Source organism: Microbacterium sp. NPDC056057 (genome assembly GCF_042266945.1).
GTDB classification, from domain to species: domain Bacteria; phylum Actinomycetota; class Actinomycetes; order Actinomycetales; family Microbacteriaceae; genus Microbacterium; species Microbacterium trichothecenolyticum_C.
On record NZ_JBHJWS010000004.1, the window covers coordinates 56,876 to 113,490 of the forward strand.

Genomic DNA, 56,615 nt, shown 5'->3' on the forward strand with positions numbered 1-56,615 from the left:
GGGATCGGCCGGAAGAAGTTCACGATGACGTTGATGGTGCCGAACAGGAACCGGTTCGGGAACAGGCTCCCGGCCCTGGTGGCATACAGCGCGAGTCCGACGAAGAGTCCGGCGATACCGCCGAACACCAGGCTCAGCGACACCACGTACAGCGTCTCGGCGGTGGCCTCCCACAGCTGGGGGAGCAGGTCGACGAGCCTATCCACGGGCGTCCTCCTCGATCAGCGGCGCGAACGCCGAGGCCGCGTCGATGGCCTGCTGCACGGCATCCCTCTCTCCGGTCAATGCCAGCGTGAGATGCCCGAAGACGCGGCCGCCGATGTCGTTGATGCCGCCGTGCACGAGCTCGAAGCGCACGCCGTGCGACGAGAGCGCGGCGAAGACGTCGGCCTGGGTGACGTCGCCGTCGCGGATGGTGAACGTGACGATCCGCCCCGGATGGCGCTCGCGCAGGGTGCGCAGCTGGTCGCCGACCGGGACGTCCTCGATGATGCTCGCGACGAAGCGGCGCGTGGCTGCGTGCTGCGGCGTGGAGAGCACGTCGAAGACGGCGCCGCTCTCGATGATGCGGCCGTTCTCCATCACGACGACGCGGTCGGCGAGGGTGCGGATCACGTCCATCTCGTGGGTGATCACGAGGATGGTCACGCCGAGCTCCTCGTTGATGCGCTTGAGGAGCGCGAGCACCTCCTGCGTCGTGTCGGGGTCGAGGGCGCTCGTCGCCTCGTCGGCGAGGAGGATGCGCGGGCTCGTCGCGAGCGCTCGGGCGATCCCCACGCGCTGCTTCTGGCCGCCCGACAGCTGCTCGGGGTAGCTCTTCGCCTTGTCGGCGAGGCCCACGAAGCGCAGGAGCTCCTCGACGCGCGCGGCGATCTCGGCGCGCGGACGGCGCGCGACCTCGAGCGGATACGCGATGTTCTTCGCGACCGTGCGGGAGTCGAAGAGGTTGAACTGCTGGAAGATCATGCCGATGTCGCCGCGCAGCTCGCGCAGTTCGCGCTCGCGCAGGTGCGTGATGTCGCGGCCGTCGATCTCGACCGTGCCGGCGGTCGGCGTCTCGAGCGCATTCACGAGGCGCAGCACCGTGCTCTTGCCGGCACCTGAGTAGCCGATGATGCCGCACACCTCGCCGGCGGCGACGTCGAGCGAGACGTCGTCGACCGCGGCGACCGGAGCGGCGTCCTTGGCGGGAGGGGGGAAGGTCTTGGTCACGCCGGTCAGGCGGATCAGGGTCATGGATGCTCCTCGGCGGAACGCGCGTGTGCGGCCCGTGCGCACGAGGCGCGAACGGGCCGCACAGGCGGTGCCGCAGTCGGCGGTGTCTTACGAGTTGGCGCGGATGTCGTCCTCGACGTCGGTGAGCGACGTCACGAGCTCGTCCACCGGGGTCTTCACGAGCACGGCGGTGCCGCCCGACGCCTCGACGACGCCATCGAGGACGTCCTGCGTGTTCTGGTAGATCTCGACGAGCTTCAGGTACGTCGGGTTGTCGGCGTCCTCGGCCTTCGCCGCGAAGATGTTGATGTATGGGAACGCGCTCGGGTCGGACGGGTCGTCCGTGGCGATGGCGTCCTCAGGGGTGAGGCCGGCGTCAGCGAGGAAGTCGTTGTTCACGATCGACGCGGCGACGTCGGGGAGCGAGGTCGCGGTGAACGCGGCGTCGAGCGCCTCGACCTTGACCTTCGACTCGGGCAGCACGTCGGCGACGGTCGAGAAGACCGAGCCGCCGTCCTTCAGCTCGATGAGGCCGGCCGACTGCAGCACGAGGAGGCCGCGCGCCTGGTTCGACTCGTCGTTGGGGACGGCGACCGTGGAGCCCTCGGGGATGTCGTCGGTCGACTCGTACTGCGACGAGTACAGACCGAGCGGGTAGATCGCGGTGGCGCCGATCGGCTGGAGGTCGTCGTCGCTCTGCACGTTGTAGGTCGCGAGGTAGATGATGTGCTGGAACTGGTTCAGGTCCAGCTCGCCCGCCGAGAGGGCGGGATTCGGCTGGGTGTACTCGCTGAAGTTGACGAGCTCCACCTCGATGCCCTCGTCCGCCGCGGCCTCTTTGTAGGTCTCCCAGTACGGGTCGCCGGAGTCGACGACGCCGATGCGGACGACCTCGTTCTCGTCGGAGGCGCCGGCGGCGGCATCCGTTCCGGTCCCGGCGCAGCCGGCGAGGAGGAGGGCGAGGGGAAGCGCGAGTGCTGCTGCTGCGGCGAGCTTCTTGGACGTGGACATGTGAGTGCTCCTGTGGATCGAGGCCCGTCTCGGGCTTGTGACCGCGCGCACGATCCACGGACCGCGCACGCTTCGTCGCGGACCGGGTTCGAACCTACGTGGGGGTGATGCGCCATCTCGAACCGGGGCGTAACACGTCGACACCGAGTCCGTCGGAAAGTGGGATCGGGTCCGGAACGGATGCCTCGACCGCCGTGGTTCGCGAGCACCCTCCGGACCCTGTAAGATCGTTGCTTGTGCGTCGCGCAAGCGAGGCCCGCCACCTTAGCTCAGTCGGCAGAGCGAATCACTCGTAATGATTAGGTCAAGGGTTCGATTCCCTTAGGTGGCTCCACACATCTCCTTCGACGGGAATCCCTGCTCGCGAGCGTGCGACGCGCGACGTCGCGGCGCGCTCCTTCCGCCTCGACCGCCATCGCCCGCGTGGGTGCACCGACGCACGATCGACCATCGAGCGGGCCTCTACTTTCGGGTAGCGGTCGCGGGGCACCTCGTTGAACGTGTACTCGCGGCCGGGGCGCATCCGCATGTGACGTCGGGCCCCGGCCAGGGCGTCACACCCGGCCTGCGCATCACGCGATGCGCGCGAGATCCGGCGAGGTCACCTCGTCGGCGAGGTCGCCTGAGCGCACGAAGCGCTCGACCTCCGCGACGACATGACGGCCGAGCCGACGCAGCTCGTTGCCGATCGAGCCCGCGATGTGAGGCGTCAGGGTGGCACCCGGCAGTGAGAAGAGCGGATGCCCCGGCGGCAGCGGCTCGGGGTCCGTGACGTCGAGCACCGCCCGCAGGCGATCGGTCGCGAGCTCGGCGACGAGGGCATCGGTGTCGACGAGCGACCCTCGCGCGGTGTTGATCAGTGTCGCGCCGTCGGCCATGAGCGCGAGTTCGTCGCGGCCGATCATGCGGAAGGTCTCCGGGAGCGCCGGCGCGTGGATGGTGACCACCTCCGAGCGCGTGAGCAGCTCGGGAAGGCTCACGAGCTCCGCGCCGAGGGCGGATGCACTCGCAACGTCGAGCGAGGGATCGAAGACGACGCACCGGATGTCGAAGGGCTGCAGGAGTTCGATCACGCGCCGGCCGATGCGGGATGCGCCCACCACGCCCACCGTGATGCCGAAGGCACCCACCCCGCCTCGCGGGCGGGCCGCGATCATGTCGTGCGTCCGCGTGAAGTCGCGCGCCGAGCGGAGCACATCTCCGGCGCTCAGTAGGATCGTCGCGAGGGTGTACTCCGCGACCGGGACCGCGTTCGCGCCGGCGGCGCTGGAGACACGGATGCCTCGTTCCCAGACGGCGGGGGTCACGAGGCGCTTGACCGACCCGGCGGCGTGCACGACGGCGCGCAGGCGCGGCCAGTGGGCCAGCGTCGGCCCGTCGAGCGCGGGAGCGCCCCACCCGGTGATGAGGATCTCGGTGTCGGCCGTCGACGGCGGCACGCTCGGCAGGTCCGGGGTCAGCACGAGATCGTCGAGGCGGACGAACCGCTCGAGGTCGGCGCGCGCCGCGGCACCGAACAGATCCGACGCGAGTTGCGGGGACTCCATCGCGAAGAGCGCCTTGGGGCGCGCGAGGGCGCTCACGCGCGGTCCTCGCCGGTCGGAACGACGTCGACGACGCCGTCGCGCCAGCGTACGACGATGCGGCCGGCCTCGACCTCGACGGCGGGCACCGCGTCGAGATCGAGCGTCTCCCGCGCACCGATCGCGACCAGCGCGGCCACGACGTCGCCCTCGCCGGCAGGGGTAGCGCCCGCGGCCCAGGGCGTCGCCGAACCGGAGTCGAACGGATCCCCGCCGGACCGGTGGGCGATCCCGGGGACCGGCAGGCCGCGCACGCCGACCACGGCGCTCGTCACGCCGTCGTCGCGGGTCGCGGTCGTCGGTGCGGTCGCCCGCCACCGGCCGTGCTCGACGGGCAGCGCCCATCCGCCGATACGGAAGCGCCACGGTCCGCCGTCTTCGGGCCACACCGCGTCGAGGTCGTCGGCGGCCGACGGCTGTGCGACGCGCGGCGCTGCATCCCACCACGCGAGCCGGAGTTCGTGCACCCCGTGCACGACCGACGCCACGGTCACCCGCGGGCCGCGCCGCAGCGCCGCCCATCCCGCGACGTCGGTCGTGCTCCCCGCTTCGGGGGTGTCGAGCCAGTGCACCCGCGACCGCGACACCGCGACGCGGTCGTCCAGGTGCACCCGCTCGATGCGGTCGCGGTGGGACGGGGCACCAGTACCGTCCAGCAGCGCGACATGAGACTCGAAGGGCTTGGCGATCCCGCCGGCCGAGAGGTCGGGGGAGGAGGTCGTCGAATAGCCGACCCGGTGGTAGAAGGGGTTGTCGGCGCGCACACCGCCTGCGGGGCCCCGGAAGCCGTCCGAACCGTGGTTCAGAACGCGCACGATGCCGTCGGCCTCAGAGCGCACCACGAGCCAGCCCGGTGCGATCATGAGGCGCGTGCGGACGGGCTCGACCTGGACGTCGTCCGGCTGCACCGACCACTCGGGGTGATCCTCGGGCAGCAGCAGGCCCATCAGGCCCTTGCTCGCCCAGTACGTCGACGACGAGCCGGTGTACGCCTGGCGGATCGCGCGGTACTCGCGGTGCCAGCCGATCGACAGCAGGCCCCGCTCGTCGACGGCCCCGGCATCGAGGAAGTGGTCGAGTACGCCATCGGCGAGTGCCCGCGTGCCGCCCGGTGCCAGCGGGGTCTCGCCCGCGAGCGCGCCCGCCCAGAACGGGGCGAGCATCGCGAAGCGGTACGTGAGCGAGCGGCCCTGGAAGAGCGGGGCGCCGTCGGAGCCGACGAGATCGCGCGCCTGACCGAGGAACTCCCGGAGGCGGTCGCGATGCACCTGCTCGAGGTCGGTGCCGAGGATCCGCGCGTGCAGCAGGGGGTAGACGTGCCACGCCCAGCCCGCGTAGTGGTCGAAGTTCTGGCGCGACCCGTCGGGTCCTGCGCCGTCGGAGTACCAGCCGTCGCCGAGGTACAGGCTCTCCTGGATCTCGAGGTTGCGGTCGAGGTCGCCCTGATTCCAGGGGCCGCCGACCGACTGCAGGAAGCCCTCGATCACCGTCTGGAACCACGTCCAGTTGTTGGTGTAGCCGCTCGTGCCCACCACGCCGGCGAGCCAGGCGACCGTGCGCTCCTGCACGGCGGGGTCGAGACGGTCCCAGAGCCAAGGCCGGGTCTCCGACAGGAGGATCGCCAGGGATGCCGCCTCCGGCACGGCCTGTCGGCGCTCGCCGATCGTGGGCCAACGTTCGGTGTGCGACGGGTCAGTTCCTGCGGCGAAGCCGCGGGCGAATCGCTCCAGCAGCCCTGCCGGGTCGTCGCCGCCGGCGCCGGCCACGCGGAAAGCCGCGAGCAGTCCGGTGCGGGCGAAGCCCTCGAGCCCGTCGCTCCATCGTCCCGAGGCGCTCGCCGGGCCCGGAAGCACGACGAGCGAACCGCTCGGAGACGCGTACGGCTCCGTCGCCTGCAGCAGCCGGTCCGCGAGCCCCTGCCAGCGGCCCCGTGCTGTCGTCCTCGCCACTTCGGCTTCCCCGTACGTCATCGTCACGCGTCGATCGTGCATTACGATCCTGTAGCCATCGGCCCTTTCGGACAATTCCGATCATCGATCGGTCAAACCGGATCAGACTGCGACGAACGGACTTCGCACCCATGACTGGACAGAACTCACTGCCGAGGACACGTCACGAGCACCTGCTGCGCCAGGTCGAGCTCCACGGCAGCGTCAGCGCCGCGGACGTCGCGACGCAGCTCGGCGTCTCGCAGGTGACGGTGCGCCGCGACATCGTGGAGCTCGAGAAGGCGGGCAAGCTCGCCCGCGTCCACGGCGGCGCGATCGCCGTCGGCGCCCCCGCGGTCCCGCAAGCAGCACGCACGAACGTTGGAGTCGTCGTCCCCGGATCGGTCAGCCATTACCCGCAGATCGTGCGCGGGATGGATGCCGCGTCCCACGGCGTGCGCACCCGTGTCGTGCTCGCGACCTCGCAGTACCGCGAAGACCTCGAGCAGCGGCAGGTCGAGCGGCTGATCGAGATCGGCGTGGCGGGCATCGTGTTCGCTCCGACCATGCGCAGTCGCACCGAGGCGGAGCTGGCCGAGTGGGTGCGCACGATCCCGGTGCCGGTCGTGTTCCTCGAGCGGAGACTGGAATCCACGGCGCTGGCGGTCTATGACAGCGCCCGCACCGATCACGAGCGCGGCGCCGAACTCGCGGTCGAGCATCTGTCCCTGCTGGGGCACCGCTCGGTCGGCCTCGCGCTGTTCGGCCGCACGCCGACGGCCCCTCTCATCCGTGACGGCCACCGCGCCGCCGTGGCCCGACTCGACCTCGCCGAGGCGCCGTCCGTCGCGCTCCCGAAGGGCGGTGACGGCGAGAGCGATCCGCTGGACGATGCCCTCATCGCGTTCCTCGACGCCTGCCGCGACACCGGCACCGACGCGGCGCTCGTGCACACCGATGTGCACGCCGCACGGCTCGTCGAGCTCGCCATGGACCGCGGCATCCGTGTTCCCGATGATCTCGCGGTCGTCGCGTTCGACGACGACACCGCGGGGCTCGCCATGGTCCCGCTCACGAGCGTGACCCCGCCCGGACGCGACCTGGGACAGGAGGCGATGCGCATCCTCACCGAGCGCATCGCGGCGCCCGACAGCGCTGCGCGGCACATCACGATGCTGCCGCGACTGACGGTGCGCGAGTCGTGCGGGGCGGCTTCGTGATCGCTTTTGTCCGCTTGCTCACGACCGGTCGAGCCCCGACCTACATTGTCTCTGCACGGCCCCCGGTGCGATCGCCGGGCGAGCGACGAGAGGCAACGAGCAAGGAGGCTCCGATGACATCCCGAGCATTCACCAGTGCCACGGCACGGCGAGGCGCACTCACCGCGGGGGCCATCCTCGCAGTGGGGGCCCTGACACTCCTGACCGGCTGCGCCGGCGGCGCCGAACCCGCTGCGAGTGCGGACCCCGACGAAGAGGTCACGCTGAACTTCGCGTGGTGGGGCGACGCCAGCCGCGCCGAGCGCTACGAGGCGGCGATCGACCTGTTCGAGGAGCAGAACCCGAACATCACGATCCAGACGAGCTACGCGAGCTTCGGCGACTACTGGACCTCGCGCAACACCGAGGCCGCCAGCCGGACGCTCCCCGACGTGTTCCAGATGGACCTCGCCTACCTCGCCGAATACGGCGGCTTCGGGCACGTGCTGCCGCTGGACGACTACCTCGGCGACGCCATCGACACCGACGGCATCGATCCGTCGCTCGTGCAGGCGGGCGCCGTCGACGACAAGATCGTCGGTCTGGCATCATCGAGCAGCACGCTCGCGACGCTCTACAACGGTCCGCTGCTCGAGCAGCTGGGAGTCGAAGTGCCCGACGGCCCGCTGACGTGGGACGAGTACGACGACTTCCTCGCGGAGGTCTCGAAGGCCGGCGCGGCGAACAGCCCGGCCGTCTACGGCTCGCTCGACTACACGCAGTACTTCTGGCTGTTCCAGATCTGGCTCGGCCAGCAGGGTCTGTCGCTCATCGACGGCGACGAGCTCGGTTTCGAGAAGGGCGACCTCGCCGACTGGTGGTCGCGCAGCGCGACGCTGCAGGAATCAGGTGGGGTCATGCCGGCCGAGCGTCAGGCGCAGCTCGAGGGCGTGGACGCCCTCGGCGCCGGCGAGATCGCCAGCGACGTCAGCTGGGCGAACTTCCTCGCCCGCTTCAGCGAAGGACCCGCGAAGCCCGAGCTGTCGCTCGCGATCCCGCCATACGACGACGAGGACAACACGGGCATGTTCCTCAAGCCGGGTCTGATGCTCTCGATCGGCGCCAACAGCGAACACCCGGCACAGGCGGCGAAGTTCATCGACTTCCTCGTGAACGACCCCGAGGTGGGTGCGATCTTCGGCATGTCGCGTGGCGTGCCCGCATCGTCGAGCGCCGCCGAGGGCATCGAGGCGAACGAGCTCGACGAGAAGATCCTCGCCTACCAGGAGTCCGTCGCCGACCAGCTGGACGGCCAGGCACCGCCGGCCGTGAAGGGCCTCGGAACGCTCGAGCAGACCTTCGTGGCGATCAGCCAGGACGTCGCCTACGGCGCGGCCACGCCCGAAGAGGCGGCCGACCGGTGGTTCGCCGAGGCCGAGAACGCACTGAAGTGACCACCCCGCGGGCGGCGTGCACCGCTGCACGCCGCCCGCGACTTCCGGGAGAGCAACCGTCATGACCGCCGATACACTCGCACCCCCCGCGCCGCCGGAGGTGCGGACGCCACTGCCGGCGCCGCGCCGCCGCCGGCGCCGCTGGGAGGACATCCGCGCCGGATACGTCTTCCTCGCCCCCTGGCTGCTCGGCTTCCTGCTGCTCACCGCAGGGCCGATGGTCGCCTCCCTCTACCTCTCCTTCACCGACTACAACCTGTTCAGCCCGCCCGAGTGGATCGGGTTCGACAACTACGTCCGGCTGTGGAGCGACCCCGACTACCTCCAGGCGTGGAAGGTCACCGCCGTCTACGTGCTGGTCGGCACGCCGCTCAAGCTCGCGGCCGCGCTCGGTGTGGCGCTCATCCTCAACGCGGCGTTCCGCGGCAGCGGCTTCTACCGCTCCGCCTTCTACCTGCCGTCGCTCGTCGGCGCGTCGGTCTCGATCGCCGTGGTGTGGAAGGCCATGTTCATCGATGACGGACCGGTCGACAGCATCCAGCAGTTCTTCGGCTTCCCGGCCGGCGGCTGGGTCGGCGACCCCGACAAGACCATGCCGATGCTGATCCTCCTCGCGGTCTGGCAGTTCGGCGCCCCGATGGTGATCTTCCTCGCCGGACTCAAGCAGGTGCCGCACGAGCTCTACGAAGCGGCATCCGTCGACGGCGCCGGCCCGATCCGCAAGTTCCGCGCCATCACGATCCCGATGCTCTCGCCGGTGATCTTCTTCAATCTGCTGCTCGAGACCATCAACGCGTTCCAGGTGTTCGCCTCCGCGTTCATCATCTCGGGCGGCACGGGCGGCCCCGCGCGGTCGACCCTCTTCTACACGCTGTACCTCTACTTCCGCGGCTTCCGCGACTTCCAGATGGGGTACGCCTCGGCCATGGCCTGGGTCCTCGTGCTCGTGATCGCCTTCATCACGGTGATCTTCTTCCGCAGCTCGAAGTTCTGGGTCCACTACGCAGGAGACGAAGGACGATGAGCGCAACGCAGCTGCTCGTGACCGCCGACGAGGGCAGGGCGGCACGCCGTGCCCGTACGCGGCGCCGCTGGACGGGCAAGGAGATCGTGTTCCACGTCGTCGTGCTCGCGCTCCTCGTCGTGATCCTCTACCCCGTGGCGTGGATGCTGCTGTCGACGTTCAAGCCGTCGTCGCAGATCGTCGGCAACGCCCAGCTCCTGCCGCGCGAGGTGACGTTCGAGAACTACGAGACCGCGCTGAGCGGCATCGGGGGAGTGTCGTTCTGGACGTTCTTCCAGAACTCGACGATCCTCGCGGTGCTGTCGGTCATCGGCGTGGTGATCTCGTCGGCGCTCGCCGCCTACGCGTTCGCGCGGATCGACTTCCCCGGCCGCTCGGTGTACTTCGGCATCATGATCGCGACGCTGCTGCTGCCGTTCCACGTCGTGATCATCCCGCAGTACATCATGTTCAACGCGCTCGGCATGGTGAACACCTTCACCCCGCTCCTCCTCGGCAAGTTCCTCGCGACCGAGGCGTTCTTCGTCTTCCTCATGGTGCAGTTCATGCGGGGCCTGCCGCGCGAGCTCGACGAGGCCGCGCGCATCGACGGCGCGGGCCACTACCGCACCTTCGGATCGATCATGCTGCCGCTGCTCAAACCGGCGCTGGTCACGAGCGCGATCTTCACCTTCATCTGGACCTGGAACGACTTCTTCGGCCCGCTGCTGTACCTCAAGGACCCCGATCTGTACACGCTGCCGATCGCGCTGCGCCTGTTCGTCGACCAGAGCTCGTCCGCCGATTACGGCGGGCAGATGGCGATGGCGGTGCTGGCGCTCATCCCGGTGTTCCTCTTCTTCCTCATCTTCCAGCGCTACCTCGTGGACGGGGTCGCCACCCAGGGACTGAAGGGCTGAGGCGATGACCGTCACCGACACGACCCCGCGCCACGGCGCCGCCGCCCGGGCGGCCGGACGGCCCCCGCGGGGCGCCCAGCGCATCGCCCGCGTGCTGTCGAGCCGCGGGCTCGGGCTGTTCTCCGAGACGATCGTGGTCAGCCTCGCGGTGGCGGTGCTCGCCCTCCCCGCCGTGACGGCGCTGCCCGCGTTCGCGGCAGGCGCCGCCCACTTCCGCCGACACGTCGAGGGGGAGTCGGACTCGCTGCTCGAACTCGGCCGGGACTTCCTGCGAGCGCTGCGGCGCGGCTGGCTGTGGGGCGTGCTCTCCGCCGCCGCGTTCTGGGCGATCGCCGCGACGCTGACCAGCCCGGCGATCCTCGAGATGCCCGGCGGCGGGGTCTACCGCTGGGGATCGGGACTGATCGGTCTCGGCATCGGCGTCGTGCTGCTCCGTGCGATCGCGCAGTGGCGGCCCACGGCGTCCTGGAGCGCGCTGATCCGCAGCGCGGCTGAGGAATCCGTGCGCGACATCCCCGGCTCGTTCCTCCTGCTGCTCGCCCTGGGCATGAGCGGGCTCGTCGTGTGGATGTTCGCCCCGCTCGTTGTGCTCGTCCCCGGAATGCTCGTGCTCGCCGCTCGGGCGGTGGTCTCGCGCGCGGGATGAGCGGTCCCGCACGAACCCGGGCGTTTCGAAACGCCCGGGGCTTCGTCGCGCCCGCGAGCTGCTCCGGCCGGGGCTTCGCCGCGCCTGCGCGTACCACACGAAGCCCGGGTCATGACCGGTTTTGTCCGCTTGTCCGTGCCGGGCTCGGTGTCGTCCCTAAGGTCGGTGCCTGTCGGGGCCGAGGCGGCTCCGAAGGATTCGATGAGGAGTCACACACATGGACATCAGCCGTCGCGGACTGCTGCAGACGTCTCTCGCCGCCGGCATCGCCACCGCGTTCACCTTCGCGTCGACGAGCGCCGCGAACGCCGCCCCGGCCGCACGCGACGCCTTCGGGCGGATCGTGCCCGCCCGGCTCACCGGCCACGATCCGGTCTCGCTGCGCTGGCTCGAAGACGGGGTGCCGTCCCAGCTGACCGCGGGCACCACGTGGGGCGTGCCGTGGCCGAAGGGCGCGCTGGCGCCCGACCAGTCCTTCACGCTCGTCGCCGAGAGCGGGGCGAGCGTCCCCGTCCAGACCTGGCCGACCGGCTGGTGGCCCGACGGATCGGTCAAGTGGACCGCCCACGCCGTGGCCTCCTCCGCCGAGCGGTCGACGACGTACTCGCTGCAGCCCGGCACCGCCGCCGCGCCGGCGGCCCCCGTCACGGTCACCGAGAACCCCGGCAAGGTCGTCGTCGACACCGGCGTCGTCACGGTCGAGTTCCCCCGCAACGGCAAGAGCATCGTCTCGGTCATCCGGCGCGGGAACACCGTCATCGCCGAGGAGGGACGCCTCGTCGCCGGGCGCCAGAACGTGCCCGACACCGACGCCGGCGACAAGATCGACAACGAGTGGTTCCAGGGCGACGTGGGCGAGGTCGTCGTCGAGCAGTCCGGCCCGGTCCGCGCCGTCATCCGAGTGAAGGGCACGCATAAGAAGGGCAAGCGCTCGTGGCTGCCGTTCGACCTGCGCTTCTACCTGTACGCCGGCTCCGACGGCATCCGCGTGGTGCACACCTTCGTCTTCGACGGCGACGAGAACAAGGACTTCATCAACGGGCTCGGCATCCGCTGCACGGTCCCGCTCGCCGCGCAGCTGCACGACCGCCACGTGCGCTTCGCGGGTGCGGGGCACGGCGTGCTCGGCGAGGCCGTCCGCGGGATCACCGGCCAGCGCCGCGACCCAGGGGCGGCCGCGCGCAACGCGCAGATCGCCGGCACGTGGACGCCCGACCCCGCCACGTGGGACCAGCGGGTCACCTCCCGGCTGCAGTGGATCCCCGCGTTCGGCGACTACAGTCTCAGCCAGCTCACGGCCCACGGGTTCGAGATCCGCAAGCGCACGTCCGCCGGCCACTCGTGGATCCGCGCCGATGGCGGGACGCGCTCGCGCGGTCTCGCGTACGTCGGCACGCCGGGCGGCGGACTCGCCTTCGGCATGCGCAACTTCTGGCAGCTGCACCCGACCGAGCTCGAGATCACCGGCGCTTCGACCGACAAGGCGACGGCGACGGTGTGGATGTGGTCGCCGCGCGCCGAGGCGATGGACCTGCGGTTCTACCACGACGGCCTGGGTCAGGACACGTACGAGAAGCAGCTGGACGCGCTCGAGATCACGTACGAGGACTACGAGCCCGGCTTCGGCACCCCGTACGGTGTCGCGCGCACGACGGAGTTGAGCTTCTGGGCGCTCGGCGCGACGCCGTCCGCCGCCGACTTCAGTGCGATGGCGGATGCTGCGGCCACGCCTCCCCTCCTGGTGAGCAGTCCGCAGCACAATCACTCGGCGGGTGTGTTCGGGTCTTGGGCGCCGGTCGACCGCTCCAACTTCGCCAAGACCACGATCGAGGACAAGCTCGCCTTCATGCACTCCTGGTACGTGCAGCAGGTGGACCAGCGCTCCTGGTACGGGTTCTGGGACTACGGCGACGTCATGCACGACTTCGACCGCGACCGGCACGTGTGGCGGTACGACGTGGGCGGCTACGCGTGGGACAACTCCGAGCTCAGCACCGACATGTGGCTGTGGTACCACTACCTGCGCACCGGCGATGCCGCCGCATTCCGCTTCGCCGAGGCGATGACGCGGCACACCGGCGAGGTCGACGTCTATCACCTCGGCAAGTGGGCAGACCTCGGCACCCGTCACGGCATCATGCACTGGGGTGACAGCGCGAAGCAGCAGCGCATCAGCAACGCGGGCTACCGGCGGTTCTACTACTTCCTCACCGCCGACGAACGTGTAGGCGACCTCATGCGCGACCTCGTCGACGCCGACAAGACGTTCCTCGTGCTCGACCCGTCCCGCAAGATCCGCACGGACGCATACGACCCGCAGCCCGAAGCGCTCAGCGTCTCGACCACGACCGACTGGGGTGCGCTCGCGCTGGCATGGCTCGCCGAATGGGAGCGCAACGGCGATCCGATCGCACAGGCGAAGCTCGTCAACGGGGCCAAGACGATCGCCGCGCTGCCGAACGGATGGGCGCAGGGCGGCACGCCGCGCTACAACCTGACTGACGGCACCTTCGGCGAGGAGACCGAGAAGACGGTGTCGGTCGGCTCACTCGACTCGGTGTTCGGGCTCATCGAGCTCATGACCGAGCTCATCGATCTGATCGACGACCCCCAGGTGACCGAGCAGTGGGTCAACTACTGCCGCCTCTACAACGGCACGTCGGCCGAGCAGGCGGCGGTGACCGGCGTCTCGTGGGGGAGCCAGAACCTCCGTCAGGCTTACTCGCGGGCCACCGCGTACGCGGCGCACCAGCTCGGCGACACCACGCTCGCGAAGCGCGCGTGGAAGGAGTTCCGCACCGGCCACGCCGGGTACGCCGAGGGCCTCGCCTTCACCTCGACGCGGATCGATGGGCCGACGGTGCTGAATCCGGTCGACGATGCCCCGTTCGGCACCAACGCGAGCGCGCAGTACGGGCTCGCCGCCATCCAGTGTCTCGCCCTCGTCGGCGACCAGATCTGACGCGGAGGACGACGTGATGCTCGCGAACATCGGCGGCTGGCACCTCATCCTCCTTCTCGTCCTGATCCTGCTGCTGTTCGGCGCGGCGCGCCTTCCCGCTCTGGCGAAGGGCGTCGGACAGTCGGTGAGGATCCTCAAGACCGAGACGCGGAGCGAGAGCGCTCGCTCGGAGGAGGGCGGCACGGAGTCGGAGAGGCGGTGAGACGTCGGGGCGAAGCCGGCCGGGTGATCCGTTAGGCTGGGCTCAGAACCGGAGACGGCCGCGCACAGCGGCCGTTTTCCGTATCCGAAGGACGGTGATGCGGTGTCTCAGGCGATCGACGCCCTCGCCGAGATCTTCTCGTGGATCGGGTTCGGCGTCGGCGCACTCCTCGCGGGCATCGCGCTGATCATGTACCTCCTCGACGGCACGTGGCTGCCGGTGCGCGCGGTCGTCGAGACCGGCCCGAACGGCCGGCTCGTGCGCTGGTTCGACGAGGACGGCGGCGTCGGCGAGGCGCACCTCACCCACGAGCAGGACCACCACATCGGCGACGCCGACATGGCCGACATCTTCGTGCGCCGCGGATCGCTGAACCGCATGCGGCTGACCCACGGTTCCCCCGCGGTGCGGGCGGTCACCCGACTCGCGATCGGGATGCTGGCGCTCGGCGTGGTGGCGCTGGTGACGTCGCTCGTCATACTGTTCGTTCGCGGCTGATCCGCTGATCCCGTCTGCGGCCGGGGTTACGCGACGGCGAGCATGCCGCCGGCGGCCAGCGCGAGGCCGAGGCCGATCCACTGCACCGCGGCGACCCGCTCCCGCAGCACGATCGCGGCGAGCAGGATGGTGCCCGCGGGGTAGAGCGCGGTGAGCGCCGACACCACGGCCAGGTCGCCCGTGCGCAGCGCGAACAGGGCCAGGGCGTTGGCCGCAGCATCCGCGATGCCGCACGCGATCGCCAGCCACCACGCCTGACGCGTCGAGGCGACGACGCTCCCGACACCTGTCGTCGCGTGCTCGAGGTCGGCGTGTCCGCTGGGCGTCGCGCCGAGAGGGAGCCCGGCGACGGGGAGGACCGAGCGCGCGCGCTCACCTCGGCGCAGAGCGGCGAGGGCAAGCACACCGACGATGGCACCCGTCACGACGGCGCTCGTCGCGCGACTCGTCACCAGCGGCACGAGTCCGCTGTCGTCCGAGGTCTGGTCGAGCACGATGAGGAATGCGCCGATCGCGAGGCCCGCGCCGACCGCCATCGCCAGCCCGCGGGCGCTCGGCCGGACGATCTTCTCACCGGGGATGAAGCCCACCAGCACGACGGCGACGAGCGCCACGCCGAGCCCGACATACCCGATGGGTGCGAGCGCGTCGCCGTTCACGAGCAGCCCCCACAGCATCGGGGCGACGGCCGACACCACCGCGGTCAGCGGCGACAGGATGCTCATCGGCCCGATCGCGAGGCACGCGTACAGGAGTGCGATCGCGACCACGCTGAAGATGCCGCCGAGCACGCCCCACGCCACGTCGGGTGCCGACCACACGCCTCCGAACAGCGGCTGGGCGACGAGCAGGGCCGCGAGCCCGGAGAGCGCGGCGACCGCCGTCACCACGATCGACCGCAAGCGCCGGGCGGCGAGGCCTCCCAGGAAGTCCGCGGAGCCGTACACGATGGCGCCCACGAGGGCGATGGCGGCGGAGATCATCGCGACCCAGCTTAGGAGCGCGGCGCGTGGGGGTCTGCGATCCGGATGTCAAGTGGTCGAAGAAGAGTCAATTCGCTAGATAAGCTAGCTATATGACCTCGCCTCACCACGCGAACCGCCGACCCTCGGGCTGGCTGCGGATCGGGATCCCCGCCCTCCTCGTCCTCGTCTGGCTGGCCGTGGGGTCCATCGGCGGCCCCTTCTTCGGCAAGGTCGACGAGGTGTCGAGCAACGACCGCTCGTCCTTCCTCCCCGAGAGCGCGGACGCGACGCAGGTGAACGAGAGGCTCGCCGGGTTCCTCGGCGGCGAGAGCATCCCCGCGGTGGTCGTGGTCACCGGCGACGGTGAGCTCTCGGACGACGACATCGCCGACGTGCAGGCGCTCGCCGACGACATCGCCCAGATCGAGGGAGTGCAGGAGGACGTCTCGCCGCCGATCCCGTCGGAGGACGGCGAGGCGGTGCAGATCTTCGTGCCCATCGACGCCTCGGGCGAGGTGGGACCGACGGTCGAGGAGATCCGCTCGCTCGTGGCCGAGGATCTGCCGGCCGGACTCGAGGGCTGGGTCACCGGTCCGGCCGGCTTCACCGCCGATCTCGTCGAGGGCTTCCTGGGGATCGACGGGCTCCTGCTCGGCGTCGCGCTGATCGCGGTGTTCCTGATCCTCGTGATCGTCTACCGCTCTCCGCTGCTGCCGGTGCTGGTGCTCCTGACGTCGGTGTTCGCGCTCTGCGTGGCGCTGCTCACGGTGTGGTGGCTCGCGTACGCCGGGATCGTCGTGCTCAACGGGCAGGTGCAGGGCATCCTGTTCATCCTCGTGATCGGCGCGGCGACCGATTACGCACTCCTGTACGTCGCCCGGTTCCGCGAATCCATCGCGACCGGCATGTCGAAATGGGATGCCACGCTCTCGGCGTGGCGCGGAGCCTTCGAGCCGATCCTCGCCTCGGGCGGCACGGTGATCGCCGGCCTGTTGTGCCTGCTGCTCTCGGACCTCGCGACCAACCGTGCGCTCGGCCCGATCGCGTCGATCGGGATCGCGTTCTCGATGCTGTCCGCTCTGACCTTCCTGCCGGCGCTGCTGGCGCTGTGCGGCCGCGCGGCCTTCTGGCCCTTCATCCCGAAGCAGCCGCTTGCGATGATCCCCGACGACCTGACTCAGCCCGTGAAGGGCCTCTGGCCGCGCCAGGCGCGATTCGTCGCCCGTCACGCGCGCGTCGTGTGGATCGCATGCACGATCGTGCTTCTCGCCGGTGCCGTCGGCATCACTCAGCTCAAGGCCGACGGCGTGCCGACGAGCGATCTCGTGCTCGGCTCCTCCGAGGCGCGGGACGGCCAGGAGGTGCTCGCCGAGCACTTCCCGGCGGGCTCCGGCTCGCCGGTGTACGTGATCGTTCCCGAAGAGGACCTCGCCGACGCGGTCGGCGTGCTCGAGGCGTCGGACGGGATCGATTCCGTGTCGGTCGCGTCGGACGACTCACCGACGGGGCAGGCGCAGGTCACGGTCGAGGACGGCGAGCCGGTGTTCACCGCGGTCGGCCCTCCCGGCACGCCCGCGCCCTCGCCGACGGTCTCCGAGGGCGACGTGCTCGTGATCGGGACGCTGACGGATGCCGCCGACTCCGTCGCGGCGGAGGACACCGTCCGCGACCTCCGCGCCGACCTCGACGAGACGCTCGGCGCCGGCACCGCGGTCGTCGGCGGCGAGACGGCCACCGACATCGACACCAACGACACGTCCACGCGCGACCGCACGGTGATCATCCCGGTGATCCTCGCGGTGATCCTCGTCATCCTGATGCTGCTGCTGCGCTCGATCCTTGCGCCCGTGCTGCTCATCGGCACCGTGATCCTCTCGTTCGCGACGGCGCTCGGTGTCAGCGCGCTGGTCTTCAACGAGGTGTTCGGCTTCCCGGGGGCGGATCCCGCCGTGCCGCTGTACGGCTTCGTCTTCCTCGTGGCGCTCGGCGTGGACTACAACATCTTCCTGATGTCGCGGGTGCGTGAGGAGTCGCTCGTCCACGGGACGAGACCCGGCATCCTCCGCGGCCTCGTCGCCACCGGCGGGGTGATCACCTCGGCGGGACTCGTGCTCGCGGCGACCTTCGCGGCGCTCGGCGTGATCCCGATCCTGTTCCTCGCGCAGATCGCGTTCATCGTCGCGTTCGGCGTGCTGCTCGACACGTTCATCGTGCGGTCGCTCCTGGTGCCGGCGCTCTCGTACGACATCGGCAAGGCGATCTGGTGGCCCTCGAAGCTCTGGCGGCGGGACGTCGGCCCTTCGGCAGGCTCAGGCACCGGCACGATCACCGGACCCGAGGCACCGGACGCTGAACCCGAGGCACCGGACGCGGAGCCGCGGACACCGGTCGCTGAGCCTGTCGAAGCCCTTGCCGCCGAGACCGACCCCGAGCTCGTGGCCGGTGACGGGCATCCGCTCACCCGTGAGGAGTACAGGCGTACGCTCGAACCATGAGCAAGGCGCTGTTCATCGTCGACGTCCAGAACGACTTCACCGAGGGCGGTGCGCTGGGCGTCGAGGGCGGCGACGCCGTCGCGCAGCGCATCTCGGAGTTCCTCGTCACCCACGCCGAGGAGTACGCCGTGATCGTGGCCTCCCGCGATTGGCACCACGCTGAAGGCGACAACGGCGGGCACTTCCACCCGGAGCCCGACTTCGTCGACACGTGGCCGGTGCACTGCGTCAGCGGGACCGAGGGCGCCGAGTACGATCCCGGTTTCGATACCTCGGCGGTGACGCACCACGTCAAGAAGGGCCAGGGCAAGCCCGCGTACTCGCTGTTCGAAGGCACGACCGACGACGGCGTGACCGTCGCGCACCTCCTCGAGGAGCACGGCGTGGTCGATGTCGACATCACCGGCATCGCGACTGACTACTGCGTGCGCGCCTCGGCGCTCGATGCCATCGAGCACGGCCGGCACGTCCGCATCCTCACCGACCTCATCGCGGGCGTCGCGGCCGAATCCAGCGATGCGGCGCTTGCCGAGCTCGCACACGCCGGCGCCGACCTGCGGCCGTCAGGGCTCGGGGGCGGTGACTGAGCCCGGGGCGCCGACCGCCGAGGGCGTCCGTGCGGCGCTCGAGGGCGCAGCATCCGTCGACGAACGCGCCAAGATCGAACGGCGCATGACCGACGCGCGCACCGAGGTGATCGGCGTCCGCATGGGCACCGTGTTCGACATCGCGAAGGCGAACTCACGGATGCCGCTCACCGAGGTCGACCGGCTGCTCGACTCCGACGCATATGAGATGCGGATGGTCGCGGTGTCGATCCTCGACTTCCAGGCCAGGGCGAAGGGCGTCGACCGCGGGACGCTCTACGACCTGTGGATGCGGCGCCTTGATCGCATCGACACGTGGGACTACATCGACCGGTCCGCACCGCGGGTGGTGGGCCTGTACCTGCTGGACCGCCGGCGCGACGTGCTGTTCGAGCTCGCGCGCTCCGACGACCGCTGGCATCGGCGTACGGCGATCACCGCGGCGTTCTCGATCATCCGCGCCGGCGACCTCGACGACCCGCTCGCGCTGTGCGAGATCCTCGCGGACGATCCGGAGCACCTGGTGCAGACGAACGTGGGCGTCGCTCTGCGCGAGATCGGCCGGGTCGACCCCGGCCGGCTGGAGGAGTTCCTCGCGCGGCGAGGCGACGACCTCAGCGCGCACGCGCGACGCACCGCCCGCACCGCGCTCATCTGAGGCGGGCGACCCGCTACTCTCGGGCTCGTGACCGAGATCCGCCCCCTCGCCCCTGCCGACCGCGACGCCTGGCTCCCGCTCTGGCGCGGCTACATCGAGTTCTACGAGTCCGAGGTGTCGGACGAGCAGACCGCGCTGACGTGGAACCGCCTCCTCGACCCGCAGTTCCCGATCCACGGGGCGGTGGCGACCGACGACGACGGGCGCGCCATCGGCTTCGTCCACTGGCTCACTCACGCGGCCACCTGGTCGGCGGCGCCCTACGTCTACCTCGAGGACCTCTTCGTCGCCCCCGACACCCGCGGCAGCGGCGCGGGGCGCGCCCTCATCGCCCACGTGACCGAGTGGGCGCGCGCGCACGACGCCGCGAAGGTGTACTGGCTCACGCAGGAGACCAACACCACCGCGCGGGCCCTCTACGACCGCGTCGCGACCCACACCGGCTTCGTGCATTACGAGATCGGGCTGGACCGATGAGCGCGTCTGCCCCCGCCGAGCGGAGCATCGGCGACCTCGTCGCGACGCTGCTCCTGATCGGGTTCTCGGTAGGCGCCGCGGTGGTGCTCTTCTTCGTGTCGCTCGTGTGGGCCATCGGCAACCACGACAACACGGTGGCGATCGTGCTGGGCGGCTACCTGCCGCTGGCCCTCGCCGTGATCGGCGCCGTCGCGGGCATCGTCGCGCTGTCGCGCAAGCACAGGGCCTTCTGGTACCCGTTGATCGCCCTCGTGCTCAGCATCGCCGCCTGGCTCATCGCGCTCTCGATGGTGCGCTGAGCGGGGTCGGCCGGGCCCGCTTCCCACGACTGCTGCAGGTTCCTGTAACCGCTGCGTCGCGCGACGCAGCGGTTACAGGAAAGTGCAGCAGTCGCTCGCGGCCTCAGGCGGCGCGCCGCTCCCGCCGGGCCAGGAAGATCACGAAGCCCAGCGCGACCAGGGCGGTGAGGCAGAGCAGGCTGAGCCCGATCGTGTAGCTGTGGGCCTCGGCGTTGTACGTCGCGCCCATCACGAGCGGCGGGAAGTAGCCGCCGAGCCCGCCCGCGGCACCGACGATTCCGGTGACGGTGCCGACCCGTTCGGCCGGAGCGCGCTGCGCCACCCAGGTGAACACCGCGCCGGTGCCGAGGCCGAGGAAGAGGGCCATCAGGACGAAAGACGCCCCCGCTGCGAGCTCGGGCGGCGGCTGCAGCGCGATCACGACCGCCATCACCGCCGCGCCGCCGAGCGAGATGCTGAGCACGGTCGCCGGCCCGATGCGGTCCGACAGCCAGCCGCCGACCGGTCGGGCGATGACCGCCGCGATCGCGAAGCCCGCGGTGCGGGCGCCGGCGTCGGCGAGGTCGTACCCGTAGACCTCCTTGAGGTAGGTCGGCAGGTACGTCGAGAAGGCGACGAAGCCGCCGAAGGTCACGGCGTAGAGAAAGGCCATCTGCCAGGTCACGGCGAGCTTCGACGCCGCCTTGAGCTTGGGCATGACAGGGGCGTCGTTCGGCTTCCACAGCGGCGAGTCCCGCATGAACAGCCACACGATGACCGCGACCACGAGCAGCGCGCCCGCGATGATGAGGTGGGTGGCGAAGTAGCCGAACCAGGCCACCATGCGGGGCGTGAAGAACGACGACAGCGCGGTGCCGCCCATGCCGGCACCGAAGAGGCCGGTGGCGAAGCCGCGCTTGGCGGGCTCGTACCAGGCGTTCACGAAGGGGATGCCGATCGCGAAGGTCGTGCCGGCGATGCCGAGCAGGAACCCGAAAGCGATCATGAGCGCGTAGGAGCCCCACACTCCGGCCAGCGCCACCAGCACGACGGGCACGGCCGAGGCCGCCGTCAGGACCGTGAACATGAGGCGACCGCCGAAGCGGTCGGTGAACGCACCGGTGAGGATGCGACCCAGCGACCCGACCAGCACCGGCGTCGCGATGAGGAGCGAGGCCTCGGTCGAGGTCAGCCCCATCTCGGCGGTGTACTGCACAGCCAGCGGCGCGACGAGGTTCCACGCCCAGAACGTGATGGTGAAGGCCAGCAGTGCCAGCAGGAGGTTCTTGGTGCGGCCGGGCAGTTCCTGAGTCCCGGTCGCGGCGGTGGCAGCAGCATCCGTGGTCATCGTCGTCCTCCCTTGCCTGTGGTGGTCGCCTTGCGGTCTGGGGTGCGGTCGGTGGTGCCCACGGGCGCCCAGCCGCGGCGGATCCCGCGCGCCGTCGTCGGCCGCCCGTCGCGCGAGCGATAGACGATGTAGGGGCGGAACAGGTAGTGCACCGGCGCCGTGAACGCATGCACGAGCCGGGTGAACGGCCAGATCATGAACAGCACCATGCCGATGACAGTGTGGATCTGGTAGTCGAGCGACGCCTCGCTCATCGCGGCGATGTTCGGCTGGAAGACGAACAGCGACCGGAACCACGGCGAGACCGTGTCGCGGTAGGTGAGCTCCTGGTGCGGCCCGATGACTCCCAGGACAGTGGTGGCGAGCCCTGCGACGATGGCTGCCACAAGCACGACGTACATGGTCTTGTCGTTCTTCGTCGTCGCCATGAACACCGGTCCGGTGGTGCGGCGGCGGTAGATCAGGATGCCGACGCCGACGAGGGTCGCGATTCCCGCGACGGTGCCGAGGCCCAGCGCGGCGAGGTGGTACATCTCATCCGAGATGCCGAAGAAGTCGGTCCACGCCTTGGGGATCACGAGGCCGATGACGTGGCCGATGATCACGACGAGGATGCCGAAGTGGAACAGCGGCGAGCCGATCCGCAGCAGTCGCGACTCGTAGAGCTGGGACGAGCGCGTGGTCCATCCGAACTGGTCGTAGCGGTAGCGCCAGATCGTGCCGCCGACGAGCACCGCGACCATGATGTAGGGGAGGATGCCCCACAGGAACAGGTCCATCAGCGCCTCCCCACCGGCTCGAGCGGCAGCAGCCGCGGGTCGTGGGCGTCGAGTCCGACGGACTCGCGCGGCGGTCCGGCGGCGGCCATCGCCATCGCCTGCTGGCGGTCGGCGGGGGAGCGGCCAGGGAGCGTGTCGCATACCGCCGCGACGACGCCGGCGTAGGGCGAGCCGCGCTCGGCGAGGGCGAGGCGGATGAGCTCGAGGCTCGGCCGGTACTCCTGCAGCAGCGCCGCGCCCTCGCCCGGAGCATGCCGTGCGAACTCGAGCACGAGCGGCAGGAAGTCGGGCAGCTCGCCCGTGCCGTCGATCGTGAGCCCGGCCTCGCGGTACCGCCGCTTCAGGTCGGCGAGCACCGCGCCGCGCCGGCGCGTGTCGCCGTCGGTCCAGTAGCTCAGGTAGAGCGCGTGGCGCCGTGACATGTCGAACGTGTCCACGTACACCGTCTGCACCTCGGACGCCGGCGTCTTCGCCCACCACTCGAGGAGAGGGGCGAAGGATGCTGCCGCCCGAGGCGCCGCCTCCGACAGGGCCTGGCCGATCAGCGCCGAAGAGCCGAGCACGCCGTCATCCGGGTAGCTCAGGCACAACGACGCCGCCTGGTAGACCACCCGCACGTTCACGATGAACCTCCGGCCGAGGCATCCGGAGCCGCGTCCTTCGGGGGGAAGAGGCCGGGCGGTGCGCCGTTGCCGTCCCAGTTCAGGAGGTTGACGCGGCCGCGCAGCGACTCTCCGCTCGCGGCGGCGTCGGAGGTCTGGCGTTCCTTGAGGGCGTGGAAGGTCTCCACCGCGACCGGCGTCGGCCTGCCGCTGGCCTCGCCGAACATGCCCGACTCGTTGCCGTACGGGCCGCCGTCGAAGTCGAGCGAGCAGCCGAGCTCCTCGAGCTCGTGCGCGCGCTCGTAGTGGGCGGTCGGGATGACGTAGCGGTCCTCGTACTTGGCGATCGCGAGCAGCCGGTACATCGCGTAGATGGACTCGCCGGTCATGCCGACGGCCTCGGGGATCGACTCGTCGCGCTCACGCTCGAGCGTGATGTCGCGCAGGTACGAGCGCATCGCGGCGAGGCGCCACAGCACGCCGGTGATGATGTCGGTGTCGCCCGCGGTGAAGAGCTCCGCGAGGTACTCGACGGGGATCCGCAGCGCCTCGATCGCGCCGAACAGGGTGCCGGCGGCTTCCGAGTCGTGACCCTGGTCGCGCAGCAGGTCGACGATCGGCGACAGCGGCGGGATGTACCAGACCATCGGCATCGTGCGGTACTCCGGGTGCAGCGGCAGCGCCACCCGGTACGTCTTCGCCAGGGCGTAGACGGGGGAGCGGCGCGCGGCATCCATCCAGTCCTCGGGGATGTCGCCCTGCGCGCGGGCCGCGGCGATCACCTCGGGGTCGTTCGGGTCGAGCATGAGCTCGAGCTGCGCCTCGTACAGGTCCTTCGGATCGGGCGTCGATGCCGCCTCGGTGACGCGGTCGGCGTCGTAGAGGAACAGGCCGAGGTAGCGCAGGCGCCCGACGCAGGTCTCGGAGCACACGGTGGGGATGCCGACCTCGAGACGGGGGTAGCACAGCGTGCACTTCTCGGCCTTGCCTGTCTTGTGGTTGAAGTAGATCTTCTTGTACGGGCAGCCCGTGATGCACTGGCGCCAGCCGCGGCAGCGATCCTGATCGACGAGCACGATGCCGTCCTCGGCCCGCTTGTAGATCGCGCCCGACGGGCATGACGCCATGCACGACGGGTTGAGGCAGTGCTCGCAGATCCGCGGCAGGTAGAACATGAACGTCTTCTCGAACTGCAGCTTGATCTTGTCTTCCGACTCGCGCCGCACGCGCTCGACGATCGGGTCGAGATGGCCCATCTCCGACGCGCCGCCGAGGTCGTCGTCCCAGTTCGCCGACCAGGTGATCTTCGTGTCCTCGCCGGTGATGAGGGACTTCGGGCGGGCGACCGGGAAGTCGTCGCCGAGGGGCGCGTCGATGAGCGTCTCGTAGTCGTAGGTCCAGGGCTCGTAGTAGTCCTCGAGCTTCGGCTGCACCGGCGACGAGAAGATCGAGAACAGGCGCTTCGCGCGACTGCCGGTGCGCAGCGACAGTCGCCCGCGCTTGTTGAGCGTCCACCCGCCGCGCCATTGCTCCTGGTCCTCGTAGCGGCGCGGGTAGCCTTGGCCGGGCCGCGTCTCGACGTTGTTGAACCACACGTACTCGGTGCCGGCCCGGTTCGTCCACGCCTGCTTGCACGTGACCGAGCAGGTGTGGCATCCGATGCACTTGTCGAGGTTCATGACCATGCCCATCTGGGCCATCACGCGCATCAGAACACCACCTCCTGCGAGCGACGGCGTACCGTCGCCACCATGTCGCGTTGATTGCCGGTCGGCCCCAGATAGTTGAACGTGTACGACAGCTGCGCGTACCCGCCGATGAGGTGCGTCGGTTTGACGAGCAGCCTCGTGACGGAGTTGTGGATGCCTCCGCGCCGGCCGGTGGCTTCGGACTTCGGCACGTCGATGGTGCGCTCCTGCGCGTGGTGTACGTAGACGACGCCGGTGGGCATGCGATGCGACACGATCGCGCGCGCCACGAGCACGCCGTTCGAGTTCACGCACTCGACCCAGTCGTTGTCGGCGGCGCCGATGGCCGCGGCATCCGCCGGGCTCATCCAGACGGTCGGACCGCCGCGTGAGAGCGACAGCATGAAGAGATTGTCCTGGTACTCGGAGTGGATCGACCACTTCGAGTGCGGCGTGAGGTAGCGCACCACGACCTGCTGCTCGCCGTTGGGCCCGAGCTTGGGCTCGCCGAACAGGCGGTGCATGTCGAGCGGCGGGCGGTAGATCGGCAGGGCTTCGCCCAGGTCGCGCATCCACGCGTGGTCGAGGTAGAAGTGCATGCGGCCGGTGAGCGTATGGAAGGGCTTCAGCCGCTCGATGTTGACGGTGAACGGCGCGTACCGGCGCCCGCCGGTCTCGGAGCCCGACCACTCGGGAGACGTGATCACCGGCACCGGCGCCGCCTGCGTCATCGCGAACGTGATGCGCTTCTCCTCGGAACCCTCGGCGAGGTCGGCGAGCGGCTTGCCCACGCGCTTCTCGAGGGTGCGGAAGCCCTGCGACGCCAGCTCGCCGTTCGTCGTGCCCGAGAACGCGAGGATCGCCTCGGCCATCTTGACGTCGGTGTCCATCGCGGGCCGGCCGTCGGCCGCGCCCCCGAGCATGACGCCGTTCTTCTGGGCGAGCCGCTCGACCTCGTGGGCCACGTCGTAGGTCACGTTCTTGATCGTGAACCCGAGCTTGTCGGCGAGCGGCCCGACGGCGGCGAGCTTGTCGGCGATCGCGGTGTAGTCGCGCTCCACGACCGTGAACTGCGGCATGGTCTTGCCCGGGATGCCGGGGGTGTCGCCGCGCGCCCAGTCCCGCACCTCGCCGCCGGGCTGCGAGGTCTCGCCCGGGGTGTCGTGCTGCATCGGCACGGACACCAGATCACGCCGGGTCCCGAGGTGCGTGCGCGCCTGCTCCGAGAACTCGACAGCGATCGCGTGGAACAGGTCGAAGTCGCTCTTCGCCTCCCACGGCGGGTCGATCGCCGGGGTGAACGCGTGCACGAAGGGGTGCATGTCGGTCGACGACAGGTCGTGCTTCTCGTACCAGGTCGCCGCGGGGAACACGACGTCCGACAGGAGCGTCGTCGAGGTCATGCGGAAGTCGGCCGAGACGAGCAGATCGAGCTTGCCCTCGGGGATCTCGTCGTGCCACTTCACGTCGTTCGGCCGCACGCTCGCCTCGTCGGTCGCCATCACGTTGTTGTGCGTGCCGAGCAGGTACTTGAGGAAGTACTCGTTGCCCTTCGCGCTCGATCCCATGAGATTCGACCGCCACAGCGTGAGCAGCCGCGGCCAGTTCTCCGGGGCGTCGACGTCGGCGATCGCGGGCTGCAGCTCGCCGGAGGAGAGCTTCGAGGCGACGAAGGATGCTGCATCCGCCGCCTCCCCGTTCGCGACCGCCGCGTCGGCCCGGTCGGCGAGGTCGAGCGGGTTGACGTCGAACTGCGGGTAGAAGGGCATCCACCCGAGCCGCGCGGACTGGGCGATCGTGTCGGCGGTGTGCATGCCGGCGAGGTTGCCCTCGGCGAGAGGCGATGCCAGCGCGTCGGCGGAGTAGCCGTCGAACCGCCACTGGTCGGTGTGCATGTACCAGTACGCGGTGCCGATCATCGTCCGGGGCGGGCGCGACCAGTCGAGGGCGTTCGCGAGCGACAGCCAGCCGGTGATCGGGCGGCACTTCTCCTGCCCGACGTAGTGCGCCCAGCCGCCGCCGTTGCGCCCCATCGACCCGGTGAGGATCAGGAGCGCCAGGATCGCGCGGTACGTCGCGTCGCCGTGGAACCACTGGCAGATGCCGGCGCCCATGATGATCATCGAGCGGCCGCCCGACTCGACCGCGTTCGCGGCGAACTCGCGGGCGATGCGTGTGCACGCCTGCGCCGGCACGCCGGTGATCTCCTCCTGCCACGCGGGCGTGTACGGAGATTCGGCGTCGTCGAGCCCGGTCGGCCAGTCGCCCGGCAGCCCGTCGCGGGCGACGCCGTACTGGGCGAGCATCAGGTCGAGGACGGTCGTGACCAGGATGCCGCCCACCCGCGTCGCCGGGACCCCTCGGTGCAGCACAGCGCCCTCGCCGTCGGCGGAGTCGAAGCGGGGGAGCAGCACCTCGACCGCCTGTGGAGCTCCGGTCGCGGAGGGGAGGTCTGAGATGGACAGCGCGGGTTCCACGCCCTCGAGGTCGAGGTTCCAGCGGCCCTCGCCGGACGCGGCGTACCGGAACCCCATCGACCCGTTGGGTACGCGCGGGGCGCCGGTCGCAGCATCCAGCACCACCGTCTTCCACTCGTCCTCGGGAGTGTCGCCGCCGAGGTCCTTCGAAGTGACGAACGTGCCGGGAACATACGCGCCGTCGCGCTCGGTGAGCCGCACGAGATGGGGAAGATCGGTGTACTGGCGCGCGAAGTCGGCGAAGAACGGCACGCGGCGGTCGACGTAGTTCTCTTTGAGCACGACGTGGCCCATCGCCATCGCGAGTGCCGCGTCGGTGCCGGCCTGGCACGGCAGCCACTCGTCGGCGAACTTCGTGTTGTCGGCGTAGTCGGGGCTCACCGTGACGACCTTGGTGCCGCGGTAGCGCACCTCGGCCATCCAGTGCGCGTCGGGCGTGCGGGTGACCGGCACGTTCGATCCCCACATCATCAGGTATGTGGCGTCCCACCAGTCGCCCGACTCAGGGACGTCGGTCTGGTCGCCGAAGACCTGCGGGCTCGCGACCGGGAGGTCGGCGTACCAGTCGTAGAACGACGTCATCACGCCGCCGACGAGCTGCGTGAAGCGCGTGCCGATGCAGTGCGACACCATCGACATCGCCGGGATCGGCGAGAAGCCCGCGACCCGGTCGGGGCCGTACTCCTTGATCGTGTGCACGTACCCGGCGGCGACGAGCTCCACGGCCTCCCGCCACGACGCGCGCACGAGCCCGCCCTTGCCGCGCGCCCGCTGGTAGCGGCGACGGCTCTCGGGATTCTTCGTGATCTCGCCGAACGCCTCCACCGGGTCGTTGCCGCGCGCCTTGGCGGCGCGATACTCCTCGAGCAGCACCCCGCGCACATAGGGGTAGCGCACGCGCGTGGGGGAGTAGGTGTACCAGGAGAACGCAGCCCCGCGGGGGCAACCGCGGGGCTCGTATTCGGGACGGTCGGGGCCGACGCTCGGATAGTCGGTCTCCTGGGCCTCCCACGTGATGATGCCGTCCTTGACGTACACCTTCCACGAACAGGAGCCCGTACAGTTCACGCCGTGCGTCGACCGGACGACCTTGTCGTGGCTCCACCGGTCGCGGTAGAACGCGTCGCCCTCCCGCCCGCCCTCGAGGAAGGCGGCACGATGATCGGCGGTTTCGTCCCACCTCGTGAAGAACCGCCCTGCGCGCAGCAAGGCGTCGGAAGCCGGACCGTCCACACCGATCTGGGGCGTCATGTCTCGGACCCTAGCGAACCGTCCGGCGAACGCGCCAGAGGTTCCGCCGTGTCAATTCCGGCCGGCACAGCTCGGGTGAGCGGAGGAGATGTGGTGGTGCCCCCACAGGGACTCGAACCCTGGACCCACGGATTAACCTGCTGCACTGAGTTTCCCCAGCCACCGTCTCCGGCTTGCAGTCTGGACTATATCTTCACCTTCGGCCGGGCCGGTCAGGTGCGCCGCGTGTAGTCTCTGAGGTTCCCTTGCGGTTACCTGCTGATTACCCAATCCCTCGGATTGTCACTGCCGTCTCCGGCGAGTACCTCGGGCTCTCAGGGCGTTCCAGCATATAGCGGCGGTCATCCGACGCATTTCTGCGCCGGCGCTCCATTTTGTTCTGTTGAAGTCCGTTGCTCTAACCAACTGAGCTATAGGGGCGTGTCCAACCCTAGCAACGCAAAGCGACTGCTCAGGTCAGCGGTTCCCGTTGCCGTTGCCGTTGCCGTTGTTGTTGCCGGGTCCGCTGCCATTCCCGTTCCCATTGCCGTTGCCGTTGTTGTTGCCGGGTCCGCTGTTGTCGCTCCCGCCGCCACCGGTGTCCGCCGGCGGCGCCTCGTCGGGAGTGACCTCCTCGGCGGGCGCGTCCGCCGGGGCCTCCTCGACGGGAGCGTCCTCTGTCGGTGCCGGCGGAACCTGCTCGACCGGGGACGTCGGGGCGGGCTCGGGTTCCGCAGCCCAGCTGTTCGCCAGCCAGAGCGTCCCGAGAGCGATCCCGATCGCAAGGAGCGCCGCGAGCACTGCGCCGATCAGCAGCGTCCGACGCGAGGGACGACGCTCGTCGTCCGGGACAGTAGGGAGGACCGGTGACGGTGCGGCAGCTTCCGTCTCCTCGGCGGTCCCCGGACCGACCACTGACATGCGGGCATCGCGGCGCAGCGCTCCGGGCGCGACGGGAGGCGATGCGGGTGTCGGCTGAGGAAAGACTTGCGTCGGGCCGGTGACAGGCGTCGCAACGGGAGCCGCGATCGGCGCGGTCGACGGGTCGGCGTTCTCGCGGGCGAGCGTGTTCTCCATCGCTGCCAGGCGTGACGCCGTGGCGACGATCTCGAGCGAGGTCGGGCGATCGTCGGGGCGGATCGCCGTCATCCCGCGCAGCAGGCCCTGCCACGACGGGTGGAGGGACTCCGGGATCTTCGGCGCCGACGAGAGCCGTGCCATGACCGTCCCGATGCCCTCGGCCTCGCCGAACGGGCGTTCCCCGGTGAGCGCCTCGATCAGGAGGAGGCCGAAGGCGTAGATGTCGGCGGGCGGTGCCGGAACGACGCCGCGCGCCTGTTCCGGCGCGACGTACGCCATCGTGCCGACGATGACACCGGGGGTCGTGACACGAGCCGAGTCCATCAGGTAGGCGATGCCGAAGTCCGCCAGCTTCGCGCGCCACTCCCACCCCGGTCGGGGGGATGACCAGAGGAGCACATTGGAGGGCTTGATGTCGCGGTGAACGACGCCGTGGTCGTGCGCGACGTGGAGCCCTTCCGCGATGTCGATCGCGATCGACGCGACGATCCGCGGATCGACGGGCCCCCGCGCGATCAGGTCTCGCAGGGTGATGCCGTCGACGTGCTCCATCACCAGGTAACTGACCTCATCCGTGCCGACGCGGGCATCGAACACGGTGACGAGCGAGTGATGACTGAGAGAAGCGAGGAGCGTCGTCTCCGACAGCGCGCGTTCGACGGAGCTCACGCCGTCCGTGGGCTCGCGGAACACCTTCACGGCGACCGAACGCTGGAGGTGGGTGTCGTCGGCGCGGTAGACGCGTGCCATGCCGCCCTCGCCGATGCGTTCGCGCAGCAGGTAGCGGTCATCGAGGAGCTCGCCGGTGGAGAGCTCTCCGGACGCGAGCAGGTCAGTCACATGTCCTCCCACCCGATGCGCGCACCCCTCCGGCGCCGTACCGGGCCTGCATCCACCGTACGGAGCGCGGCCCCTGCGAACTGCGGGGTTGACGAGACCCCGCCTACATGCAAGCGCGCACCACGAGGCCGCCGACACACCTCGCGGCGTCGGCGGCCTCGTGCCCCCCTGCATGCCGGCCGAAGCCGGCCTCGGTCACTGAGCCGGAGGCATCAGGACCGCGTCGATGAGGTACACGGTGGCGTTGGCGGTCTGCACGCCGCCGCAGATCACGTTGGCGTCATTGACCTTCCACATGTCGCCCTCGCCCGTGACCTCGAGGTCGGAACCCTGCACCGTGGTGTGGGTGCCCGCGATGTCGGCCGGCTCGATCCGGCCCGGCACCACGTGGTAGGTGAGGATCGACGTCAGCGTCGCGCTGTCGGTCTTCAGTGACTCGATGGTGGCGGGGTCGATCATCGCGAACGCGTCGTCCACCGGCGCGAACACAGTGAACTCGTCGCCATTCAGGGTGTCGACGAGGTTCACGTCGGGGTTGAGCTGTCCGCTCACGGCGGCCGTCAGCGTCGTCAGCATCGGATTGTTGGATGCTGCGACCGCGACCGGATCGGCAGACATGCCTTCGATCGAGCCGTCGCCGTCCGGCACGGCTTCGGCGTACGCCGCGCAGCCGGGGCCGACCAGGTCGGCGGCGGGATCGGCCGTCATCGGCTCCTCGCTCGCCTCCATCGAGGGCGTCGAGGGTTCGGCCGAGGGCTCTTCTGCGGTCGATCCGCCCATCGAACAGGCGGACAGCGCGAATGTCGCGGCCACGGCGAGAGCCAGTCCGGCCGAGACCCGCTTCCTGGTGATGCGAGACATGTCTTCCTCCTTCATGCGGTCGGACGACCGCGGTCTGGTGGCCCCCGGTGCGGGGAGCGTGCCGCAGGAGCGGCTACACGGACTGTTCGGAGGGCTTGCGAGATCGGATTGGAGAATCTCGGACGGATGCCGCGGCGGAGGGCGCGGCATCCCTCCGAGGCAATCCGAACCGGCGCTCGCCGCGAACAGCCTCCGACACGCATTGCGCCGGCGGGCGAGGGCGAGGAGCGACGGGCGGACGGGCGGACGGGGAAGTGTACTCGTTCACCTTCGGGTGAGGCCACGCCGGGTCGGAAGGAGGTGGGTAAGGCATGCTGGTGGACATGGTGATCGATGGAATCGACGTGCCCGAAGACGGCACCGAACCCGTCGATCACATCGGGGAGCTGCTGCAGCGTGTCGCCGGTGGCGACCAGACGGCGTTCGCCCGCGTCTACGACATGCTCTCGCCGCGCGTCTTCGGCCTGATCCTCCGCGTGCTGGTCGACCGCGCACAGAGCGAGGAGGTGCTGCAGGAGGTCTTCCTCGAGGTGTGGCAATCCGCTGCGAGGTTCGCTCCGAACAGAGGTCAGGGAAGATCGTGGGTGCTGACGATCGCGCACCGCCGGGCCGTCGACCGCGTGAGGTCGTCGCAGGCGAGCACGGATCGTGACGTGCGCGCGGGCTTCCGAGACCTCGACGTCGCCCACGACGGGGTCGCGGAGCAGGTCGAGCTCCGCATCGAGGGAGAGAAGGTCGCAGTGGCGCTCTCGGGGCTTCCCGATGCCCAGCGGGAGGCGCTCACCCTCGCGTACTACGGGGGTTACTCTCAGAGCGAGATCGCGGCCCTGGTGGGGGCGCCGCTGGGGACGATCAAGACGAGGATGCGGGACGGCCTGTCGCGCCTCCGGGCCGAGATGGGGGTGACCGCGTGATGGACGAGCAGGAGTTCGCCGAGCTCGCCGCAGGCGCTGCGCTGAACGCGCTGTCGCCCGCCGACCGTGCGGCCTTCGAGGCGGCGCGCCGCGAGCACCCCGAATGGGAGCACTGGATCGAGACGGATGCCACCACCGTCGCGGCGCTCGCCGACACCGTCTCCGACGCCGTGCCTCCGCTGACGCTGCGCTCCACACTGCTCTCGCGGATCGCGACGACTCCGCAGCTGCCTGCGATGGACGCGGCGGTGGCCGCGACGGCGGAGCCCGTGGACCGGTGGACCCCGGCCCCGCCGCCTGCACCGGATCGGCGCGGCGACGAGGTGCCGGTCGAGCCGCCCCCGCCGACGGCGGTGATCCAGGCGGTCTCGCGACGTCGCTGGACCCGTGGCATTCTGGCGCTCGCCGCCTCCATGGTGCTGCTCGTCGCGCTCGGCCTCGGGGCCGTGCAGATCAACGAGTACATGAACCGGCCGCCGGAGGTCGTGGCGCTGCAGCAGATCGAGGACGCCCCCGACGCCCGGTCGGCGACGGTCGAGGTCGCGGACGGCGGCACCTCGACCGCGCACTGGGCGGAGTCCGTGGGCAAAGTCGTCCTGGTGTCGCAGGGACTTCCGCAGATCGCGGACGACCAGAGCTTCGAGCTCTGGTTCGTGCGCGACGGCGCCGCGGTGCCCGCAGGGGTGTTCGAGCCCACCGACGGGACGACGACCGCGCTGCTCGAGGGTGCGATGGAACCCGGCGACGTGATCGCGGTGACGATCGAGCCCCAGGGCGGCTCGCCCACGGGGGAGCCGTCGTCCGACCCGATCGTGACGATCCCGACGGCCTGACGCCGGCCACGTAAGCCCGGTCGCCGAGCACGTCGAAGCGCGGCGCGACGCCGCCGATCCGGGTAGCGTGAGGCCGTGGCATCCGTCCCCCAGACGACCCAGACCCTCGCGCACCTGCGCCGCGCGCGCGACCTCATGGACCGCGACTACGCGCAGCCGCTCGACGTGCCGACGATGGCGACGAAAGCGCTCATGTCGCCCGCGCACTTCTCGCGGGAGTTCAAGGCCGCATACGGTGAGACGCCCTATGCGTACCTGATGACCCGGCGCATCGAGCGCGCCATGGCGCTGCTGCGCGAAGGCATGTCGGTGACGGATGCCTGCACCGCCGTCGGCGCGACGTCCCTGGGCTCATTCAGCTCGACCTTCACCGAGATCGTGGGCGAGACGCCGAGCTCGTACCGGTCACGCCCGCACGACGCCGCCGAGGCGATGCCGCTGTGCGTCGCGAAGATCCTCACGCGCCCGACCCGCTACGCCTGAATCGGAACCGAGCAGGATCGGAGAAGCGCGCGGGGCGGCGTCGCCGTAGCGTGGCAGCCATGACGAACATCGCCCTGGCGTACAGCCCCATCACCGTCGACGACGTCGACGCCGCCATCCCCTTCTACCGCGACGGACTCGGCCTCGAGGTCGTGAACGACGTCGCCTACGACGGCCACCGCTGGGTGAGCTTCGGGTTCCCCGGCCAGCCCGGCCTGTCGCTCGTGGTCTCCGACCCGACCGCGGGCCGCTCGCCCGAGGACGGCGACGCGCTGCAGCGCCTCGTCGTGAAGGGATCGGGCCCCGGACCCTACGTGTTCACCACGTCCGACCTCGACGCCACCTTCGAGAAGCTGCGCGCCTTCGGCGCCGAGGTGCTGCAGGAGCCCAAGGAGCAGGGGTGGGGTCCGCGCGACGCCGCGTTCCGCGACCCGGCGGGCAATCACATCCGCCTCAACCAGGTCTGAGACGGGCGCGCGACGTGTGCCTGCCGTGGGTCGCCGCCATGCAGCGCGAGCCCGTGCTCGTGGCGGCGAGTAGCCTGGACGGAATGAGCGACTCGTCCAGGGAGTTCCACAAGCCCGTCCGCCGACCGGCCGAACTCTTCGACCGCGTGTTCGCCGCCGAGGACCCGGCCGAGGTCTCCCGCGTCGCGCACACGACCGCGCATGCCCTGCTCGCCCGCGTGCGGGCCGACCCCGACGGCACGGTCGTCGACCGGCTCGTCGCCTTCACCGACGAGCACGGCATCGACGACCTCGCCGAGCTGTGGTCGCGGTCGCCCGCGAAGACGCTTCCCGGCGCCCTGTGGCGGCTGTACCTCGTGCAGCTCATGATCCACGACGACCCGCGCACGGCCGCGCTCCTCTACGAGCGCGGCCGTGCCGAGCTCCGCTCCGCCGACGACGTGGTGGCGGGCGCTCCGTCACCCGCGGGTCCGGAGGAGCTCGTCGCGCTGGTCGACACCATCCTGCGCGGGCTCTTCGAGGGCGATTTCGCTGTCGCGCTCGACCGCGCTGCCGCGTTCTGCCGCGTGCAGGCGTCCGGCGCCACGCACGTCGCCGACGACTACGAGACGACCGAGCCCGAGCGTGCGTCGACCTTCACCACCCGCGCCCTGCGGCTCTCGGACTACGCCGCCGACCTCACGGCGTGCGCGGCCCTCTGGCGCCGCGACGCCCTGAGCTGAGGCCGAAGGCAGCCCGCGAAACTCGGAGATCGGGCGAGACTCGGCCATTCCGGCCGGATCGGGCCGGTTCTCGCCGGATCCCCGATTCTCGCCCGGCGGAGCGGGTGCGTCCGGGCATGAAAGTGCCGGGCCGCAGAACGCCTCTCGGCGCGGTGCCGCTCGAAGCGGCAAATTTTGGAGCCCGGGGTTACTGCGGCCCGGCCGATCCAGTGTAACCGAGTCCGAGGGTGTGGCATTCCCGAACGCCTAAGCTCGGGAGCATGGCCCTGCGTTTCGCGCTCGTGATCGAGCCCGCGGCATCCGATGATCCTCGTCCCGATTTCACCGACTCGTTCCGCGTGATCGATCCGTCCGCCCCGGCGCTCAGCGTCGGCGAGCTGAGCACGCAGCGCGGCGACGGCATCTTCGAGTCGATCGGGGTCGTCGACGGCCACGCGCAGGAAACCGAGGCGCACCTCGAACGACTCGCGCACTCCGCGCAGATCTGCGACCTCCCCGCCCCGAACCTCGAGCAGTGGCGTCAGGCCGTCGCCGTCGCCGCCCAGCACTCGCCGAGCGAGGGGGAGGGCGTCATCAAGCTCATCCTGAGCCGCGGCGTGGAACACGGTCCGGCGCCCACCGCGTGGGTGACCGCGACGGCCGCCGCCGACAACTCGATCGCCCGCGAAAAGGGCATCCGGGTCGTCACGATGGACCGCGGCTACGGCATCGACACCCCCGCGCGTGCGCCGTGGCTGCTCCTGGGCGCCAAGACCCTGTCGTACGCCGTCAACATGGCCGCGATCCGCGAGGCGAAGCGGCGCGGCGCTGACGATGCCGTGTTCGTCACGTCCGACGGCTTCGTGCTCGAGGCGCCCACAGCGTCGCTCATCCTCCGCATCGATGGGCGCTTCGTCACCCCGGCGCCCAACGGCGGCATCCTCCACGGCACGACGCAGCTGAGCCTGTTCGCCCACCTCGAAGCACAGGGGCACGAGGCGGGCTACGAGGTGCTTCCGACGAGCGCGCTCAGCGAAGCGGATGCTGCGTGGCTGGTGTCCAGCGTGCGGCTCGCGGCGCCGATCACGGCGATCGACGGCGTCGAGGTCCCGCTGGACGCGGAGCTCACGGCATCCTTCAACCGGTATCTGCTGAGTCCGCGCGACTGAGCCCTGAGCTCACCTCGTCACGCCCGACATGTCGCGGCGCGCGCGGGCGATCGCGCCGCGCGCGAGCAGTGCGAGACCGGCGCGCACGGGCAGCGACGCGAGGCGTCCACCGGCGCCCTTGAAGCGCATCGCGGCAACCACGCGTACGAGCGAACTCTGCTCGTCGACGCCCACCCCGACGCGCACGTCGAGGCGGCGGGCGTTCACGGCGACGAGCGCTTCGTCTCCCTCGACACGGGTCACGCGAAGGCGGTCGCAGCGGGCGGGGCGTCGACGTAGGGCGGCGAGACCGGCCAGCGCGAGCGCGATCCAGCGGGGGAGGGCAGACGTCGACAGCAGGTTGCGCGCCCACGCCGACGGATCGGCCGAGGCGTGGGCCGGCAGCACGTCGACCCACACCTGGGTGTAATCGGGATCCGCGATGTCGACCAGGGCGAGCGACCAGAAGGCGGGTTCTCTCATGCGAAGCTCCTCGCGACCATACGCTTACGTATGGTCCTGTGGAGAAAACTATACGGTACCGTACGGACATGGCAAGGTTCACCCGAGCGGACTGGGTCGACGCGGCGTACCGGCGGTTCAGCGACGACGGCATCCGCGCGGTCGCCGTCGAGCCGACGGCGCGGGAGCTCGGCGCGACCAAGGGGTCGTTCTACTGGCACTTCGCCGACCGGCAGGCGCTCGTCGATGCGGTGCTCGAGACGTGGCGCGACCGCGAGACCGAGGCGCTGATCGCCGAGGTCGAGACGATCTCCGATCCGCAGTCCCGCCTCTCCGCGCTGCTCGAGATCATCGCGCACCGCACAGGCGAGCGCTCGGGAGAGCGGACCCTCTACGCCGACGCCGCCGCGGCGGACGTGCGCGACATCGTCGAAGCCGTCACCGAGCGGCGCGTCTCGTACCTGACCGGTCTGCTCGAGGCATCCGGCGTTCCTGGTCGCGAAGCCCGACGGCGCGCCGTCATCGTCGTCGCGGCGGTCATCGGTTACCAGCAGCTCGTGTCGAGCGGGTGGGATGCCGCGGCAGACCCGCGCCCGCTGGTCGAGACGCTCTTCGCCCTGGCGACCGCCCCCGCATGACGACGAAGCCCCCCGCATGACGACGAAGCCCCCCGCATGACGACGAAGCCCCCCGCCATACGGCGAGGGGCTTCGTGGAGTCGTACGGGCTTATCCGAAGCGGCCCGAGACGTAGTCCTCGGTGGCCTGGACCGAGGGCGTCGTGAAGATCGTCTTGGTCTCGTCGTACTCGATGAGCTTGCCCGGCTTGCCGGTGCCGGCGATGTTGAAGAACGCCGTCTTGTCGCTCACGCGCGAGGCCTGCTGCATGTTGTGCGTGACGATGACGACCGTGTAGTCGTTCTTCAGCTCGCCGATCAGCTCCTCGATGGCGTACGTCGAGATCGGGTCGAGCGCCGAGCACGGCTCGTCCATGAGGATGACCTCCGGCGAGACGGCGATCGCGCGCGCGATGCACAGACGCTGCTGCTGGCCGCCCGACAGGCCCGAACCCGGCTTGTCGAGACGGTCCTTGACCTCGTTCCAGAGGTTGGCGCCCTGGAGCGACTTCTCGACGAGCGCCTCGGAGTCGGACTTCGACATCTTCTTGTTGTTGAGCTTCACGCCCGCGAGCACGTTCTCCTTGATGGACATCGTGGGGAACGGGTTGGGGCGCTGGAACACCATGCCGACCTGACGGCGCACGAGCACCGGGTCGACGTTGGCGCCGTAGAGGTTGTCGCCGTCGAGCAGCACCTCACCCTCGACGCGGGCGCCGGGGATCACTTCGTGCATGCGGTTCAAGGTGCGCAGGAACGTCGACTTGCCGCAGCCCGAGGGCCCGATGAAGGCGGTGACGCTGCGCGGCTCGATGTCGAGCGAGACGCCCTCGACGGCCAGGAAGTCGCTGTAGTAGACGTTGAGGTCGTTGACTTCGATGCTCTTGGACATGGTTCCTGTCAATTCTTTCGGGTGAGGACGCTCAGCGGCCGAGCTTCGGCGAGAAGACCTTCGCGACGATGCGCGCGATGAGGTTGAGGAGCATCACAAGGACGATGAGGATGAACGCGGCGGCCCAGGCGCGGTCGATGTAGGCCTGCGCCGGGATGCCCTGGTTCATGTACTGCGAGTATGCGAACACGGGGAGCGTCATCATGCGGCCCTCGAAGAGGTTGTAGTTCATCGAGGTCGCGACGCCTGCCGTCAGCAGCAGCGGCGCGGTCTCGCCGATGACGCGCGAGATCGAGAGCATGACGCCCGTCGTGATGCCGGCGATCGAGGTGGGCAGCACGACCTTCGAGATCGTGCGCCACTTCGGTACGCCGAGCGCGTAGGACGCCTCGCGCAGCTCGTTCGGGACCAGTCGCAGCATCTCCTCGGTGGAGCGGACGACGACCGGGATCATCAGCACCGAGAGGGCGATGGAGCCCATGATGCCCATGCGGATGCCGGGACCGAAGATCAGGGCGAAGACCGCGTAGGCGAACAGACCGGCGACGATCGACGGGATGCCCGTCATGACGTCGACGAGGAAGGTGATGCCGCGGCTCAGACGCCCGCCACGCCCGTACTCGACGAGGTAGATGGCGGTGAAGATGCCGATCGGGATCGAGATCACGGCCGCCGCGAGCGTGATGAGCACGGTGCCGACGATCGCGTGCAGCGCACCGCCGCCCTCGCCGACGACGTTGCGCATGGACGACGTGAAGAACTCGGCGGACAGGCCCGCGACGCCGTTGACGACGACGGTGATGGCCACCGACACGAGGGGGACCATCGCGATGAGGAATGCGATCGCCACCACACCGGTCACGAGGCGGTCGACGCCCTTGCGGCGACCCTCGACCAGCGACGAGATCACCGTGATGAGCACGAGGTACAGCAGGCCGGCCACGACGGCCCAGCCGGCCAGGTTGAAGCCCTCGCCGGATCCCATCGCGATGATCGCGAACAGCATCCCGCTGGCCACGAGGCTGCCGATGAGGATGGCCCACGGCGCCCAGACGGGCAGGCGGCCGCTGGTCAGGCGGGGCGTCTCGCGCACCGGTGCCGTCGCCTGAGGAGGCTGAGGAGGAGCGGTCGTCACGGTCATGTCAGTTCGCTCCCGAGAATTCCTTGCGCCGGCTGACGATCCATCGGGCGATGGCGTTGACGGCGAAGGTGACGATGAAGAGGATGAGGCCCGTCGCGATGAGGACGTTGATGTTGAGGCCGTAGGCCTCGGGGAACGTCAGCGCGATGTTGGCGGGGATCGTGCCGGGGTTCTCCGAGGTGAAGAGCTGGAAGGTGACGACGTTGGCCACCGAGAGCACCATGGCGACCGCCATCGTCTCTCCGAGTGCGCGACCGAGGCCGAGCATGGACGCCGACACGATGCCGCTGCGGCCGAAGGGGAACACGGCCATGCGGACCATCTCCCAGCGCGTCGCACCGAGGGCGAGGGCGGCCTCCTCGTGGAGGACCGGCGTCTGCAGGAAGATCTCGCGGCAGATGGCCGTGATGATCGGCACGACCATGACCGCGAGGACGATCGCGGCGGTGAAGATCGTGCGGCCCGTGCTCGAGACGGTGCCGCTGAAGAGGGGGAACCACCCCATGTTGGCGTTGAGCCAGGCGTAGACCGGCTGCACGGCGGGGGCGAGGACCAGGATTCCCCAGAGGCCGAACACGACGGAGGGCACCGCCGCGAGCAGGTCGACGATGTAGCCGAGACCCTGCGCGAGGCGGCGCGGTGCGTAGTGCGAGATGAAGAGGGCGACGGCCACCGCGAGGGGGACGGCCATCAGGAGCGCCAGGAACGACGCCCACACGGTGCCGAACGCGAGCGGCCAGACGTACTCCCAGAAGTTCCCGGAGAGGATGCTGGCGGTCTCGCTCGTCGCGGTGAGGCCCGGGATCGACTGGATGATGAGGAAGATCGCGACGGCGGCGAGCGTGACGAGGATCATCACACCGGCGCCGAGCGCGGTTCCCGAGAACCAGCGGTCGCCTGGCCGCTGCTTGACCTTGCCCGTCGCGGGGGCGGTCGTCGTGGTCATGGTGTCCTTCTGGAATCGGGTCTCAGGGTGATACCCGGCCCGGTCGTCGTGCGACCGGGCCGGGTATCGGGTCTTACTTGACGACGATCAGGTCGATCGCGGCGTTGACCTGCTCGCGCAGCGTGTCGGAGATCGGCGCGTTGCCGGCGGCGGCGGCAGCCGCGTCCTGGCCCTCGGCGCTGGCGACGTACTGGAGGTAGCCCTTGACGATCGGCGCGACAGCCGCGTCCGCGTACTCCTGGCACGCGATCATGTAGCTGACGAGGACGATCGGGTACACACCGGCGGCGTCCGAGGTGCGCTCCAGGGCGATCGCGAGGTCGCCCTCGCCACGGCCCTCTTCGAACGGCGACTCGTCGACGATCGCGGCAGCGGCCTCCGGCGAGTACTCGACGAACTCGTCGCCGACCTGGATGGCTGCGGTCGACAGGCCCTCTTCGGCAGCGCGCGACGCGTCGGCGTAGCCGATGGTGCCGTTGCCGCCCGCGACGGCCGAGACGACACCCGAGGTGCCCTGCGCGGCCTCACCGGCGACCGGCGTCGACGGCCACACGCCGTCGGGCTCGTAGGTCCACACGTCACCGGCGGTCTGGAAGAGGTAGTCGGTGAAGTTCTCGGTGGTGCCCGAGTCGTCGGCGCGGTGCACCGGCGTCACGGCCAGGTCGGGAAGCGTCGCGTCGGGGTTGAGCGCGGCGATCGCCGGGTCGTTCCAGTTGGTGATCGTGCCGGCGAACAGGCCCGCAGCGGTCGCGGCGTCGAGGTTGAGCGAGTCGACGCCCTCGACGTTGAAGATGATCGCGATCGGCGAGATGTAGGTGGGGAGCTCGATGATGCCCGAGCCGTCGACGCACGAGTCGAACGGTCCGGCCTCGATCTCCTCGACCTTGAAGGCGCGGTCCGAACCCGCGAACGGGAAGGCGCCCGCCTGGAACGACTCGCGGCCCGCGCCGGAGCCGGCCGGGTCGTAGTTGATGGTGACGTCGGGGTTCGCCGTCTGGAAGCCGGCGGTCCAGGCCTGGACCGCGACCTCCTGCGACGACGCGCCGCCACCCGAGATCTCGCCGGAGAGGTTCGACGCGGCCGTGGTCTCGTCGGCGGTGCCGCCGGGGGTCTCGTTCGAGGCGCAGCCGGCGAGAGCGAGAGCCGCGACTGCGGCGACAGCGCCCACCTGGGCGATGCGAGAGATCTTCACTGTGTGAATCCTTCACGTGTCAGGGAAACAGGCCGAAACGGCCTTCGGGTTCGAACCCGGTGCGGGGTTCGCTCTGAAACGTAGGCTCGGACTCTTAAGAGACTGCGCTGTGCGGGTGAACGGAAGGTGAACGGGATGCCGACATCCATGCATCGGCATTGACACGCGGTGGCACGCTTCCGCGGAATTCCGCGTCACCAAGCTCCGGCTGTTCACCGGCGCCCGCTAAGGTTCCTCGCATGAGCAAGACCACGAAAGCACAGCGCAAGGCCATCGACGCGATCGACGATGCGGAGTCCGCCGCGAAGAAGGCCCGCCGGGTCGCCAAGACCCTCCCCGCGAAGAGTGCGAAGAAGCTGCGCGACGTCGCGGCCGAGACCGTCGACGACGTCGACGTGTCGAAGAAGGCGATCCGCAAGAACCCGCGCAAGGTGGCGAAGAAGGCGCACCGCGCCGAGGATCGCGTCCGCAAGGCCACCCGCGCCGCGGTCGTGAAGGCAGAGAAGAAGGCGCGTCTGCGCGCGGAGGCCGAGCGCGCCGCCGCCGAGGCGGCGAAGGCGGCCGAAGAGGCCCAGTCGCGTGCCGCCGAGGCGAAGGCGCTGAAGAAGGCCGCCGCGAAGGCCGAGCGCGCCGCCGCCAAGGCCGAGCAGGAGGCGCTCGAGGCCGACCGCGTCCTCGAGGCGGAGCTCGCCTCCGGCGAGGCGGACACGGATGCTGCCGCCACCGCGGCGCCGGAGCCCACCGCCGCAGCAGCCGTCGTCGCGGAAGCTCCTCCCGTCGGAGAGGCATCGGCGGCAGAAGGGGCGCCCGCTGCCGCCCCGAAGGCACCCGCGAAGCGCACCACGACCCGCACTCGCGCCCCGCGTGCGCCGAAGCCCGCGGTCACGCCGGCCGCTGCCGCAGCGTCCACCTCGTCCGATCTCGCCACGCTCACCGTCGCGCAGCTGCGCGAGCGCGCCCGTGCCGCGGGCCGGACCGGCTACTCGCGGCTCACCAAGGCCGAGCTGCTCACCCTGCTGTCCTGACGTGAGCTCGATCGATTCGCCCCCGGCCGTGCCGGCACCGCTGGATCGCATCGACGCGGCACCGGAGCCGCGCACGCTGCTCGACATCCTCCGCGCCACCGTGCAGCGCACGCCGGAGGCCTCCGCACTCGACGACGGCTCGGGCGCACTCAGCTATCGCGAGCTCATGGCGCGGGTGGGTCGCACCGCCGCGCTCCTGCACGAGGCGGGCGTCCGCCGGGGCGATCGGGTGGGGGTGCGGATGCCCTCCGGCTCGAAGGAGCTGTACATCTCGATCCTCGGCGTGATCGCCGCCGGCGCGGCGTACGTCCCGGTGGATGCCGACGACTCCGATGAGCGGGCACGGCTCGTGTTCGGGGAGGCGCATGTCCACGGCGTGATCGGCGAGGGCGGCGCCTACACGCCTGCCGGCGCGGCCGGCGAGGAGCCCGCCGCCCTGTTCGGCGGCGCCGCGCCGCACCCGAGCACGCACGCGATCATCACGGTGCCGCCGCCCACGGTCGACGACGACGCCTGGGTCATCTTCACGTCGGGCTCGACGGGCGTGCCCAAGGGAGTGGCGGTCTCGCACCGCTCCGCCGCCGCGTTCGTCGACGCCGAAGCGCGACTCTTCCTGCAGGGCGCACCGCTCGGCCCGGGCGACCGCGTCCTGGCGGGTCTCTCCGTCGCCTTCGACGCCTCGTGCGAGGAGATGTGGCTCGCGTGGCGCCACGGCGCGTGCCTCGTGCCCGCGCCGCGCTCGCTGGTGCGCTCGGGCGAGGACCTGGCACCCTGGCTCATCCGCCAGGCGATCACGGTGGTCTCGACCGTGCCGACGCTCGCCGCGATGTGGCCGGCCGACGCGATCGAGAACGTGCGGCTCCTCATCTTCGGCGGCGAGGCCTGCCCGCCCGAGCTCGTCGCGCGGCTCGTCGCCGACGGCCGGGAAGTCTGGAACACGTACGGCCCGACCGAGGCCACCGTGGTCGCGTGCGCGGCGCTCCTCGACGGCGAGGGACCGGTGCGCATCGGCCTCCCGCTCGACGGCTGGGCGCTGGCCGTCGTCGACGGCGACGACCGCCAGGTCGAGCCCGGTGGCGTGGGCGAGCTCATCATCGGCGGAGTCGGGCTCGCCCGCTACCTCGACCCGGTCAAGGACCTCGAGAAGTACGCACCCATGCCGACGCTCGGGTGGGATCGGGCGTACCGTTCCGGCGACCTGGTGCGCTACGAGCCCGAAGGCCTCCTCTTCCAGGGCCGTGCCGACGATCAGGTCAAGGTCGGCGGCCGGCGCATCGAGCTCGGAGAGGTCGAGAACGCGCTCCAGGAGCTTCCTGGGGTGACGGCCGCGAGCGCCGCCGTGCGCACGAGCGACGCGGGCGTCCCCGTCCTCGTGGGCTACCTCGTCGTCGACGGCGAGCTCGACCGCGCCGCTGCCCGCGGCCACCTCGCCGAACGCCTGGCCGCGGGCGTCATGCCGCTGCTCGCCGTCGTGCCCGACCTGCCGGTGCGCACCTCCGGCAAGGTCGACCGCGCCGCCCTGCCGTGGCCGCTGCCCGACCTCGACATCCCCCGCGCCGACCTGAGCCCCGACGAGGCATGGCTCGCCGACCAGTGGCAGGCGGTGCTCGGCCTTCCGGTCCCGGATCGCAAGGCCGACTTCTTCGACCTCGGCGGCGGCTCGCTCGCCGCCGCGCAGCTGGTCTCCCGGATCCGTGCGCGCGTCCCCGACTTCTCGGTCGCCGACATCTACGACGTGCCACGCCTCGGGGCGATGGCCAAGGCGCTGCAGCCGTTCCTCTCGCGAGAGGAGGCGGGGGAATTCCGGATGCCGGAGCCCACGCCCCGTGCCACGCAATGGGTGCAGTCGCTCCTCGGAGCCCCGCTGTTCATCCTCTCGGGCGTCCGCTGGCTCCTCTATCTGCTGACGGCCGGGGCCATCCTCCAGCTGTTCCCCGGATTCGAGGCCCTGCCCTCGGCGCCTTGGTGGGTGCTCGTCATCGGCCTCGTGCTCTTCGCCACGCCGTTCGGCCGCATGGCGATCTCCGCAGCATCCGCTCGCCTTCTCCTCGCGGGACTGCGTCCCGGGGACTATCCGCGCGGCGGCTCGGTGCACCTGAGGCTCTGGCTCGCCGAGCAGATCTCGGATCAGGTCGACGCCGTGGGGCTGGCCGGCGCGCCCTGGGTCTCGTACTACGCGCGCGCCCTCGGCGCGCGCATCGGCACGGACGTCGACATGCACACGCTGCCGCCGATCACCGGGATGCTGAAGGTCGGGGATCGCGCCTCGATCGAGCCGGAGGTCGACCTCAGCGGCTATTGGATCGACGGCGACCTCGTGCGCATCGGCGAGGTGCGCATCGGCGCCGACGCGACCGTGGGCACGCGCAGCACCCTCGCTCCCGGCACGCGGATCGGCCAGCGCGCCGAGATCGCGCCGGGCTCCGCCGTCTTCGGCCGCGTGCGCGCGAACCAGTCGTGGGCCGGTTCGCCCGCCGTGCGCGTCGGCGGCACGTCCGAGGGCTGGCCCACCGAGCGCCCGCGAGCCGCGCGCCGGTGGCTGTGGGCGTACGCGGCCTCGGCCGTGGCCCTGGGGCTCCTCCCCATCGTGAGTTTCGCCGTCGGGGCCGTGGTGCTCGCGATCGGCATGCGCGGCGCTCCCGATCTCGGCAGCGCCCTCGGCGCGGCGCTTCTGTGGCTCGTGCCCGCGGTGCTCGTGACCGGGGTCGTCTATGCCGGCGCTGTGCTGCTGGGCGTCCGCCTCGCCGCGATCGGGCTCCACGAGGGCACGCACGCCGTGCGCAGCCGCATCGGGTGGCAGGCCTGGACCACCGAGCGCCTGCTCGACTCCGCGCGGACGATCCTCTTCCCGCTCTACTCGAGCCTGTTCACGCCGGTGTGGCTGCGCCTGCTCGGGGCGCGGGTCGGGCACGACGTCGAGGCATCCACCGTCCTCCTCATCCCGGCGATGACCCGCATCGAGGACGGGGCGTTCCTCGCCGACGACACCATGGTCGCCTCCTACGAGATGCGCGGCGGATGGCTGCGGCTCGGCGAGGTGCGCATCGGCAAGCGTGCGTTCCTCGGCAACTCGGGCATGGCGTCGCCCGGCCACACGGTTCCCAAGGACGGCCTCGTCGCGGTGCTGTCGTCGGCGCCGGTGAAGGCGAAGGCCGGATCGTCGTGGCTGGGATCGCCCGCGACGCGCCTGCGCCGCCAGCCGAACGAGAGCGACGCGAGCCGCACCTACAACCCTCCGACCTCGCTGCGGGTCGCGAGGTCGCTGTGGGAGATCTGCCGGTTCATCCCCGTCGTCGTCACGTGCGGTCTCGGCCTGCTCGTGCTGTTCGCGCTGGCCGCGCTGGTCGACACCGTCGGCCCCTGGATCACGTTCCTGCTGTCGGGCTTCGTGCTCCTGGGCGCGGGCGCGGTCGCCGCGGGCATCGCGACCGCGGCGAAGTGGCTGTTCGTCGGCCCGATCCGCGCGGGGGAGCAGCCGCTGTGGTCGAGCTTCGTGTGGCGCACCGAGGTGTCTGACACCTTCACCGAGATGCTCGCCGCCCCGTGGTTCGCGCGCGCCGCCGCCGGCACGCCGGCGCTCGCCGTGTGGCTGCGCAGCCTCGGCGCCCGCATCGGGCGCGGCGTGTGGTGCGAGAGCTACTGGCTGCCCGAGCCCGACCTCGTGACGCTGGGTGAGGCATCCACGGTGAACCGCGGGTGCGTCGTGCAGACGCACCTGTTCCATGATCGAATCATGAGCATGGACACCGTCGAACTCGAACCCGGTGCGACGCTCGGCCCGCACAGCGTGATCCTTCCGGCCGCATCGATCGGCGCCCACGCGACCGTCGGCCCCGCGTCGCTCGTGATGCGCGGCGAGAGCGTGCCCGTCGGCTCCCGCTGGAGCGGCAACCCGATCGGACCGTGGCGCGCGGTCAAGGTGCGCGCGTACCAGTCGACGTCGTGATCGGCCCCGATCCGTACACGCCGCGCAGCGGCGACGCCTCGTTCGACGTCGTCTCGTACGACCTCGACCTGCGCTACCGCGTGCACACCAACCGGCTCGAGGGCACCGCGCTCGTCAACGCGGTCGCGACCCAGCGGACGCGCTCGGTACGGCTCGACCTGATCGGCCTGCGCGCGTCGCGGGTGCGGGTGGACGGCGACGCGCGGACGAAGTTCGCACAGGATGCCTCGGCCCTGCGCATCACGCCGCCCCAAGCGCTGGAGGTGGGCGAGGAGTTCTCCATCGAGGTGCGCTACGCGGGTGCGCCGCGGCCTCGGCGCTCGCGGTGGGGCACGATCGGATGGGAGGAGCTGGAGGACGGCGTGCTCGTGGCGTCGCAGCCGGTCGGCGCGCCGACATGGTTCCCCTGCAACGACCGCCCCGACGACCGGGCGAAGTTCCGCATCGCGATCACGACCGATCCGGAGTACACGGTCGCGGCGACCGGGGTCCCGCAGCCGCCGGTCCGCGTCGGCGGGCTCACCCGCTGGGAGTTCGTGTCGGAGGTGCCGACGGCGACCTACCTTGCCGCCGTCCACATCGGCCCGTACCGCGAGAGCGCGATCGGACCCGTCCGGTTGATGGCTCCGGCTCCGCTCGTCACGGCCGCCCGCCGGTGGTTCTCGGATGTGCCGCGCATCCTCGACTGCTTCGAGGAGGCGTTCGGGCCGTACCCGCAAGAGGGCTGCACGGTCGTCGTCACCGCCGACCCGCTCGAGATCCCCCTCGAGGCGCAGGGACTCGTCGTGTTCGGCGCCAACCACTTCGAGCCCGAAGCCGCGCGCCTCGTGCCGCACGAGATCGCGCACCAGTGGTTCGGCAACAGCGTGGGCGTCGAGCGCTGGCGCGACATCTGGCTCAACGAGGGATTCGCGTGCTACGCCGAGTGGCTGTGGTCGGAGGCCTCCGGCGGCGACGGCATCGCGACGCTCGCCGACCAGCACCACGCGCGTCTCCAGGCGCTGCCGCAGGACCTCGTCATCTCGGACCCTGGCCCCGCGCTCATGTTCGACGACCGCGTCTACAAGCGCGGCGCGCTCACGCTGGAGGCGCTGCGCCGCACGGTCGGGGCGGAGGTGTTCGCCGACCTCCTCCACACGTGGGTGCGCGAGCACCGGCACGCGCTCGCCACCACCGAGGCGTTCCGCGACTGCGTCGCCCGGGTTGCCGGCCCGGCGGCGGTCGAGCTCCTCGCGACGTGGCTCGACGCCGCGGCCCTCCCGCCGCTGCCGCCCCGCCCGTCGGCACCTGCGGTGCGACGGTGGCTCAGACTCCCGGGCTCCCGGGACTGAGGACCGCGACGCTGACGAGGATGCCCGGCGGCCCGGCCGCATCCCAACCCGCGTAGACCTCGCCGTCGGGGACGGTCGCCGTCCAGCCGTCCGCGGCCGGCGCCACGGTCACCGTCGAGGGTTCCACGCGGAGTCCCCGGCCGTCCGCCTTCAGCGCGGCCTCGACGCGGATCCACTCCCGCACGCTCGCCTCGCGGTCGCCGAGCACGCCGGTCATGCCGGCCGCGTCGCGGCGTGCGTCGTGCTCGGGCTCGGCGTCGACGCCGAGGGCCGCGGCATCCCGCGTCGCCGCCACGGCCGCGATCGCATACCCGCCCGCGTACGTGACACCGGCCAGGAACGGCGCGTGCGAGACGGTCACCGGGCCGTGCGGTCCGCCGCAGCGGGGGCACGGATTGCTCAGTTCGGCGTCGGCGGGCAGCATCGCCCGCAGCAGTCGCCACGCGTGCGCGCGCCGCGGCTCACCGGGCGGCACTTCGACCCACGCGATGTCGACGATCGACCTCGCGGGGGCCATCACACCTTCGGCTCGTGCGTCTCGATCGTGACGATGCCCGAGCCCGGGTTCTCGACCGAGAGGTGCACCACCGAGAACGCCGCCGGCTCGAGGGCCGAGGCGCTGCCGAGGTAGGAGCCGCGCAGGGTGCCCGTCGCCAGGGCGAGCTCGCTGAGGATGTCGGGCAGGACCGGGCCGTGGCTGCACAGCACCGCCGGCTTGCGCGAGCGCACCCGCTCGCCGATCACCGTGCGGGCATCGGACTTGCCGTCCTCCCACGCGTCCTGGCTGATCAGCTTGGTGGTGTCGATCTCACGACCGATGGCCGCCGAGAGCGGTGCGACGGTCTTGACGCATCGGGCAGCGGGGCTCGACACGATCCTGCGAACGCCGAACGCGACCAGGGGACCCACGATCGAGGCCGCCTGCTTGCGGCCGCGGGCAGCGAGCGGCCGCGCGGCATCCTTCCCGTCCCACTCCTCGCGGGTGAGAGCTTTGGCGTGCCGGAGGGCGACGATGGGGAACGTGCGCAGCACGCGCTCGTCGACGAGCCGCAGGAAATGCTCCATGATCTCCGCGTCGACGGGGTAGCTGAGCCGCTTCAGCGCCTTCTTCGGAGAGACCCATTCGATCGCCGCGATCTCTTTGTTCGGCACGAACGCCGACGCGCGGATCGCGGCATCCGTCGCCTCGGCCGCCCAGTAGTGCACGATCTTGGTGCGCTTGCTCGGGAGCCGGTAGCGCGACACCCCGACGGGCACACCGAGGGCGACACGGATGCCGGTCTCTTCGTGGATCTCGCGGACCGCGGTCTCGGCGAGCATCTCGCCGGGGTCGACCTTGCCCTTGGGGAGCGTGAGGTCGCGGTACTTCGTGCGGTGGATCAGGAGCACCCGGAGCTTGTCGTCGACGACACGCCAGACGACGCCCCCGGCCGCGTAGACGGCCGTCTCAGTCATCGCACCGCGCGTGCACGCCGGCGGCGCTGCACGTTGGTCATGGTCCGGTCCTGGAGATCGAGGAGCGGCTTTCCCTCCTCGCTCTGGTTGTGCCGCACCCACTCGCCGTCGGGGCCGAGGTGCCACGAGCTCGTGGAATCGCTCATCGAGAGCGTGAAGAGGTCGTTGATCTCCTTGACGTGCGCCGGCGCCGACACGCGGACGAGCGCCTCGACGCGGCGGTCGAGGTTGCGGTGCATCATGTCGGCGCTGCCGATGTAAACGATGGGGTCGCCGTCGTTGTGGAAGACGAAGATGCGCGAGTGCTCCAGATAGCGGCCGAGGATCGAGCGCACGGTGATGTTCTCGCTCATCCCCTCGACGCCCGGCTTCAGCGAGCAGATGCCGCGGACGCAGACCTCCACCTTCACGCCGGCCTGGCTCGCCCGGTAGAGAGAGTCGATGATCTGCTCGTCGACCATCGAGTTGACTTTGATGCGGATGCCGGCGGGCTTGCCGGCCAGCGCGTTCCGCCGCTCCTTGTCGATGAGGCGCAGGAGGCCCTTGCGCAAGTGGAGCGGTGCGACGAGCAGGCGCTTGAACTTCTTCTCGATCGCGTAGCCGCTCAGCTCGTTGAACAGACGCGTGAGATCGCGACCGACCTGGTCGTCTGCGGTGAAGAGGCCGAAGTCCTCGTAGATGCGGCTCGTCTTGGGGTTGTAGTTGCCCGTGCCGACGTGGCTGTAGCTGCGCAGCACCCCGTTCTCCTCGCGGATGACGAGGGCGAGCTTGCAGTGGGTCTTGAGGCCGACCAACCCGTAGACGACGTGGACGCCGGCCTTCTCGAGCTTGCGCGCCCACACGATGTTGTTCGCCTCGTCGAAGCGCGCCTTGATCTCGACGAGTGCGAGCACCTGCTTGCCGGCCTCGGCGGCGTCGATCAGCGCCTCGACGATGGGGCTGTCGCCCGACGTCCGGTACAGGGTCTGTTTGATCGCGAGCACGTGCGGGTCCTTCGCCGCCTGCTCGAGGAACGCCTGCACGCTCGTCGCGAACGACTCGTAGGGGTGGTGCACGAGCACGTCACCCTTGCGGATCGAGGCGAAGATGTCGGGTCGCTCGTTGTTGTCGCCCGGCTGGAACGCCAGCGCGGTCGTCGGCAGGTGGGGCTTGAAGCGCAGGTCGGGACGGTCGATGCGCAGGTCGAACAGGCCGCGCAGATCCAGCGGACCAGGGAGGCGGTAGACCTCTTGCTCGGTGATGTCGAGCTCCTTGAGGAGGAGGTCGAGTGTCACGTCGTCCATGTCGTCGGTGATCTCGAGGCGGATCGGCGGGCCGAAGCGGCGGCGCAGCAGCTCGGCCTCGAGCGCCTGGATGAGGTTCTCGGTCTCGTCCTCCTCGATCGCGACGTCCTCGTTGCGCGTGAGGCGGAAGGCGTGGTGGTCGAGCACCTCCATGCCGGGGAAGAGGTCGTCGAGGTGGTTCGAGATGAGGTCCTCGAGCGGCAGGTAGCGCACCGTGCCATCGATGGGCGGCAGCTCGACGAAGCGGGGGAGCATCGGCGGCACCTTGAGGCGCGCGAACTCCTGACGCCCGGTGCGGGCGCTGCGGATCCGGATCGCGAGGTTGAGCGACAGGCCCGAGATGTACGGGAACGGGTGGGCCGGGTCGACCGCGAGCGGCATGAGGACCGGGAACACCTGCGCCTGGAAGTAGTCGTAGAGGGCCTCGCGCTCGGACGGGTCGAGCGACTCGTACGAGACGACCTCGATCCCGGCCTCCGCCATCGCGGGCTTCACGAGCGCGGTCCACGCCTCGGCATGCCGCAGCTGCAGCCGGTGCGCCTCGGCCGAGATGTCGCCGAGCACGTCCGCCGGCGAGCGCCCCACGTTCGTCGGAAGGGCGAGGCCCGTGACGATGCGGCGCTTGAGGCCGGCCACCCGCACCATGAAGAACTCGTCGAGGTTGCTGGCGAAGATCGCCAGGAAGTTCGCCCGCTCCAGCGTCGGCAGGTGCGGATCCTCCGCGAGCTCCAGCACGCGCTGGTTGAACGCGAGCCAGCTCAGCTCGCGATCCAGGTAGCGGTGGTCGGGAAGCTGCGAGTCGAAGACCTCCGAAAGGTCGAAGTCGTCGTCGTCCGCATCGCCCAGGCCGGCGTCGAGCACCTCGGGTTCGATCATCCACTCATCATTGCAGGGTGACGTGACGAGAGTGTGAACGATCCCCACGCCTTCTCCACGCATCGCTTCGCGCTGCGCGGAGCCTCGGGCGCGTGGGCCCACCTCGACAGCCGTCCCTCGAACACTCGGTGAGGGGCGATGCGCCGCCCCGATCAGGCGTCGGTGCGCTCGCGGGGGGCGGGTTCGGGCTCGTCCTCGTAGACGTTGAACCGGTAGCCCACGTTGCGGACGGTGCCGATCAGCTGCTCCATGTCGCCGAGCTTGGCGCGCAGGCGCCGCACGTGCACGTCGACCGTGCGCGTGCCGCCGAAGTAGTCGTAGCCCCACACCTCGCTCAGCAGCTGCTCGCGGGTGAAGACGCGCGACGGGTGCGTCGCGAAGAAGTGGAGGAGCTGGAACTCCTTGTACGTGAGGTCGAGCGGACGACCGTGCACCTTGGCCGAGTACGACGACTCGTCGATCGTGATCCCCGAGGTCTGGATGCGCGTCGACACCTGCTCGGCCGACTGCCGGCCGACGGCGAGGCGGATGCGGGCGTCGACCTCGGCGGGGCCGGCGGTGAAGAGGATGACGTCGTCGACGCCCCAGTCGGGGGAGACGGCGGTCAGGCCGCCTTCGGTCACGATCAGCACCAGCGGGGCGTCCAGGCCCGTCGTGTTGAGGATCTTGCACAGCGACTTGGCGCCCACGAGGTCGACGCGCGCGTCGACGAAGATGATGTCGGCGCTCGGCGCGTTCACGAGCTGGGCGGGCTCAGCGGGGATCAGGCGCACGCGGTGGCTCAGCAGTTCGAGCGAGGGCAGGACGGGGCCGCCTCCGTGTGTGGAACTGAGAACCAGGAGCTGTGCCAATGGATCGCCTTCCCGGCGCAGGGGGGTGCGCCGCGAACCCCAGTGTAGGGCGTGGGGGAGGGGCGCTCGGCTCGCATGTCCTCGGTCGACACGCCCACCACCCGCGCCGCCTCGCGTGCGCAGCGCGGGTTGTTGCGCGATGATGGGACGCGTGGCCGTGCCTGAACTCGCCCCCCGCCGCACTTTCGGCGGCATCGTCGCCGTGTGGGTGCTTGCGGCCGTCATCGCGATCGTCGTCGGCATCTTCGCGACGCCGGACTGGCGTGCGGCGTGGCTGGGCGTCGGATTGGGCGGATGCCTCATCGCGGGGTTCGCGATCCAGCTCTGGTCGGGCCGGTCCCAGGGATTCACCGAGCGCGTCGCGGCGAGCGTCCTCGGCGCCGCCCTTGTCATGGGCGTCATCAGCCTGGGGTTCGGACTTGCCGCTCTCGTTCCCGGCTAGCGCCGCGCGGCGCGAGCGATGGTTCCTCACCTAGACTGTTCGCATGGATACCGTCGCGCTCGAACTGTTCTTCGTGGGCCTGCTCGGTCTGGCGTCTCTGGCGATCGTCTTCGTCTCCGCCGTCGTCGTCAAGAACCTCTACCGCGGCCAGCGCTGACGGGTCCGGTCGTGCTCGACATCCCGACCGACCTTCCGGCCGAGCTCGTCCCGCTGTCGTGGCTCATCGGAGTGTGGGAGGGCACCGGAGTCATCGACTACGGGGACCACGCCTACGCCGGCGAGTTCACCCACCGCGTGAGCTTCAGCCATGACGGCGGCGACTACCTGAACTACTCGGCCGACGCGTGGCTGCATGACGCGCAAGACCCCGAGAAGCGCACGCGCCTCGTGGCAGAGCTCGGCTACTGGCGCCTCGCGCTCACCGCGAGCGACGCCGACGCCGGACCCGGCCTGCTTCCCGCGCTCGCCGCGCCGGTCGTCCGCACCGCCGACGACATCGAGCAGCTGCGCAACGCCGACGGCGGCTTCGACCTCGAGGCGGCCCTCGTGCACGCCGACGGCGTGAGCGAGCTCTACCTCGGCCAGATCAAGGGTCCTCGCATCGACATCGCGACCGACGCCGTCGTGCGGCCCGCCGGCGCGAAGTCGTATGCGGCCGCCACCCGCATGTACGGGCTCGTCGACGGCCACCTGCTGTGGGCGTGGGACATCGCGGCCCTCGGCTTCGAGCTCGGCGCCCACGCGTCGGCACGACTCGCGCGGGCCGAGTGATGGCGGCCTCGTTCGCCGCTGTTCCCGGCGCCGTCGTCGACGACACCGGGCTGCAGCACGTCGGCAACCCGCTCCTCGAGCAGCGCCGGCTCGCCGCCGGAGCCGCGCTCGCGCCCCGCGCCGACCGCGCCGTCATCGCCGTCCCCGGTGAGGACCGCCTGACCTGGCTCGACTCGCTGTCGTCGCAGGCGCTGACCCGACTCGACCCCGGCGTGGGCACGGAGCTGCTGATCCTCGACCCACAAGGACACGTCGAGCACGCGGCATCCGTCGTCGATGACGGCGAGACCACCTGGCTCATCGCCGATCGCGCCGATGTCGAGGGACTGTACGACTGGCTCCGCAAGATGCGGTTCCGTCTGCGTGTCGACCCGCGCATCGCCGACGACGAGTACGCCGTGATCGGCGGCACGGCCGCCGCGCTCGAGCGCATCTCTCCGGCGGCGCCCGCGGGAGTGCCGCTCGTGTGGCGCGACCCGTGGCCGTCGGTCACGCCGGGCGGTCACGCCTACGCGCCGGTCGAGCCGCACCCCGGCGCCGATCGCGATTGGGCCGAGGCGATCGTGACACGCGACGAGGAGACGCGGATCGCGGATGCCGCGGCCCGAGGCGAGCTGGAGCTCGCAGGCCTGACCGCGGTCGATGCGCTGCGCGTCGCCGCATGGCGACCGCGGTGGACGACGGACGTCGACGAGCGCGCCCTGCCGCACGAGCTGGACTGGCTGCGCACCGCGGTGCACCTCGACAAGGGCTGCTACCGCGGGCAGGAGACCATCGCCAAGGTGCACAACCTCGGACACCCGCCGCGGCGCCTCGTCGCGCTGCAGCTGGACGGGTCCGGCAGTGTGCTGCCCGAGCACGGCGCGGCCGTGCGGCGCGGAGACGACGCCGTCGGCATCGTGACGTCGGCGGCGCTGCACTACGAGGAAGGGCCGATCGCGCTCGCGGTCGTGCGCCGCACCACGCCCGTCGACGCCCCGCTGACGGTGGACACCGCCGACGGCCCGGTCGCCGCGGCGCAGGAGGTCGTCGTTCCGCCGGACGCCGGCGCCACGGCGAACGTGCCTCGGATCACGCGGCTGTCGCGCCGCGCGGCGGCCCAGTAGGGGACCCGGCGGTGAGCGGCGACGGCGAGACCGCCGCGATCACCCAGGTCGTCCCCACGGGCTGGCGTGCCCGGCTCGATGTGCGCCCGCAGCTGTCGCGCGTGCGCGGGTCGGCTCTCGCCATCGTGCAGATCACGGTCGCCGCGACCGCGGCGTGGGCCTTCGCACACTTCGTGGTCGGGCATCCGGCGCCGCTGCTCGCCGCGACGGTCACCATCACCAGCCTCGGCCTCGTGCGCGACGCCCGCCCGCGGCGCGTGCTCGAGACGGTGGTCGGGATGCTCGTCGGCATCCTCGTCGCCGAGGGCTTCGTCGTGGTCGTCGGACCCGGCTGGTGGCAGCTCGCGCTCGCTCTCGGGGTGACGTTGCTGGTCGCGCGGTTCCTCTCGCCCTATCCGCCGTTCGCCATCATGGCGGGCGTCCAGGCGTGCATCGTCATGTCCCTGCCGGCGACGGAGCCGTTCTCCCGGCTCATCGACGGCGCGGTGGGCGGCGTCGCCGCCCTGGCCGTGACCGCGCTCATCCCGCGCAATCCCCGCAGGGAGGAGGCGCGCGACGGGCACGCGGTCTTCGCGGCCGCCGACGCCGCGGCGCGCACCATCGTGCAGGCGCTGCGTCGGGGCGATGCGCTCCGGGCCGCACGTGGCCTCGAGAAGGCGCGGGCGATCGCCCCGCGCATCGACGAGTGGCGCGCCTCACTGGATTCCGGCCTCGCCGTCGCCGGGTTCTCGCCGTGGCTGCGCCCGCAGCGGGCGGAGCTGCGCCGGCACCACGCGGTGCTGCAGGCGATGGACTTCGCCACCCGCAACCTCCGGGTCGTCGCCCGGCGCGCGGTGTACCTCTGCGACGATGGCCAGCGCCGTCCAGTGCCCGCCGAGGTGCTCGCCGAGCTCATGCGCGCGGCGGAGCTGGTGGGGGAGAGCCTCGACGACATCTCGCTGCAGCCGGCCGCACGTGAGGCGGTGCGCGCGGTCGCCGTACGCCTCGATCCGACGCAGATCCTCCCCGGCGGTTCGCAGGGCGAGCAGAACCTCATCACCGCGATGCGGCCGTTCGCGGTCGACCTCCTCACCGCGACCGGCATGCCGTCCGCCGAGGCGCGGGCGGTGCTGCCCCGCGTGTGACCCACCACGCGCCGCGGCTCAGCGCGGGGCCACGGCATCCCACGGCACGGTGACCTCGCCGAGGCGCCACCGCGACCGCTCGAAGACCGGCCAGCCTCCGTCGACCAGCGCCGACAGCGCCGTGCGCCAGCGATGCACCGGGCCGAAGGGCGACATGCTCGCCGCCCGCTCCCACTCCGCGTCGAGGGCCGCGAGGAACGCGTGCACGGGCTCGCCGGGGACGTTGCGGTGGATGAGGGCCTTCGGGAGCCGCTCCGCGGCGATGGACGGATGCTGCAGCCCGGCCAGCCGCAGCGACACCGTGAGCGTGCGCGGCAGGGCGTCGGGGCCGAGCGCGACCCAGGTCGCGATGCGGCCGATCTCGTCGCACGTGCCCTCGACGAGGAGTCCGTCCGGCGCGAGGCGCGCGCACATCGTCGCCCACGCGCCCGCGACCTCCGACTCGTCGTACTGCCGCAGCACGTTGAACGCCCTCACGACCGCCGGGCGGCGCCCGCCGGCGACGGGCACCTCGAAGCCGCCGCGCGCGAAGGACACATGTGCGTCGGGGGCGAACGACGTGCCGCCCGCGCGGACCTGCTCCAGTTGGGCCCGCGCCCGCGCGACGCGCGCGGGATCGATCTCGAGGCCGAGCACCTCGACGTCCGGCCGTGCGCGGACCAGGCGCGCGTGCAGCTCCAGCGCCGTCACGCCGCTCGCGCCGTAGCCCAGGTCGACCACGAGCGGATCGGCGGCGCGGCGCAGCGCGGGATGCCGAGCGATCCAGCGGTCCACGCGTCGCAGCCGGTTGGTGCCGGTGGTGCCGCGCGTGATCTGCCCGACCGGTCCCCGCGCCATGCCTCCATGATGCCAGCCTCGCCCGTCACAGCATCCGGGGGCGGCACCCGGCGCGGATATCATGGGGCGCATGACCGCGCCCTACACGCTGATCCTCCTCCGACACGGCCAGAGCGAGTGGAACAAGACCAACCAGTTCACGGGCTGGGTCGACGTCCGCCTCACCGACCAGGGCAAGGCCGAAGCCCAGCGCGGCGGCGAGCTGCTCGCCGAGTCCGGCATCCTTCCCGACGTGCTGCACACCTCCGTGCTCAGCCGCGCCATCCAGACCGCCGACATCGCCCTCGACGCGGCGGACCGCCTGTGGATCCCCGTCAAGCGCTCGTGGCGCCTCAACGAGCGCCACTACGGCGCTCTGCAGGGCAAGGACAAGGCGCAGACCCTCGAGGAGTTCGGCGACGAGCAGTTCATGCTCTGGCGCCGCTCGTTCGACGTGCCGCCGCCGCCGCTTCCCGCCGACGACCAGTACAGCCAGGTCGGCGACCCGCGCTACGTCGGCATCGACGGCGAGGTGCCCGACACCGAGTCGCTCAAGATCGTCATCGACCGCATGCTGCCCTACTGGCACAGCGACATCGTTCCCGACCTCAAGGCCGGCAAGACGGTGCTCGTGACGGCGCACGGCAACTCCCTGCGCGGACTCGTGAAGCACCTCGACGGCATCAGCGACGCCGACATCTCAGAGCTCAACATCCCGACGGGCATCCCGCTGGTGTACCGCCTCGACGAGAACCTCGAGCCCCTCGGTCCGGGTGAGTACCTCGACCCCGAGGCCGCCGCCGCCGGC

Annotated in this window: 51 protein-coding genes and 1 tRNA gene (2 of these 52 running past the window's edge); 29 read left to right on the forward strand and 23 right to left on the reverse strand. The window is 70.7% G+C overall.

Annotated features, from left to right (window positions below):
• The 3 genes from ACFC1K_RS16625 to ACFC1K_RS16635 form a co-directional block, all read right to left on the reverse strand.
• Positions 1 to 206, reverse strand: the 5' end (the start) of a protein-coding gene (locus ACFC1K_RS16625) for a methionine ABC transporter permease (protein WP_375872459.1). 454 nt of this gene lie to the left of the window's left edge; 206 of the gene's 660 nt are visible here — the first part of the coding sequence; the start codon lies at positions 204 to 206; the stop codon falls past the left edge of the window.
• On the reverse strand, positions 199 to 1,236 hold the full coding sequence (locus ACFC1K_RS16630) for a methionine ABC transporter ATP-binding protein (RefSeq protein WP_375872460.1): 1,038 nt from the start codon (positions 1,234 to 1,236) through the stop codon (positions 199 to 201). The genes ACFC1K_RS16625 and ACFC1K_RS16630 overlap by 8 nt, the downstream gene beginning before the upstream one ends.
• An 87-nt stretch (positions 1,237 to 1,323) precedes the next feature.
• Positions 1,324 to 2,226, reverse strand: a complete 903-nt coding sequence (locus ACFC1K_RS16635) for a MetQ/NlpA family ABC transporter substrate-binding protein (RefSeq protein ID WP_375872461.1) — start codon at positions 2,224 to 2,226, stop codon at positions 1,324 to 1,326.
• 258 nt (positions 2,227 to 2,484) lie between these two features.
• Here ACFC1K_RS16635 and ACFC1K_RS16640 point away from each other — a divergent pair.
• A tRNA-Thr gene (locus tag ACFC1K_RS16640) sits at positions 2,485 to 2,560 on the forward strand.
• Positions 2,561 to 2,798: 238 nt separating this feature from the next.
• Here the strand turns inward: ACFC1K_RS16640 and ACFC1K_RS16645 are convergent.
• Positions 2,799 to 3,809, reverse strand: a complete 1,011-nt coding sequence (locus tag ACFC1K_RS16645; RefSeq protein WP_310292435.1) for a hydroxyacid dehydrogenase — start codon at positions 3,807 to 3,809, stop codon at positions 2,799 to 2,801.
• Positions 3,806 to 5,758, reverse strand: coding sequence for a DUF2264 domain-containing protein (locus ACFC1K_RS16650; protein ID WP_375872462.1), 1,953 nt, complete (start codon positions 5,756 to 5,758; stop codon positions 3,806 to 3,808). Before ACFC1K_RS16650 ends, ACFC1K_RS16645 begins: the two co-directional genes overlap by 4 nt.
• Positions 5,759 to 5,889: 131 nt before the next feature.
• On the opposite strand from ACFC1K_RS16650, the gene ACFC1K_RS16655 reads away from it, so the two are divergent.
• The 8 genes from ACFC1K_RS16655 (at position 5,890) to ACFC1K_RS16690 (ending at position 14,621) form a co-directional block, all read left to right on the forward strand.
• Positions 5,890 to 6,957 (forward strand): substrate-binding domain-containing protein, encoded by a 1,068-nt coding sequence (locus tag ACFC1K_RS16655; RefSeq protein ID WP_375872463.1) that lies wholly within the window; start codon positions 5,890 to 5,892, stop codon positions 6,955 to 6,957.
• A gap of 113 nt (positions 6,958 to 7,070) precedes the next feature.
• A complete protein-coding gene (locus ACFC1K_RS16660; protein ID WP_375872464.1) occupies positions 7,071 to 8,390 on the forward strand; it encodes an ABC transporter substrate-binding protein in 1,320 nt (439 codons plus the stop codon).
• A gap of 61 nt (positions 8,391 to 8,451) precedes the next feature.
• The gene (locus tag ACFC1K_RS16665) at positions 8,452 to 9,414 is read left to right on the forward strand and encodes a sugar ABC transporter permease (RefSeq protein WP_310292438.1); all 963 of its coding nucleotides are present in this window, start codon (positions 8,452 to 8,454) and stop codon (positions 9,412 to 9,414) included.
• Positions 9,411 to 10,313 carry a carbohydrate ABC transporter permease gene (locus tag ACFC1K_RS16670; protein ID WP_375872465.1) on the forward strand — a complete coding sequence of 301 codons (903 nt, stop codon included), beginning with the start codon at positions 9,411 to 9,413 and terminating at the stop codon, positions 10,311 to 10,313. The genes ACFC1K_RS16665 and ACFC1K_RS16670 overlap by 4 nt, the downstream gene beginning before the upstream one ends.
• Before the next feature lie 4 nt (positions 10,314 to 10,317).
• Positions 10,318 to 10,959, forward strand: coding sequence for a hypothetical protein (locus tag ACFC1K_RS16675; protein WP_375872466.1), 642 nt, complete (start codon positions 10,318 to 10,320; stop codon positions 10,957 to 10,959).
• A 217-nt stretch (positions 10,960 to 11,176) separates the two neighbouring features.
• On the forward strand, positions 11,177 to 13,921 hold the full coding sequence (locus ACFC1K_RS16680; RefSeq protein ID WP_375872467.1) for a Tat pathway signal sequence domain protein: 2,745 nt from the start codon (positions 11,177 to 11,179) through the stop codon (positions 13,919 to 13,921).
• 16 nt (positions 13,922 to 13,937) lie between these two features.
• Positions 13,938 to 14,123, forward strand: a complete 186-nt coding sequence (locus ACFC1K_RS16685) for a twin-arginine translocase TatA/TatE family subunit (protein WP_375872468.1) — start codon at positions 13,938 to 13,940, stop codon at positions 14,121 to 14,123.
• A 102-nt stretch (positions 14,124 to 14,225) separates the two neighbouring features.
• Positions 14,226 to 14,621, forward strand: a complete 396-nt coding sequence (locus ACFC1K_RS16690) for a hypothetical protein (protein WP_375872469.1) — start codon at positions 14,226 to 14,228, stop codon at positions 14,619 to 14,621.
• A gap of 26 nt (positions 14,622 to 14,647) precedes the next feature.
• On the opposite strand, the gene ACFC1K_RS16695 is transcribed toward ACFC1K_RS16690, so the two are convergent.
• The gene (locus tag ACFC1K_RS16695; protein ID WP_375872470.1) at positions 14,648 to 15,604 is read right to left on the reverse strand and encodes an EamA family transporter; all 957 of its coding nucleotides are present in this window, start codon (positions 15,602 to 15,604) and stop codon (positions 14,648 to 14,650) included.
• Positions 15,605 to 15,696: 92 nt separating this feature from the next.
• On the opposite strand from ACFC1K_RS16695, the gene ACFC1K_RS16700 reads away from it, so the two are divergent.
• The 5 genes from ACFC1K_RS16700 to ACFC1K_RS16720 are packed head-to-tail and all read left to right on the forward strand — an operon-like array spanning position 15,697 to position 20,102.
• On the forward strand, positions 15,697 to 18,081 hold the full coding sequence (locus ACFC1K_RS16700; RefSeq protein ID WP_375872471.1) for an MMPL family transporter: 2,385 nt from the start codon (positions 15,697 to 15,699) through the stop codon (positions 18,079 to 18,081).
• On the forward strand, positions 18,078 to 18,668 hold the full coding sequence (locus ACFC1K_RS16705) for an isochorismatase family protein (RefSeq protein ID WP_375872472.1): 591 nt from the start codon (positions 18,078 to 18,080) through the stop codon (positions 18,666 to 18,668). The genes ACFC1K_RS16700 and ACFC1K_RS16705 overlap by 4 nt, the downstream gene beginning before the upstream one ends.
• On the forward strand, positions 18,661 to 19,326 hold the full coding sequence (locus ACFC1K_RS16710) for a DNA alkylation repair protein (protein ID WP_375872473.1): 666 nt from the start codon (positions 18,661 to 18,663) through the stop codon (positions 19,324 to 19,326). The genes ACFC1K_RS16705 and ACFC1K_RS16710 overlap by 8 nt, the downstream gene beginning before the upstream one ends.
• 27 nt (positions 19,327 to 19,353) lie before the next feature.
• Entirely contained in the window at positions 19,354 to 19,803 is a 450-nt protein-coding gene (locus tag ACFC1K_RS16715; protein ID WP_310292456.1) for a GNAT family N-acetyltransferase, read from the forward strand.
• The gene (locus tag ACFC1K_RS16720) at positions 19,800 to 20,102 is read left to right on the forward strand and encodes a hypothetical protein (protein ID WP_375872474.1); all 303 of its coding nucleotides are present in this window, start codon (positions 19,800 to 19,802) and stop codon (positions 20,100 to 20,102) included. The genes ACFC1K_RS16715 and ACFC1K_RS16720 overlap by 4 nt, the downstream gene beginning before the upstream one ends.
• Before the next feature lie 103 nt (positions 20,103 to 20,205).
• Here ACFC1K_RS16720 and ACFC1K_RS16725 read toward each other — a convergent pair whose 3' ends face one another.
• The 7 genes from ACFC1K_RS16725 to ACFC1K_RS16755 form a co-directional block, all read right to left on the reverse strand.
• Complete coding sequence (locus tag ACFC1K_RS16725) at positions 20,206 to 21,429, reverse strand: nitrate/nitrite transporter (protein WP_310292460.1); 1,224 nt, start codon at positions 21,427 to 21,429, stop codon at positions 20,206 to 20,208.
• The gene (gene narI / locus ACFC1K_RS16730; protein ID WP_375872475.1) at positions 21,426 to 22,208 is read right to left on the reverse strand and encodes a respiratory nitrate reductase subunit gamma; all 783 of its coding nucleotides are present in this window, start codon (positions 22,206 to 22,208) and stop codon (positions 21,426 to 21,428) included. The genes ACFC1K_RS16725 and narI overlap by 4 nt, the downstream gene beginning before the upstream one ends.
• Positions 22,208 to 22,831, reverse strand: coding sequence for a nitrate reductase molybdenum cofactor assembly chaperone (narJ, locus tag ACFC1K_RS16735; protein ID WP_375872476.1), 624 nt, complete (start codon positions 22,829 to 22,831; stop codon positions 22,208 to 22,210). The genes narI and narJ overlap by 1 nt, the downstream gene beginning before the upstream one ends.
• Positions 22,828 to 24,519 (reverse strand): nitrate reductase subunit beta, encoded by a 1,692-nt coding sequence (narH, locus tag ACFC1K_RS16740; RefSeq protein WP_375872477.1) that lies wholly within the window; start codon positions 24,517 to 24,519, stop codon positions 22,828 to 22,830. The genes narJ and narH overlap by 4 nt, the downstream gene beginning before the upstream one ends.
• Positions 24,519 to 28,226 (reverse strand): nitrate reductase subunit alpha, encoded by a 3,708-nt coding sequence (locus ACFC1K_RS16745; RefSeq protein ID WP_375872478.1) that lies wholly within the window; start codon positions 28,224 to 28,226, stop codon positions 24,519 to 24,521. Before ACFC1K_RS16745 ends, narH begins: the two co-directional genes overlap by 1 nt.
• Positions 28,227 to 28,682: 456 nt before the next feature.
• Complete coding sequence (locus tag ACFC1K_RS16750) at positions 28,683 to 30,125, reverse strand: protein kinase (protein ID WP_375872479.1); 1,443 nt, start codon at positions 30,123 to 30,125, stop codon at positions 28,683 to 28,685.
• 195 nt (positions 30,126 to 30,320) lie between these two features.
• Entirely contained in the window at positions 30,321 to 30,986 is a 666-nt protein-coding gene (locus tag ACFC1K_RS16755; protein ID WP_310292477.1) for a fasciclin domain-containing protein, read from the reverse strand.
• A 311-nt stretch (positions 30,987 to 31,297) separates the two neighbouring features.
• Between ACFC1K_RS16755 and sigK the strand changes: the two genes are divergently transcribed.
• The 6 genes from sigK (at position 31,298) to ACFC1K_RS16785 (ending at position 35,553) form a co-directional block, all read left to right on the forward strand.
• Positions 31,298 to 31,900, forward strand: a complete 603-nt coding sequence (gene sigK / locus ACFC1K_RS16760) for an ECF RNA polymerase sigma factor SigK (RefSeq protein WP_375872480.1) — start codon at positions 31,298 to 31,300, stop codon at positions 31,898 to 31,900.
• Positions 31,900 to 32,733, forward strand: a complete 834-nt coding sequence (locus tag ACFC1K_RS16765) for an anti-sigma factor domain-containing protein (protein WP_375872750.1) — start codon at positions 31,900 to 31,902, stop codon at positions 32,731 to 32,733. Before sigK ends, ACFC1K_RS16765 begins: the two co-directional genes overlap by 1 nt.
• Positions 32,734 to 32,868: 135 nt before the next feature.
• Positions 32,869 to 33,216, forward strand: a complete 348-nt coding sequence (locus tag ACFC1K_RS16770) for a helix-turn-helix transcriptional regulator (RefSeq protein WP_045298308.1) — start codon at positions 32,869 to 32,871, stop codon at positions 33,214 to 33,216.
• 59 nt (positions 33,217 to 33,275) lie between these two features.
• Positions 33,276 to 33,683 (forward strand): VOC family protein, encoded by a 408-nt coding sequence (locus tag ACFC1K_RS16775; protein ID WP_056369457.1) that lies wholly within the window; start codon positions 33,276 to 33,278, stop codon positions 33,681 to 33,683.
• 83 nt (positions 33,684 to 33,766) lie between these two features.
• Positions 33,767 to 34,405, forward strand: coding sequence for a DNA-directed RNA polymerase subunit beta (locus ACFC1K_RS16780; RefSeq protein WP_310292486.1), 639 nt, complete (start codon positions 33,767 to 33,769; stop codon positions 34,403 to 34,405).
• A gap of 260 nt (positions 34,406 to 34,665) precedes the next feature.
• Positions 34,666 to 35,553 carry an aminodeoxychorismate lyase gene (locus tag ACFC1K_RS16785; RefSeq protein ID WP_375872481.1) on the forward strand — a complete coding sequence of 296 codons (888 nt, stop codon included), beginning with the start codon at positions 34,666 to 34,668 and terminating at the stop codon, positions 35,551 to 35,553.
• A gap of 9 nt (positions 35,554 to 35,562) precedes the next feature.
• Here ACFC1K_RS16785 and ACFC1K_RS16790 read toward each other — a convergent pair whose 3' ends face one another.
• Positions 35,563 to 36,015 (reverse strand): hypothetical protein, encoded by a 453-nt coding sequence (locus tag ACFC1K_RS16790; RefSeq protein ID WP_375872482.1) that lies wholly within the window; start codon positions 36,013 to 36,015, stop codon positions 35,563 to 35,565.
• Between the two features lie 68 nt (positions 36,016 to 36,083).
• Between ACFC1K_RS16790 and ACFC1K_RS16795 the strand changes: the two genes are divergently transcribed.
• Positions 36,084 to 36,632, forward strand: coding sequence for a TetR family transcriptional regulator (locus ACFC1K_RS16795; RefSeq protein WP_310292495.1), 549 nt, complete (start codon positions 36,084 to 36,086; stop codon positions 36,630 to 36,632).
• A 90-nt stretch (positions 36,633 to 36,722) separates the two neighbouring features.
• Here ACFC1K_RS16795 and pstB read toward each other — a convergent pair whose 3' ends face one another.
• The 4 genes from pstB to pstS form a co-directional block, all read right to left on the reverse strand.
• Positions 36,723 to 37,502: a phosphate ABC transporter ATP-binding protein PstB gene (pstB, locus tag ACFC1K_RS16800; RefSeq protein ID WP_045298071.1), complete on the reverse strand. Its 780-nt coding sequence runs from the start codon at positions 37,500 to 37,502 to the stop codon at positions 36,723 to 36,725.
• A 31-nt stretch (positions 37,503 to 37,533) separates the two neighbouring features.
• Positions 37,534 to 38,643 (reverse strand): phosphate ABC transporter permease PstA, encoded by a 1,110-nt coding sequence (gene pstA, locus ACFC1K_RS16805; RefSeq protein WP_375872483.1) that lies wholly within the window; start codon positions 38,641 to 38,643, stop codon positions 37,534 to 37,536.
• Position 38,644: 1 nt separating this feature from the next.
• On the reverse strand, positions 38,645 to 39,589 hold the full coding sequence (gene pstC, locus ACFC1K_RS16810; protein ID WP_310292500.1) for a phosphate ABC transporter permease subunit PstC: 945 nt from the start codon (positions 39,587 to 39,589) through the stop codon (positions 38,645 to 38,647).
• 73 nt (positions 39,590 to 39,662) lie between these two features.
• The gene (gene pstS / locus ACFC1K_RS16815) at positions 39,663 to 40,781 is read right to left on the reverse strand and encodes a phosphate ABC transporter substrate-binding protein PstS (RefSeq protein WP_310292502.1); all 1,119 of its coding nucleotides are present in this window, start codon (positions 40,779 to 40,781) and stop codon (positions 39,663 to 39,665) included.
• Positions 40,782 to 41,020: 239 nt separating this feature from the next.
• Here pstS and ACFC1K_RS16820 point away from each other — a divergent pair, with 239 nt between their 5' ends.
• The 3 genes from ACFC1K_RS16820 to ACFC1K_RS16830 are packed head-to-tail and all read left to right on the forward strand — an operon-like array spanning position 41,021 to position 47,083.
• The gene (locus ACFC1K_RS16820; protein ID WP_375872484.1) at positions 41,021 to 41,806 is read left to right on the forward strand and encodes a hypothetical protein; all 786 of its coding nucleotides are present in this window, start codon (positions 41,021 to 41,023) and stop codon (positions 41,804 to 41,806) included.
• Between the two features lies 1 nt (position 41,807).
• Positions 41,808 to 45,752: a Pls/PosA family non-ribosomal peptide synthetase gene (locus ACFC1K_RS16825; RefSeq protein WP_375872485.1), complete on the forward strand. Its 3,945-nt coding sequence runs from the start codon at positions 41,808 to 41,810 to the stop codon at positions 45,750 to 45,752.
• On the forward strand, positions 45,749 to 47,083 hold the full coding sequence (locus ACFC1K_RS16830) for a M1 family metallopeptidase (protein WP_375872486.1): 1,335 nt from the start codon (positions 45,749 to 45,751) through the stop codon (positions 47,081 to 47,083). The genes ACFC1K_RS16825 and ACFC1K_RS16830 overlap by 4 nt, the downstream gene beginning before the upstream one ends.
• Here the strand turns inward: ACFC1K_RS16830 and ACFC1K_RS16835 are convergent.
• The 4 genes from ACFC1K_RS16835 to ACFC1K_RS16850 form a co-directional block, all read right to left on the reverse strand.
• Positions 47,058 to 47,600: a chemotaxis protein CheY gene (locus tag ACFC1K_RS16835; RefSeq protein ID WP_375872487.1), complete on the reverse strand. Its 543-nt coding sequence runs from the start codon at positions 47,598 to 47,600 to the stop codon at positions 47,058 to 47,060. The two genes, ACFC1K_RS16830 and ACFC1K_RS16835, sit on opposite strands and share 26 nt — an antisense overlap.
• Positions 47,600 to 48,538: an NUDIX domain-containing protein gene (locus tag ACFC1K_RS16840; protein ID WP_310292516.1), complete on the reverse strand. Its 939-nt coding sequence runs from the start codon at positions 48,536 to 48,538 to the stop codon at positions 47,600 to 47,602. The genes ACFC1K_RS16835 and ACFC1K_RS16840 overlap by 1 nt, the downstream gene beginning before the upstream one ends.
• The gene (locus tag ACFC1K_RS16845; RefSeq protein ID WP_375872488.1) at positions 48,535 to 50,697 is read right to left on the reverse strand and encodes an RNA degradosome polyphosphate kinase; all 2,163 of its coding nucleotides are present in this window, start codon (positions 50,695 to 50,697) and stop codon (positions 48,535 to 48,537) included. Before ACFC1K_RS16845 ends, ACFC1K_RS16840 begins: the two co-directional genes overlap by 4 nt.
• 152 nt (positions 50,698 to 50,849) lie before the next feature.
• Positions 50,850 to 51,548, reverse strand: a complete 699-nt coding sequence (locus ACFC1K_RS16850) for a response regulator transcription factor (protein ID WP_310292520.1) — start codon at positions 51,546 to 51,548, stop codon at positions 50,850 to 50,852.
• A 151-nt stretch (positions 51,549 to 51,699) separates the two neighbouring features.
• On the opposite strand from ACFC1K_RS16850, the gene ACFC1K_RS16855 reads away from it, so the two are divergent.
• From ACFC1K_RS16855 to ACFC1K_RS16870, 4 genes are all read left to right on the forward strand, one after another.
• On the forward strand, positions 51,700 to 51,990 hold the full coding sequence (locus ACFC1K_RS16855) for a hypothetical protein (RefSeq protein ID WP_310292522.1): 291 nt from the start codon (positions 51,700 to 51,702) through the stop codon (positions 51,988 to 51,990).
• Positions 51,991 to 52,158: 168 nt separating this feature from the next.
• Positions 52,159 to 52,761, forward strand: a complete 603-nt coding sequence (locus ACFC1K_RS16860; RefSeq protein ID WP_375872489.1) for an FABP family protein — start codon at positions 52,159 to 52,161, stop codon at positions 52,759 to 52,761.
• On the forward strand, positions 52,761 to 53,867 hold the full coding sequence (locus tag ACFC1K_RS16865) for a glycine cleavage T C-terminal barrel domain-containing protein (protein WP_310292526.1): 1,107 nt from the start codon (positions 52,761 to 52,763) through the stop codon (positions 53,865 to 53,867). Before ACFC1K_RS16860 ends, ACFC1K_RS16865 begins: the two co-directional genes overlap by 1 nt.
• An 11-nt stretch (positions 53,868 to 53,878) precedes the next feature.
• Positions 53,879 to 54,991 carry an aromatic acid exporter family protein gene (locus ACFC1K_RS16870; RefSeq protein ID WP_375872490.1) on the forward strand — a complete coding sequence of 371 codons (1,113 nt, stop codon included), beginning with the start codon at positions 53,879 to 53,881 and terminating at the stop codon, positions 54,989 to 54,991.
• Between the two features lie 18 nt (positions 54,992 to 55,009).
• Here the strand turns inward: ACFC1K_RS16870 and ACFC1K_RS16875 are convergent, their stop codons facing one another.
• Positions 55,010 to 55,828 carry a class I SAM-dependent methyltransferase gene (locus ACFC1K_RS16875; RefSeq protein ID WP_375872491.1) on the reverse strand — a complete coding sequence of 273 codons (819 nt, stop codon included), beginning with the start codon at positions 55,826 to 55,828 and terminating at the stop codon, positions 55,010 to 55,012.
• Between the two features lie 70 nt (positions 55,829 to 55,898).
• On the opposite strand from ACFC1K_RS16875, the gene ACFC1K_RS16880 reads away from it, so the two are divergent.
• Positions 55,899 to 56,615, forward strand: the 5' portion of a protein-coding gene (locus tag ACFC1K_RS16880) for a phosphoglyceromutase (protein ID WP_310292532.1). It continues 33 nt past the right edge of the window; 717 of the gene's 750 nt are visible here — the first part of the coding sequence; its start codon is at positions 55,899 to 55,901; its stop codon lies beyond the right edge, outside the window.

Coding starts and splice junctions, on each gene's coding strand:
- ACFC1K_RS16630 (WP_375872460.1), bottom strand. CDS start 1,236: ATGACCCTGATCCGCCTGACCGGCGTGACCAAGACCTTCCCCCCTCCC.
- ACFC1K_RS16635 (WP_375872461.1), bottom strand. CDS start 2,226: ATGTCCACGTCCAAGAAGCTCGCCGCAGCAGCAGCACTCGCGCTTCCC.
- ACFC1K_RS16655 (WP_375872463.1), top strand. CDS start 5,890: ATGACTGGACAGAACTCACTGCCGAGGACACGTCACGAGCACCTGCTG.
- ACFC1K_RS16660 (WP_375872464.1), top strand. CDS start 7,071: ATGACATCCCGAGCATTCACCAGTGCCACGGCACGGCGAGGCGCACTC.
- ACFC1K_RS16665 (WP_310292438.1), top strand. CDS start 8,452: ATGACCGCCGATACACTCGCACCCCCCGCGCCGCCGGAGGTGCGGACG.
- ACFC1K_RS16670 (WP_375872465.1), top strand. CDS start 9,411: ATGAGCGCAACGCAGCTGCTCGTGACCGCCGACGAGGGCAGGGCGGCA.
- ACFC1K_RS16675 (WP_375872466.1), top strand. CDS start 10,318: ATGACCGTCACCGACACGACCCCGCGCCACGGCGCCGCCGCCCGGGCG.
- ACFC1K_RS16680 (WP_375872467.1), top strand. CDS start 11,177: ATGGACATCAGCCGTCGCGGACTGCTGCAGACGTCTCTCGCCGCCGGC.
- ACFC1K_RS16685 (WP_375872468.1), top strand. CDS start 13,938: ATGCTCGCGAACATCGGCGGCTGGCACCTCATCCTCCTTCTCGTCCTG.
- ACFC1K_RS16695 (WP_375872470.1), bottom strand. CDS start 15,604: ATGATCTCCGCCGCCATCGCCCTCGTGGGCGCCATCGTGTACGGCTCC.
- ACFC1K_RS16700 (WP_375872471.1), top strand. CDS start 15,697: ATGACCTCGCCTCACCACGCGAACCGCCGACCCTCGGGCTGGCTGCGG.
- ACFC1K_RS16705 (WP_375872472.1), top strand. CDS start 18,078: ATGAGCAAGGCGCTGTTCATCGTCGACGTCCAGAACGACTTCACCGAG.
- ACFC1K_RS16720 (WP_375872474.1), top strand. CDS start 19,800: ATGAGCGCGTCTGCCCCCGCCGAGCGGAGCATCGGCGACCTCGTCGCG.
- ACFC1K_RS16725 (WP_310292460.1), bottom strand. CDS start 21,429: ATGACCACGGATGCTGCTGCCACCGCCGCGACCGGGACTCAGGAACTG.
- narI (WP_375872475.1), bottom strand. CDS start 22,208: ATGGACCTGTTCCTGTGGGGCATCCTCCCCTACATCATGGTCGCGGTG.
- narH (WP_375872477.1), bottom strand. CDS start 24,519: ATGCGCGTGATGGCCCAGATGGGCATGGTCATGAACCTCGACAAGTGC.
- ACFC1K_RS16745 (WP_375872478.1), bottom strand. CDS start 28,226: ATGACGCCCCAGATCGGTGTGGACGGTCCGGCTTCCGACGCCTTGCTG.
- ACFC1K_RS16755 (WP_310292477.1), bottom strand. CDS start 30,986: ATGTCTCGCATCACCAGGAAGCGGGTCTCGGCCGGACTGGCTCTCGCC.
- sigK (WP_375872480.1), top strand. CDS start 31,298: ATGCTGGTGGACATGGTGATCGATGGAATCGACGTGCCCGAAGACGGC.
- ACFC1K_RS16765 (WP_375872750.1), top strand. CDS start 31,900: ATGGACGAGCAGGAGTTCGCCGAGCTCGCCGCAGGCGCTGCGCTGAAC.
- ACFC1K_RS16770 (WP_045298308.1), top strand. CDS start 32,869: ATGGACCGCGACTACGCGCAGCCGCTCGACGTGCCGACGATGGCGACG.
- ACFC1K_RS16775 (WP_056369457.1), top strand. CDS start 33,276: ATGACGAACATCGCCCTGGCGTACAGCCCCATCACCGTCGACGACGTC.
- ACFC1K_RS16780 (WP_310292486.1), top strand. CDS start 33,767: ATGAGCGACTCGTCCAGGGAGTTCCACAAGCCCGTCCGCCGACCGGCC.
- ACFC1K_RS16785 (WP_375872481.1), top strand. CDS start 34,666: ATGGCCCTGCGTTTCGCGCTCGTGATCGAGCCCGCGGCATCCGATGAT.
- ACFC1K_RS16790 (WP_375872482.1), bottom strand. CDS start 36,015: ATGAGAGAACCCGCCTTCTGGTCGCTCGCCCTGGTCGACATCGCGGAT.
- ACFC1K_RS16795 (WP_310292495.1), top strand. CDS start 36,084: ATGGCAAGGTTCACCCGAGCGGACTGGGTCGACGCGGCGTACCGGCGG.
- pstB (WP_045298071.1), bottom strand. CDS start 37,502: ATGTCCAAGAGCATCGAAGTCAACGACCTCAACGTCTACTACAGCGAC.
- pstA (WP_375872483.1), bottom strand. CDS start 38,643: ATGACCGTGACGACCGCTCCTCCTCAGCCTCCTCAGGCGACGGCACCG.
- pstC (WP_310292500.1), bottom strand. CDS start 39,589: ATGACCACGACGACCGCCCCCGCGACGGGCAAGGTCAAGCAGCGGCCA.
- ACFC1K_RS16820 (WP_375872484.1), top strand. CDS start 41,021: ATGAGCAAGACCACGAAAGCACAGCGCAAGGCCATCGACGCGATCGAC.
- ACFC1K_RS16835 (WP_375872487.1), bottom strand. CDS start 47,600: ATGGCCCCCGCGAGGTCGATCGTCGACATCGCGTGGGTCGAAGTGCCG.
- ACFC1K_RS16840 (WP_310292516.1), bottom strand. CDS start 48,538: ATGACTGAGACGGCCGTCTACGCGGCCGGGGGCGTCGTCTGGCGTGTC.
- ACFC1K_RS16845 (WP_375872488.1), bottom strand. CDS start 50,697: ATGATCGAACCCGAGGTGCTCGACGCCGGCCTGGGCGATGCGGACGAC.
- ACFC1K_RS16865 (WP_310292526.1), top strand. CDS start 52,761: ATGGCGGCCTCGTTCGCCGCTGTTCCCGGCGCCGTCGTCGACGACACC.
- ACFC1K_RS16875 (WP_375872491.1), bottom strand. CDS start 55,828: ATGGCGCGGGGACCGGTCGGGCAGATCACGCGCGGCACCACCGGCACC.